Raw genomic sequence first — 57,372 nt, forward strand, 5'->3', positions numbered from 1 at the left:
GCATTGTTAGCAATACTCGCCCCAATATTTTGTAAGTGGTGCTGATACCCATCAGCAAAATAAGGGTGCTGGTAACCACAATGATAAGACTGGCTAATCCCACCACATTGCTGCTGTGTATTACTGTATTCTAAATAGCTTTTAATTAAATAATCGGCTTGGCCTCTATAGTGCTCTAAGCCCACGGTATAGTTATGATGCTTTGGCAGTAAGCTACTTTGTTTATTGCCAGCAAACTCCCCATACACTGCTATGCTTTGGCCAAAAAATTGACTCGAGTATTTAGCGTCTAGCGAGACGAGTTGGTTGTATTCATTGACGATTGAATCGTTTTTAAATTTGTTTTTACCAATTAATACATTACTAAAGTCTGAAAAGTCATGATCTTGATTGCTAGCATCAAATTGAGCTGTTTGGCTGTAGGCTAGTTCAAGCCCAGCAATAGGGGTTGTTGAAAAACGAGCACCAAAAAATTTATTACTTCTAGGTGTTTGTTTGGTGTGTTTTTGTTCGCCAAGCAACGCGGTAAATTGCCAGTTGCCAATAAATGATAATAAATTGGGGCCAAAGTAATCACTGTTTAAGCGCGTTAGGCGCAGTGCTTTCATAGGGCTGGCATTGTTTGATAGTAATAATGCATTTTCGTTGCCAGGGCCCCACCAATGGTTAATTTTTTCGGCGCTTACGACCCAGTTACCAAAAATAACGCCAAGGTAGCTATCATCATAAGCGATTTTTTTACCATTGTTTGCATCGCTGGCTACTTGCACGCTCACCTTTGCAGTAACACGCTCACCCATCATTACGCTATAGCCTTGTAATGCGGCTTGTTCTTGATAACGCTCTCCAAAAGCTTGTTGCTCATTGGGTTTGCTATTGGCTTTGAGTTTTATGCCTGAGCGAGTGCTTTTTTGTGCAAATCGTAATGCATGACGAACATGATTGAGCGCGAATTCAGCGTCTTTAGGGAGTTGACTTAAATTGACGTCGGCTAAATCATTGGCAATGCCTTGCCACATAATGGGATAACTCGTGACTGGGTGCTTAATAACCCCGTAACTAACGAGTTGCTCAATCGACTGGCGCAAATAAATGTCTTTTGAGTCAATCCAAGGCTCTGCTGTAATACTGTTGCTAAAGGTCAGTGCAAGAGCACAGGCAACAGCGGAGTAACGCGCGATCATGCTTTTATTTTTTCCTGTAATGCTTTGGCGACAATTGGGTGAACAAATTTGTCGATATTTCCTCGATGTAAAGCAACTTCTTTAACTAAAGAGGAAGAGATAAATGAGTTTTCAACCGAAGGGGTTAAAAAAATACTTTCTAAATCGGGATTTAAACTGCGGTTCATATTGGCTAATTGCAATTCAAATTCAAAATCAGAGACTGCGCGTAATCCCCTAACGAGCAAATTAGCATTTTGCTGTTTGGCTAAGTCAGCTAGCAAGCCCGAAAAACCGATAACTTCAACGTTTGGAATATGACCCAATACCTGCTTTGCCAGCGCAACGCGTTCATCTAAAGTAAAAAATGGCTTTTTATTCGGATTAAAAGCGATTGCTAAAATAACATGATCGAACATTTTGGCAGCACGTGCGACTAAATCGCTGTGGCCGTTGGTGAGCGGATCAAAAGTGCCTGGATAAATTGCTTTTACGTTCATGTAATAAATTAGATTATATGATTTTGCTTTAGTTTATCAGTGTTTGTTCTCAATAGCAGCCTTTAGGTTAAGGGTGACTTTGTTTATAATGTGCGCCAATTTGCACTATGGAAGTAAAATAGATGAGTACTAAGGATAAGATTATTCAAGCGAGTATTACGCTTTTTAATCAACAAGGTGAGCGGGCGATAAGCACTAACCACATAGCTGCACATTTGGGTATTAGTCCGGGTAATTTGTATTACCACTTTAAAAATAAAGAAGACATTTTACGCCACATTTTTGCTCTTTATCGTGAGCACCTTCAAACTCATTTTGTGCCTTTGCGTGCAGAGGAAGAGCAACTTGAGCAGTTGGTTGGTTATTTAGACTCGTTGTTTGAATTAATGTGGAAGTTTCATTTTTTCTACGATAATTTGGGTGATATTTTGTCGCGTGATGATCAGCTGAAAAAAGACTACTTAGCATTACAAGCTAATTTACTTGAGCAAGTATCAGATGTGGTCAGAGGGCTTAAAGTCGCTGGTATTATTGAAATTGACGAACAAGACATTCCACAATTCGCACATACCATTAAAATCATGGTGAGCTTTTGGACACCCTATTTAAAAATTCATAAATTCGATTCTGAATTATTAAAAACGGATATTTATAAAGGATTGGTCAAGGTTTTATTATTATTTAAACCCTATAGTTACGGTCCTGGCTTAGAAAAAATAACTCAGTTACAGCAGCATTATCAACAATTGGCCACACAAGGTTAACCATTCATAACCAGAGATAGTGGCTATCTCTGGTTAAGTCTTAATCATGCAAGAATTGATGATTACATTTCGGCTATCGAAAAGTCAGTAGTCGGTTTTACCGTTTCTTTTTTACCAAAAGCACTGTAAAACTTATCTTTGCGTGAAATTTCATGCTTGTATTTTAACCAGAGCTTTTCAAACTTAGTTTGAGCTGGTTTATTGCCAAGGCATACGTCAACAAAATCAATTTCCTCTTGAGATTCAGGCGTTAGAGATTGATTTGCTAATTTGCTTAAAATATCACCGTAGCTGCTTAGTAGCTCTGCTTCCGGAATGGAAAATGAGCCAGAACGACGAAATCCCATTGGGAAGTTAACATCGTCGAAAAATTCAAATAGACCATTACGCATAAATTTCTCCGTTACACTTGTGTCGGGGTAAATATGTATCATGATTTTATTTTCGTAAAATAGATTTTTTCGATTGGAAAGAGTAAAAAAATTCATCGTTAAAATGCTAGTAATGTCATACTAAAGCTCTTTAAATATCGCGTTTATTCATTGTTGAATGTAACAGCTAATCAACTGATTTATCGGACCTATATTTTGAAAATAGCCATTTTAACCCTTGGGCCACAGCTTTATTCTATACAGCGTTTAAAACAAGCGGCTGAGCTTCGTGGTCATCAGGTTGATGTGATAAATACCTTGCAGTGTTATATGGATATTACGAGTAGTCATCCCCAAGTACGATTAAAAGGAAAAGCACTGCCAAAATATGATGCTGTGATCCCAAGAGTGGGTGTTGAGATTACGTTTTATGGGACATCAGTGGTTCGTCAGTTTGAGATAATGAATACATTCGCGCTTAATAGCTCGATTGCTATTTCACGTTCGCGCGATAAGTTACGTTCATTACAATTATTATCAAAAAAGGGGATCGGCTTACCTCGTACTGGTTTTGCTTACCACCCAGATAAAATAAGTGATGTGATTGATTATGTCGGCGGTGCTCCAGTTGTAATTAAATTACTTGAAGGAACGCAAGGGATTGGCGTTGTGCTGGGCGAAACTCAAAAAGCCGCGGAGAGCATCATTGAAGCGTTTATGGGCCTTAATGCCAATATTTTAGTGCAGGAGTTTATCAAAGAGGCTGCCGGCGCAGATATTCGTTGTTTTGTGGTAGGAGATAAGGTGGTTGCTGCTATGAAACGACAAGCGCCAGAAGGCGAGTTTCGTTCAAACTTGCACCGCGGTGGCACAGCTCAAGCCGTTAAATTAACGAAAGCTGAGCGCGACACTGCCATTCAATCAGCTAAAGCCATGGGGCTTAATGTTGCTGGAGTAGATATTTTGCGTTCTAATCGTGGCCCGGTTGTCATGGAAGTCAATTCAGCGCCAGGCATTGAAGGGATAGAAGCTGCAACGGGAGTGGATGTTGCAGGGGCTATTATTGAATTTATTGAGCGTAATGCCACGCTACGTAAAGACGATAATACGCGTTATCGGATTGATGCCTAAAATGCGTTGAGTATTTTAGGCTTTTTGTCGTGAGATATTTATTTTGGTGAGTTGATGCACTGTGTGAGTAATTGCTGCCAAAAATCAATGCCTTTACGGCGCGCTAGTTTGATATTGTGTTCGGGAATGGATTCGGGCTCTTGGTAATTATCAAGCGCTAAAGACATACTTAATTCACGAATTAAATGCAGCGTTGGGTAGGGGGCGCGGTTGGTATAGTTTGCTGCATCGTGTTCATCAGAATCAGCAAAGATATACTCAGGGTGAAACGTTGCAATTTGATAATGCCCCGAAAATCCTTGTGCTGCTAGCATGGCGCCTGCTAAATCGACCAGCTCTAAAAACGTATCAAACTCTGCAAATCCATCAGGATAAATTAATAAACTAGTTTCAATTTCGGGTTGTTTATCGAGTAAAAAACACCCTTCTAACATCGCCATAACGGCATCTGTGACGGTATTTTCTGGGCAAATTTGGTAATGAATTTTATTATTTTCAACTTCAGCACGAGCAAATGGGCAAAAGTTGTATTTAATAATAACATCACTTACCCATTGTTTGGTTTGTAAAATAGCAAGTTCGTGTGACATAAATTAATCCAAATAACGAGAAATGAGAGTAATGCAGCTGTCAACTGCACCTTGATTCTGTTTAACAAATAAAAGTGCCGCTTGGCCCATTTGTTCGCGTAGGTCGCGATCCTGAGCAAGTTTTTGTAACGCGCTGGCTAGTGTGTGGCTATTTGTAACGAGCGTGCAAGCGTCGCTTGCAAACATTCCGGCATAAACATCGTTAAAGTTAAAAGTATGTGGGCCTGTTAAAATGGCGACGCCAAATGCTGCTGCTTCTAACGGGTTGTGCCCACCGCGCTCAATGAGGCTTCCACCAATAAAAGCGGCATCAGCACTTCCATATAAAGTTGAAAGTTCGCCTAAGGTATCACCTAGTATCACTTGGCACGAGGTCAATTGTGCGCTGTCGGGATGATGACTTTTACGCGCTAATATAAACTTACGTTGACTCACTAAGTTGGCAACGGTATCAAATCGTTCTGGATGGCGTGGTACTAAAATAAGCAGCGCATTGGGAATTAAAGAGCGCAGCTGCTGGTGTGCATCGAGTAATTGTGCATCTTCGCCTTCGTGAGTTGAACCTGCGATCCAAATAAATGAACGCACTCCTAGGGCGTGGCGAAATGCATGTGCTTGCTCGCGTACGCTTGAAGATAGCGATATATCGAATTTAATCGAACCTGGTACAGAGAGTTGCGATTGCGGATAACCTAACGTTAAAAAGCGTTCGCTATCAGCTTGGTTGTGGGCGGCAATATGCGTGATCCCACTTAAGATTGAATCGGTTAAAGGCATCACTTTTTGATAGCCTTGCATTGATTTTTCAGAGAGGCGCGCATTGAGCAGTAATATGGGGATATTTCGTTTTTTTGCGGTGGCGATTAAATTTGGCCACAATTCGGTTTCTAAAATGATCAGTACATTGGGTTTAAAGTGGGTTAAAAAACGCGCTACAGCACCGCAAAAATCAAGCGGTAAATAAACGTGTATTACTGTGTCGCCAAAGCTTTTTTTTATTTGTGCGCTGCCTGTAGGAGTGTTGCAGGTGATAACAATGTTTAGATTTTGTTGCTGTTGCAGTTTTTTAATCATCGCCGTGGCTGCAATGACTTCACCGAGCGATGCACAGTGGAAAATCATTGATTGCGCGGCTGCTTTTTGAGTGTAAAAACCTAGCCGCTCGCCAATTCGTTTGCGATATTCAGAGTTTTTTTTGCCACGTAACCATAAATGAATAAAAACCAAAGGGCTAAGTAGATACAACAGCAAACTATAAATAAATCGTGCCATAAGATTTCTTTGGGGTGAAAATTGCCGATATAGTAGCTTTTTTTACTTATTATCGACACTCAATCTGGCTAAAATCTTCTATCTAACAATTTTCAACAGCCGTTTTCTATAAAGTTAAGATTAGATTTGATACCATCAAGCGGCCTTATTTTATTAACAGCTAATTTATGAAATTAAAATATTTATCCTCTTTACTGTTAGTGCTTGCAAGCTGGCAGGTACATGCAAAACCATCGGCTTATTTACCACTGAATATCGATGCCCATCTTGAGCAGCAAGTTGATATTATGTTTGTATTAACGACGGGCACCCCAATGAGTAAACCTTACTCGTTTAATGAAATTGATATTGCACTGCGCCAGTTACGCAAGGTTGATAATGGCTTGTATGATGCGATCCGAATTGCACTTAAACCGTATCGTGGACAAGACCAAATTAGCCGCAGTGGTTTAAAAGCGACCATGAAATACGATAAAACCGTAGCCATAGCCAATCAGCGAGGTTTGCAATCGAATGAGTGGGGGCAAGGTTTTTTTGAAGGTGTGTGGCGTCCAAGTGAATCAACCTTGGTGCAAATAGGATTAGATTATCGATTTAGTTCAGGTGGCTTAGTTGCTTACAATACTTTTTTTAGTGTTGCAGGTGATTCGTTGCAATTAGATGTGGGCTATAAAGAGCATTGGTTTTCGCCTTTTAAGCATTCAGCTCAATTAATTTCTACCAATGCTAAAACCTCACCGTCAGTGTCGCTTGGGTTGTCGCAACCGCTGGAAGATTGGTGGAATTTTGATTTTGAACTCTATTATTCTCAATTACAAAAAGTAAAAGAAGGAATTGGCTACAAAGGCGAGTGGCATGATGGTCGTCCGCGAGTGGCTGGCACGCATGTAAGTATTGAACCGCTTGATGGTTGGAAAGTTGGCTTAAACCGAATTCTACATTTTGGTGGTGGCCCTCGTGACGTGAGCACTAAAGATGTGTTTAAGGCGTACTTTGACCCTGCAGGTAATGATAACCTGCACGGTGATGATGAGGAGTTAGGTGATCAACTCGCTTCGGTAACCAGTGTTTTTAACTTTAACTGGGGAACCCCAATAGAGCTTTATTTTGAGTATGGTGGTGAAGATACTAAAGAATATAATAATTATGAGTTTGGTAATATTGTCTTTTCTGGCGGAGCGTACCTGCCTAAGCTAACTGATAATTGGTCTATTCGATATGAATACACCAGCTGGCATACCTTGTGGTACGTCAACTCAATTTATAAATACGGTAATACAAATGATGGTGCTATTTACGGCCATTTTGCCGGCGATCAACGTATTTTTTCTGATGCAATGCGAGCCGATATTCATGTATTTGATTTAGGGTATTCTGAAAATATTGATTCGTCATGGCATCTTAAATTGACCTCCATTAGTAATGAGGATTCAGTAATTGATTACGAGCGTTCAATAGAGATTCAACTGAGTAATAGCCGTAAATGGCAAGAGTATCGCATTGAAACTCAGCTTACGTATGGCACCGATGTTTTTGATGACAAGTATGGCCATTTATCAATCGCTTGGTTTTGGTAACACAGGCATTTTATATAGTTTAGAAATGGCGCTTAAGCCATATTCTATGAAGGATTAATAATGAATTCGACAACAACAGCCCAAAGTTATCTTGCAAGTTTGGCACGCCATCGTGCGGCTTTTGATACTTTAGAAAATCATCAAAATCAAGCGTTAGCGCTGCTCGAACAGTGCCTTACAACCCTTAAACAAGGTGGTAAAGTGGTGTGGTTTGGAAATGGGGGGAGTGCCGCCGACGCTCAGCATTTAGCGGCTGAATTTGTAGTGCGTTATAAAAAAGAACGTGGGCCACTGGCTTCAATTGCTTTAACCACTGATACCTCAATATTAACGGCTCACTCAAACGATTATACCTTTGATACTGTGTTTGAACGTCAAGTACAGGCGCTATGTAAACCACAAGATTTAGTCATCGGTTTAACTACCTCTGGCACTAGTAAAAATATTAACTTAGCACTTGCTGCGGCAAATGAAATCGGTGCTTATACCGTGGCGTTAACCGGTCGTGATGGCGGTTTAGTAAAAGACATCGCCAAACTTGCCATTATTATTGCTAATGATGAAACGGCTCGTATTCAAGAAGCACATATGTTTTTGGGTCATTGGTTATGTGAAGCCCTTGATTTAACTTGGACGGAGTCGCTTTAATGGATTTGGCATTATTAAAAAATTTATCTCATGCCAAAGTGCTGGTGGTGGGTGATGTGATGCTCGACCGCTACTGGCATGGTGATTCAGGTCGTATTTCACCTGAGGCGCCTGTGCCAGTTGTAAAAGTAAATCAACTTGAAGATAAAGCGGGTGGTGCTGCCAACGTTGCTAAAAATATTGCACATCTTGATGGTAAAGTGAGTCTACTGGGTATTATTGGTAAAGATGAATGTGGTGATACGTTACAGCGTTTATTGGCTAAAGAGAAAATTGCATCTGAGTTAGTGGTACAAGAGTCTCATCCTACTATCGCAAAAATGCGGGTGATCAGCCGTCATCAACAAGTTGTGCGTCTTGATTTAGAAGAAAATTTCACGCAAGAGCAAAGCCAGCTATTACTTACTCGTTTAGCGCAAATAATTGATGATTACGATTTTGTGTTATTTTCTGATTATAACAAAGGCTCTTTAACACTGATTGAACCCATGATTGCTTTGGCCAAACAAGCGGGTAAAACCGTATTGGTTGACCCAAAATCAAAAGATTTATCTCGTTATGCTGGCGCAGATTTTATCACGCCTAATTTAAGTGAGTTTAAAGCCGCTGGTGGTGAGGTAGGTTCTGAAGAAATCATTTTGGCGTCTGCTCGCAGTATTATTCAGCATTGTGGTTTAGGTGCAATATTACTCACACGTTCAGAGCAGGGCATGTCGCTTATTACCTTACAAGATAAGTTTGATTTTCCGGCGCAAGTGCTTGAAGTATCAGATGTGACAGGTGCGGGTGATACCGTAATTGCAACCTTAACTGTGATGCTTGCCGCAGGAATGACACCTAAAGATGCGGTTGAGATTGCCAATTTAGCCGCAGGTTTAGTGGTTGCTAAATTAGGTGCTGCAACGGTTACACCTGAAGAGCTTGGGCGTAAGTTGAGCCAGTATTTATTGCAAACAGGTGAGCACTATCAAGCACCATTTGAAGATGTATTGCAACATATTGAATTTGCAAAACGTAATGGCGAAACCATAGTATTTACCAATGGTTGCTTCGATATTTTGCATGCTGGCCATGTGCGTTATTTGGCTCAGGCTAAAGCAATGGGCGATCGCTTGGTTGTTGGATTGAACAACGATGAGTCAATAGCGCGCTTAAAAGGTGCAGATCGACCAATAAACCCACTCGATGAACGTGCGATGGTCTTAAGTGCGTTAAAATCGGTTGATTGGGTTATTCCGTTTGGTGACGCAGCGCACAACGACACGCCTGCAGCCTTGATTGAACAAGTTAATCCTGACATTTTAGTGAAAGGTGGTGATTACACTGTTGAGCAAATTGCAGGTGCTGATTTTGTCTTAGCGCAAGGTGGAAAAGTAGCGGTATTAGAATTCTTAAACGGCTGTTCAACCTCTAATGTGATAAAAAAAATTAAAACACAAGACTAGCGACTGGTCATTTAGCTATTTATAACAAAGCCTGAGTTATCAGGCTTTTTTTATGGTTTTTTGGTAGTGACTGATAAACAACGCCCAATCTTGCTCTGTCCAATAAAAACAGCTTAGCTGTTTTGCTTGTTTGTTAAATGAGCGCGATAATCGGCTGATATTAGCTTTTTGCCAGTTCAACGCGGGTGGTTTTAATTCACCGCGATCAAAATCGATTAAGAAAACATCGCCTTTATCATCAAATAAAATGTTATTGATGTTTAAATCGGCGTGGAATACACCGGCATTATGAAAGCCTGCAATACACTGCGCAATTTTGATGATTTCATCTTGGCTTAATGCTTTTTGCTGTAAACGATCAAGTAGGCTATCGGCCCCTGCAATCGCTTGGGTGATAATATCAGCGCGATAAATTAAACCTGCGCTGCTAAAACGAGCTGCCACCGGAGTGGGTACATTCAACCCTTGTTGGTGTAGCTGACATAAAAGAGAGAACTCTCGGTAAACTCGTGAACGTTTAAGGCCTAAGTTTAAGTATTGATCTTGTAGTATTTTTCCAACCAACCCACCTCGCCAATAGTGGCGCAGCACCGCTTTTAGTTCATCATTTTTAAAAAACCAAGTGGTGGCCCGCCCTGTTTTTTGTGCATAAATTTTGTTTTGCTGTTGCCAAAATAACGGTTCAAACCAAGCAGGAGTGAGTTCGGTGGGGCTATGTTGCCAAGTTAGTAGCGTGCTGTTGCCACTTTGAGTGGATTGGATCATAAAACAAGAGTACCGCAGGTTAAGTCTGCACCTAGTTTACAATAACTTGCCTTAATGTGAACATTTGGTTTGTGGCGTGATTTAATTTAAGATCAGCCCTGCGCTTTGTTCTGTCTTAAGGATTGTTGTGAATTCACACTTAAACATGAAAGAAATTTGTATTTTGCGATTGTCGGCTATTGGTGATGTATGCCATGCGGTTGCTGCTGTGCAGGCTATTCAAAAACAGCATCCAACCGCTAAAATAACGTGGGTGATTGGTAAAGTTGAAGCCATGTTATTAGCTGATTTACCGGGTGTCGAGTTTGTTATTTTTGATAAAAAGCAGGGTAAATTAGCCTATCAGCAATTAAAACAACGTTTTAAAGGCAAACAATTTGATGTATTGCTTCATATGCAAGTGGCGTTGCGGGCAAATTTAGCGGCAGCGTGTATTCCTGCCAAAGTAAAATACGGCTTTGATTGGCACCGAGCTAAAGAAGGGCACAGCTTATTTGTTAATAAACGCATTGCAGCGCAGTCTGAGCCTCATGTATTAGAAGGTTTTTATGGCTTTGCCGCCCAACTGGGGGTTACAGATACACAACCGAGTTGGCAAATGCCTTATCAAGCAAGTGATTTGATCTGGGCGCAGCAGCAACTTGCCGGTTTTGAAAAGGTGTTTGTTATCGCACCTGCTGCAAGTAAAAAAGAGCGCAATTGGCTGGCTGAGCGTTATGCCGTTTTGGCTGATTATGCTGCAAGTAAAGGGTTTAAAGTGGTGCTCAGTGGGGGGCCCACTGAGATGGAGCGCCAATTAAGCGCCGAGATTATTGCCCATAGCCAAAGTGATATTTTAAATTTGGTCGGTAAAACCAGCTTAAAGCAGTTATTGTGCGTATTAAAATGTGCTGATTTAGTGTTGGCACCCGATACTGGCCCTGCACACATGGCGGTGACTGTCGGCACACCCGTGATTGGTTTATATGCGCATTCAAATCCTAAGCGCACCGGGCCATATTTATATCAAGACTATGTTGTCGAAGTGTACCACCAAAATATACAGACTCAGTTTGGCCGCCCTGCGTCGCAATTACCTTGGGGTAAACGCTGTAAAGGGGCTGATTTAATGGCACAAATAACGACCGATGCGGTGATTGCCATGTTTGATACCGTGGTTGCCAATGAGTTAAGTTGATTATGAATAAAGCAATATTTTTAGACCGTGATGGCGTGATTAACGTTGATCATGCTTATGTGTATAAAATTAATGAGTTTGAATTTGTACCAGGCGTATTTGAGGCGTGCCGGCATTTTGTAGCGTTAGGTTACAAATTAGTGGTGGTGACAAATCAGTCGGGGATTGGCCGTGGATATTACTCAGAGGCTGATTTTGCTACTTTAACGCAGTGGATGACATTGCGTTTTGAGCAAGAAGGTGCACCTTTGGCTGGGGTTTATTTTTGCCCGCACCATCCAAAAAATGCACAAGGTATATATCAAACCGAGTGCGACTGTCGAAAACCGGCCCCAGGCATGCTTATTCAGGCGGTGCGTGAACATCAAATTGATGTCACACAAAGCATTATGATTGGCGATAAATGGTCTGATATCGAAGCTGGGCAGCAAGCTGGGGTGGCGCGATGCATTTTAATCCAATCGCATTACTCATCCGATGACCAAGCAAGTGAGCAACCAGATATCGAAATTTGGTCATCCTTAGCGCAAGGTGTCGATAAAATAAGCTAAAATGCCCGACTGCTTTGCGGTATTTATGTAGTAATTCAGTGCATTTATAAGTTGAAACTTTTACAATGCGGTTCAGTTTTTTAGGTTACACCAAGCCTAACTATCAACTCGTTCAAAACTTTGGAGAAAACAGATGAGAGCATCTGCGTTTTATGAGCAGCTACAGCAGCAAATCAATGAAGTCAAAGCAGAGGGCTTGTACAAAAGTGAACGTATTATTACGTCACAACAACAAGCCGAAATTCAAGTTTTATCAGGCCAAAAAGTTATTAACTTTTGTGCTAACAACTACTTAGGCTTAGCTAATCATCCAGAGTTAATTGCAGCTGCTAAAAATGGTTTAGATCAACATGGTTTTGGTGTTGCATCAGTACGTTTTATTTGTGGCACTCAAGATATTCATAAACAGCTTGAGGCAAAAATCAGTGAATTCTTAAAAACTGAGGATACGATTTTATATTCGTCATGCTTTGATGCTAATGCGGGCTTATTTGAAACGATTTTAGGTGCTGACGATGCAATTATTTCAGATTCGTTAAATCATGCATCAATTATTGATGGTGTGCGTTTATGTAAAGCAAAACGCTTTCGTTATGCCAACAATGACATGGCAGACCTTGAGCAACAACTTATTGCCGCTGATGCAGCTGGTGTGAAAACTAAATTGATTGCCACCGACGGTGTATTTTCAATGGACGGTGTGATTTGTAATTTAGCCGCTGTGTGTGATTTAGCCGATAAATACAATGCACTTGTTATGGTTGATGACTCTCATGCTGTTGGTTTTGTTGGCGAAAATGGCCGTGGTACGCCAGAGTACTGCCAAGTGATGGACCGAGTTGATATTATTACCGGTACTTTGGGTAAGGCGCTAGGTGGCGCATCAGGTGGTTATACATCAGGTCGCGCTGAAATTGTTGAGTGGTTACGCCAACGCTCGCGACCATATTTGTTTTCAAACTCACTGGCTCCATCAATTGTGACCGCGTCACTCAAAGTACTAGATATGCTGGCGCAAGGTGAAGCGCTGAGAAATACCCTCTGGAGCAATGTGACTTATTTCCGTGAGAAAATGGAAGCGGCTGGTTTTACGTGTGCAGGTAAAGATCACGCGATTATTCCTGTGATGTTAGGTGACGCTAAAGTGGCATCAGCCATGGCTGATAAGTTATTGGCAGAAGGTATTTACGTAACGGGCTTCTCATTTCCTGTTGTTCCAAAAGGCCAAGCTCGTATTCGTACCCAAATATCAGCTGCTCATACAACTGAGCAGTTAGACATTGCTATCGATGCATTTACCCGCATTGGTAAAGAAATGCAGATTATTTAATCTATAGTTAAATATCAGCATTTAACGTTAGATCCCAAATTGACTAAACAGCCTCTTATTTGAGGCTGTTTTTGAAAGAGAAACACTATGAAAGCGCTATCGAAATTAAAAGCAGAACCAGGCATTTGGATGACCGAAGCGGCCAAACCAGAAGTCGGTCACAATGATTTATTAATTAAAATCCGTAAAACAGCAATTTGTGGTACTGATGTACACATTTACAAATGGGATGAGTGGGCGCAAAAGACGATCCCAGTTCCTATGGTTGTGGGCCACGAATATGTGGGTGAAGTGGTTGATATGGGTCAAGAAGTACGGGGCTTTAAAGTCGGTGATCGTGTTTCTGGTGAAGGGCATATTACCTGCGGTTATTGCCGTAATTGCCGTGCTGGTCGTGTGCATTTATGCCGTAATACCACAGGCGTGGGTGTGAATCGTGAAGGTTCATTTGCTGAGTATTTAGTGATCCCTGCTTACAATGCATTTAAGATCCCTGACAATATTTCAGATGAATTAGCGTCAATTTTTGATCCGTTTGGTAATGCGGTACATACAGCTTTATCATTTGATTTAGTGGGTGAAGATGTGCTTATTACGGGCGCAGGCCCAATTGGCATTATGGCGGCAGCGGTAGCGAAGCATGTGGGGGCGCGTTATGTTGTTGTTACGGATGTGAATGAATATCGCTTAGATCTTGCGCGTAAAATGGGTGCGACTCGTGCGGTCAATATTGCTAATGAAAAGATTGAAGATGTCATGAAAGAGCTTGGTATGACAGAAGGCTTTGATGTTGGTCTTGAAATGTCAGGTGTGCCTTCTGCATTTAAAAGCATGCTGAGCAGTATGAACCACGGTGGAAAAATTGCGATGCTGGGTATTCCGCCATCAGACATGGCAGTTGACTGGAATCAGGTGATTTTTAAAGGGTTGGTGATCAAAGGTATTTATGGTCGTGAAATGTTTGAAACCTGGTATAAAATGGCAAGCTTAATACAATCTGGCCTTGATTTATCTCCGATTATTACGCATCAATTCCCAATTGATCAATTCCAAGAAGGCTTCGATACTATGTTATCTGGCCAATCGGGCAAAGTGATTTTAGACTGGTGTTAATCCTTTTTTAAACACGTTAGTATTAAGGGGCATCCGCCCCTTTTTTTCGCATAAAATTCCATTAAGAGGTAATTATGGCTTTTAAACATTTATCCGTGGCTCAAGCAAAAGAGTTATTGGCAAACCCAGCAACCGTTATTGCTGATATTCGAGATGCAAACACTTATGCTCAAGGGCATATCCCTCAAGCAGTTAATTTATCCAATGCAAATATTGGCCAATTTATGATTGAACAAGAGTTTGATCAGCCAATTATAGTGGTTTGTTATCATGGTATTAGCTCACAAGGAGCGGCTAATTATTTAAATGAGCAAGGTTTTGAAGATGTGTATAGCTTAGATGGCGGATTTGTAGAGTGGGCTAAATTGTGTGTAGATAATATTGAACGCTCATGATCTTATTGGCTGAGTTAACCAACCCGCGTGCGGCACAGGCTTTTTTTGATTATCTTAAAACGCAGCATATTACTGCTAAGTTAATGCCAACGTCTGCACAGCAGGTCGAAATATGGGTTGATGAAGCGCATCATGCTAAAGCTGATTTGCTTTGGCATGAGTTTGAGCAAGACCCAAGCGCAGATAAGTATTGGTCAGCATCATGGGACGTAGGTACAACTGACTCGGGTTTGGCGTATCAAGGAGCCTCATTCAATCTTAAAGCACGTTTTAATGCGCTCAGTTGGTTAAATCGCTCAGTTAGCCTTGTTTCGGTTGGCTTATATTTGGCTTTTCTATTTGGTGGCTTTAATAGTTTATTTAGTGTTTTAAAATTTAACCCTGCCAATCCTTTGCAGTGGTTAACCCCTGCGATTATTCATTTTTCGGCCATCCATTTGATTTTTAATTTGATGTGGTGGATGAGCTTAGGGAGCAAGATAGAACGAGCTTTAAGTAGCCGACATCTTGTATTCCTCTTTTTATTGACCGCACTCATTAGTAATTGGGCCCAGTTTTTATTGGTAGGGGATAATTTTGGCGGCCTATCGGGAGTGGTTTATGGGTTGCTAGGCTTTTGCTGGATTTACAGCTATTACGCTAAAAACACACAATTAGCTGTCGCTCAGCCTATAGTTGGTTTTATGCTGGTTTGGCTGGTATTGGGTTTTGCTGACGTATTATTTATCAGCATGGCTAATTGGGCGCATTTATTTGGTTTGTTAGCGGGCTGTCTTGCCGGTTGGGTGTTGGCTCTGAAAGCTAAAAAATAATTAAGCCCTAAAAACGATAAAGCTCGTATCTAAAGTTAGATGCGAGCTTTAATGAAGGGTGAAGATGACAGCTAAATTAGTGGTAAAGGTATTTAGTAAACAAAATATCGCGAATTATTTCGTTACCAGTTTCTTCTTTTAATAGTTTTTTAACGGCTTCTACGCACTTTTTACGGATTTCTTCACGACCTGTGAGTGATTTAATTTTATCTTCAGGTTCTTTGCTTAGAATTTCAACAATAGCATCGCGTAATAATGGGTCGTGATGTTCTACTACGGCTAAATTAGACATATCTTGTAGCATAAGCTCAACGGTAACTCGGACATAGCCCATTTTTTTGCTTGATGTACCAATGTAATTAGTGATTACATCAGGCTCAAAGCCATAATAACCAAGATTTGATGCTGCATAGCTGTTTAAGCTAGTGAACTGAATACCGATAGCGCACAATAAAACGGCTAATGATCGCATGTTTTTGTCTCTTAAATTAGTAAATAACAACATAGTTTAGTAGTTTAGCTCGACAATGATATCTGGTTTAGCAAATTATAGTCCAGCTTTTCCGTCAATATATAGCTACCTTTATATGGGGCGATACTTATGGGCTGAAATACTCGCTTTACAATCTTAATCCATTGTACTTTTTCCCAAACTATTGAAATGCTATGATTGCTTTCTTAGTCTTGAGGTAAGTTATTTGTGTTCGAATATCCATTAAGTTTAGAAAGCCATTGGTTGCACCAAGCAAATTGGCCTTTAACCGAATCTCAGCAACAATGGTTATTTGGCACCGGTTCTTTAACTGCTAAATTAAAAGAGGCGACTGAGCAATTTAGTGTTGAAGTATTGAGTGAGAAACGACAGCTTTTGACTCAACAACAGGCGCAATCATGTGGTTTAGAAGTGCAAGAGGTGTTGATTAGGGAGGTGTTGTTAATTGGTGATGGTCAAGCACAAGTGTATGCTCAAAGTTGGATCCCTACTCAGTTATTAAAAAATGATTTATCTTTGGCTGCATTAGGTAATAAGCCTTTGGGGGAGTACCTATTTCAACATGCTGACCTTATTCGCAATACTATCGAAATAACTCAATACTCTGCAACTCATGCAATTGCGCAATTGGCTAATACATTTAATTTGCCTGCAGCAGCGTGTTTTGGTCGGCGCAGTGTTTTTTCTCTTGCAGAATATAAAATTATGGTTTGCGAAGTTTTTTTACCTAAATCGGTACTTTATTGATGCGCTTAGTTTCGTTACGTTTTAATCATTTCGGGCATTACTTAAAATTAATGCGCATGGATAAACCGATAGGGACTTTACTTTTGCTTTGGCCAACCTATTGGGCACTTTGGTTGGTATCAGATGGTTTTCCTAATTGGCATTATTTTATTGTTTTTAGCGCTGGAGTTTTTATTATGCGCTCAGCAGGATGTGTCATTAATGATTTTGCTGACCGAAAAGTTGATGGTCAGGTTAAGCGTACTAAAGGTAGGCCCCTTGCTGCTGGCCTAGTGAGTGCCAAAGAGGCGATAGAGCTATTTATTTTGTTAATAGCTTTAGCTTTTATATTGGTGCTAACTTTAAATTATGAAACCATTTTATTGTCTTTCGTTGCTTTATTTTTAGCGTTTTGTTACCCGTTTATGAAGCGTTATACGCATTTGCCGCAAGTGGTATTAGGTGCTGCGTTTAGTTGGTCTATCCCAATGGCATATATGGCTGTAGGGCAATCAGTGCCGCTTGAAGCGTGGCTGCTTTATAGTGCTAATCTATGTTGGACGGTCGCATACGATACCATGTATGGCATGGTTGACCGAGATGATGATATAAAAATAGGTGTTAAATCGACGGCTATTTTATTTGGGCGTGCTGATAAACTCATCATCGGATTGCTACAGGGTCTTACTTTGGTGCTGCTTTCGTATTTACTGTGGTTAAAGCAACTACCTGCTTTAATCATTATTTTATTAGTGATGAGTGTCAGTGGATTTTTTATATATCAACAATGGTTAATTAAAGAAAGGTTAAGAGAGCGTTGTTTTAATGCGTTTTTAAATAACAACTATGTTGGTTTTATCATCTTCATTGTTATTGCACTGAGCTTAAGCTTTAGTAACGCACTTTAGCTTGCTGGATCAATTACGCCATTGAGAGAGTTGTTTTTCCTAAACCAACCTGCAATTGAATATCGAATTGAGATTGCAGGTAAAACTTCGTGTGCAAACGTTTCACTTTCAAATACAACTAAAGTCCCTGCTTTTGGGGCGATAGTTGCTAAAATATCGTTGCTTTTTGGCTTATAAATCACAAGTTCACCACCTTCTTCAGGCGTATTAAGGTAAAGCACCGTGGTAAAAACACGATTGGATCGTCCTTTAAACGCATCAAAATGCTTCTTGTAGAAATCACCTTGATCGTATTGTGCGTAATGGCATTCGTAGTCAAATAAGCCTAAAAAGAAATTACGATTAATCGCAATGCGTAATTGTTCCATTAAAGTTAGATACTGCTGCTGCACTGGATTTGAAAGTTCAAACCACTTGGTTTTATCTGAGCGTATTGTTGGGTTTAATTGCTTATCAGATTGACGGCCAATACCAGCTAACTGAAATTGATCTTGCTGGCTTAGGCAATCTTGGAGAAGTTGTTCTATAAGCGCTTGGCTAATGGCATTGTTTATAACGCCATAACCATGTTGATGAATATGGTCTAAAACCAAATCAGTGGTTAGCGTAAAGTTAGTGTTATACATGTATATCGCCCTTTTATAAGGCACGTATTATACCGTTAAGCTAGCTTGTTTGGCGAGTGAAGTTGTGGGGATAAAACAGCGTTGTCATCCCCACTTTGTAAATGTGAACGTGTTTAAAATGATTCGTTTTCTATACTTTCAAGTTGAGCGCCTGTTTGGATTTTTACTTCATCAGCAATATAGCTCAGCAGTTGTAGTGCTTGATGCTGAAGATTAAAGTCTCTGCTTGTGGTTAATGACAATGCTAATTTTTGAGACTCTTGAGTTGGTTTTATGATTGCTAGCTCAGGATTGTTATTAATTGTACTTGTGTGCTCAATACCTGCAATTGCTACATGTTTATCGTCTTTCACAGTTTGGGTTATTTGTGCAATATTCCCAACTTTAATTGTTGATACTTTATGCAGTGCGATAGCTGCATCTTGTAACATCTTTTGTACTTGGGTGCTTGATGATAAACACGATAGCATCGGATAAGGGCTTAAAGCGGTGCGGTCAATTTCGGTAGCAAAAGCGAGAGGATGTTTTTTGCTAACAAAAAGGACAAGTTGATCTGGCAACTGCACAATTTGATTTTCAGGTAAGTGGTTCAGGCTACTGCCAATTGCAATGTCTAGTTCATTACTTTTTAACTTTTCATTCAGCTGACTTTGCGTGTATAGATGCATTTCAATAGAGATCTCAGGATGCTGCTGCATAAACTTACCGCATGCTAAAGGCACTATTGTGGTAGCGTCCATGGTATAACCAATCACAATTTTATCAATTGTAGTGTTTTTATGTTTTGCCAGCTTTGCTTTAATATCTTTAAGTTGCGCTAGCGTCTCTTGGCAGTAAATAAGAAATTGCTCTCCAGCATCTGTTAGATTAACAGAGCGTGTCGAACGAGCGACTAACTCGCAGCCGAGTTCTAGCTCTAAAGTTTGAATGCTGCGGGTGAGTGCAGATGTACTTAAGTTACATTGTTCTGCTGCTTGGCGGAAATGGCGAAGTTTACCGAGTGCCAAAAATTGCTCGAATTGTTCCAATCTCACTTTATGATCCTTCTCTTTCAAGTGAACTGAGCTAATACTGACTTTTATACCAAATTCATTTTGGTGATTCGTTCATCGATAAATCAATGGGTTGTGATGCCAAAAATCTAATCAACGGCGCTGAAAGGATAATATTAAAAAATTAGGTACTAAAGCAAGCTTTTATCTGAATAATAAGTAATCATTTAGTAGTGGTTTAATACTCAATTGTTATGAGTTATATAACAATTGAGATAAATAACTAACAGACAAGTATTAAAAAATTTACTTTTTACATTTATTTACTTGTTCAGCAGATAAGCGCTTTGATCTTATTGCAAAACAACAACTCGAATTACTAAGCAAAATAGACTTTACGAAAAGTTATGGGAGTTTAATCTGGATAGGCATCTCTAATTGCTAGAAATGCATCTAAATCATCGAGAAATAGGTCTACCAACTTAGGGTCAAATTGTTTGGCTTTTTCATCTTTTAGTAAGTTAATAATATCATCAAGAGGCCATGCCTTTTTATAGCAACGATCACTCCCTAGAGCATCAAATACATCTGCAATTGCGGTAATTCGGCCTGAAATATCAATAGCCTCCCCTTGAAGAGCTGAAGGGTAGCCTGACCCATCCCACTTTTCATGATGTTGATGTGCAATAATGGCACCTTGACGCAATATCTCATTGCTTGAATTTCTCAAAATGTCATAACCAATTTGTGCATGAGATTGCATTATTTGCCATTCGTCAGGTGTATGTTTACCTGGTTTATTTAATATAATGTCAGGGATCCCTATCTTTCCTATGTCATGTAGCGGAGATGCTAACTTAATTATCTCAGCTTGATAGGGCGTTAAACCGGACTTTAGTGCAAGCATAAAGCTATAATTAGCCACTCGTTTGACATGGCTTCCTGTTTCTTTACTTCTTTTCTCTACGGCCTCACCTAAAATGTACGAAAGTTCTTTTTGAGATTCTCTAACAACTTCACGTAGTCTTAAATTGTCATAAGCCAGTGCAATATTATTGGAGAAAAACTCAAGTAATTGATGGTCTGAAGGGTGTAATTTGGATGACTTACTGACATACAACATTGTCTCTAAGCCGCCTTTTGTAGGAAAATAACCAACAAACTGGTTTTCATTCTTACAAGATTCTTTTTTGTTGTGTACATCAATAAAAAGATTACTGATTTCTATTGGTAAAGACTTTTTTTCAGGGGCGTTACTATTAACTGATGCTGCAAGTAACATAAAATCAGTACCTTTCTTATCTTGAGAATTCACCGCGGCAGCACAATAAATTTCGTTATCATCAAGCCCCATGACATTCGAAACATGCCCTAAGATTGTTGAAGCAAATTGATCGACCGTGTCACACTCTAAAAAGTTAGCGGAGGCATTAATTATTTTTTCTAATCCTAATTTATGTTTTTCTATCGTGCGAATGTCACGATAAGCACGCAATGCAGAATAAAGAAGGGTTTTCAGTTTTATTGCCGTAAGCTCAGTTTTGTTCTTGTAATCGTTGATATCAAAATCGCGGATAATAGATTCTTCTGGGGCTTCACCTGGTTGACCTGTTCTTAAAATTAACCGAACATCATGATTTTCAGCTTCCTCACGTATATATTTTATAAGATCCAAACCAGCATGGTTTGTTTCCATTACAACATCTATAAGTCCAACAGCTATTTGATCAATGTCTTGTAAAAGCTCACGAGCTTGCGCTGCGGAATAGGCATGATGAAAACGCAGCGGTTTTCCTTCAAACTGAAATCCAGTAAGAACGAGTTTAGTAACTTGATGTATATCTTCTTCATCATCCACGACCAAGATATCCCAACCACTTTCAACATGGGTTACCTGCTCATCATTATTTAAACTGTCATCAGCAAACAAAAAGTCGGACACAAACCATTACCTATATTCAAGTCGTTGTTTGAGTATAGGTAGTAATTTTTAAAAACATCAAATTAACTGTTTTTACTTAGTGGCTTTTCAGCAATAGAGGTGAGTTCTAATTCAATCGCGTCACACGAGATATGAATTTCATAAAGGGAAAATAGTAATGAGCCAATCAAGCAAAGCAAGCTTAGGCCAAAAAAAATAGCTCCTAATAAAGGAAACTCCAGGAAAACAGCAAACATAGCTGCTGTACACAATAAAAATGACATCACACCATAAAATTGCATAGTACGAATAAGTTTAATGCGTTTACGTAAATTAGATATTTGAGCTTTAACGACAGGGCGGATGGTGTCACCTTCTCTGGAGTTTAATTGCCTTATGAGTTGAGCTAACACTAAAAAGCGGTTTGTATATGCAAGCAAAAGTAGAGATATTGCAGGGAAAAGCAAAGCAGGAGTGGTTAAGGTCATGGTGTTTATGTGTCGGCCTTTTTATTGGTTTGTTAATTATATGTTTTAATGTGTTTAAATTCACGTGCTAGCAGTGTTAAGATAGGTTGAATTTATACAATGTAAATATTTAACTTATTAATATTATAAGATTAAATCTTTCTAATTTAGCTTTTTTCTGCGATTGAATTAAACGAAATTTAAAAATTGAACAAGCTAATAATAACAAAAGCATTGCTCTAGGGGATAGATTTCGATGGGTGAATTTCAAGGTACACAACTTCATCAATTACTACAGGGTTTAGAGGCTGTTTCGCCGCAGGAGACTTTTTCATCAGTGGCGCGAAGTTTATCACAAGAACCGACTGATTTTATTAGTAATTTGGCATCGACAGTGACGCAGCGTCATCCTTATATTGATAGTGTTACTCAGCAATTTTTAACGCTTATTTCTCCTCAATTGCAAGCTATGATGCTTGTCGCTTGTCAGCAAGCACTTGAAAAAGGTCATCAAGCCGCAATCGTCCAGCATCAATCCGATGAAGATGAACTTATTGCGTCTTTAGAGCAAAAAATAACTCACTTTCAAAAAAGTGCTCAACAATTAGAACAACAATTATTGGCTGAGCAAAAACACAATCAAAGCAATCAGCTTGAAATCGAAAAGCTAAATGAGCAACTTGCTCAAGGCCAGCGTTATCAAGAGCAATTTGAATCTCTTCAGGCGCATCATCAAAAAGAGCTAGTGCAACATTCAAAACTTAAAGAAGCGCTCGCTGAGCAGCAAGCAATTACACAAGAGAAAGTGCAATTATTAAAACAAGCTGAAGCGGGCCTGCAGAAGCAAAAAGAACTAAATGCGCTGCAGTCAGACAAGGTGAAACAGCTGATTGCAGAGCGCAGCGCTGACAATGCATCCCTTGATGATAGATTAAAACAACAAGCAGCTCATTATCAAAAAGAATTATCAGACTTGAAACATGCTCATGAATTACTGTTGCAAGAAGCCGATTCAGGTAATGCCAATGTTGTTGCACAGCAACAGACAATTGAAGAGTTAAATACCGCTTTACAGCAAGCTCGTTTAGTTTTAAAAGAAAAAGAGCTTTTATTTAGTGATATCACAAGTACGAACGAGCAGTACACTGCGCAGATTAAAGTATTACTACAAGAAAAGCACAAAACAGAGCTGTTAATTACAGAGCAACAAAAATCACTAGACAATCTACAGCATGAGTTACTGTCACATCGCTCAGCCGCTGAGCAATTGCGTAACACGACCGATAAGCTCAATGAAGAAGTTTCTGAAAAAGAGAATTTATTGAAAGAGTTAGAGGCACGAGTTACTGATTTGACGTTAAAAAATGAAGCGCTTCAGGCAGAACATGACACAGTTTTAGAAGCAAACGTGTTATTTAAAGATAAAATATCAGAGCAAGAGAAGAAGCAAGATGGTCGATTTAATGATTTGAAAAAAGACCTTTTTGCTGAAACTAAGTTATTAAAAGCAGAGCTTGAGCAGGCGTTGTCAAATATTGTTAATTTAGAGCAAGATAAAGAAAAAATGTCTGAGTTGCTCAGTGAATTTAGAATCAAAGAACAGGCCTATCAAGATGCTATTGCTAAAAAAGAAAGCTTGCTCGCAAACCAAGATTCGGCATTAAACATGGCTCAAGGTCGAAATACTAGCTTGGTGTCACGCTTAGAAGCTGAATCAAAACAAGCTCGCAATGCATATGAAAGCATTCGCTCACAAAATACTGAGTTAAATGAAAAAATTGAGGAATTAGAAGGCAAAGTAACCGAATTTAAACTTAAATTCGAATATGCCCAACAACAACTCAATAGCTAAATGGATAAACTTTTTGATTGGATCAGTATATATCAAGCTGAAAATGCACTTGAAGCCTATTTAATCAAGGGGTTACTGCACATCAACTCGATTGATGTACGTTTTCACGGAGAAGCCCTTGCGGGGGCTTTAGGTGAAATACCTTTCGAGCAAACCTGCATTTCCATACTTGTCTTGCAGATTAAACAGCGCCAAGCTGAAAAAATCTTGTTAGAATATCAGACTCAACGACAATCTTCTCATGAATGGTTTTGCCGCCATTGTGGTGAAAAAAATGGTGCGGGATTTGAGCTTTGCTGGTCCTGCCTAATGGATAAAGATGAACAAGCCGAATAATTTTCAACGTATTAGAGAATTAAACTACCTGCAAAAAGCGGTATTAGCAGCTGCTTTACTTGAGCGCATGTTACCAAACTATACATTATTCAGCCAAGCGACTGAATTTGGTGATGATTCTGCATTGCGAAATGCATTAAATTTGATATGGGAAAGAATCGTTTTACCTAAAAGCAAAATAAACTTCGAACTATTAATCGATAAAGTGGAGCCTAATGTTCCAGAAGTAACCGATTTTGATATGTTTGGTGTTTACCCTGCAATCGACGCAGCCACTGCACTACTAGGCATGTTGCATGGCTTAATAGCGCAAGATGAAGCTGAATTTGTTGATATCAGTAAAATATCTCAAGCGACGGTTGCCAAATTAATTGAGTATCAATTAACTTCAGATGATGTGATAGCCGACAACCAAGCAATACGCGAGCATCCATTAATGCAATATGAAATTGAAGTTCTTGGTGAACTTATTGATTATGTTGAAAATATGGGGCGAATCACCTCTGAAAGCGTTAAGGCGCTTAGAGTGAAAGCGCTTGAAGATGGTCAAACAAACATCGGTATTGAAATCGAATAAACTTAACATTCGACTTGAGTATTTTGATATAAACGGTAGCTCACTTGACCTGCCGTTTTTTCTTTTTTAAGGCTCCAATTACTTGGTGCTTTAAAGTCTAAAAGTTCACTTTCAACTTCGAGATAAATGAGTGCATCCTGAGTCAATGCATTTTTTTCAACCAACAAGTCACAAAGAGGCTGTGCTAATCCTTGGCGAAAGGGCGGATCAATAAAAACCAGATTAAATTGTCTCGTATTTTTTGCTAAAAGTAGTAATGCATCACCTTGAATAAGGGTTGCATTTGAATTTTTTAGGGTCGAAATGTTGCTTTTAATTTGCTGTGCAGCGACGTTATCTTTTTCAATAAATGTTACTGAGCTTGCGTAACGAGATAGCGCTTCAAAACCAAGCCCACCAGAACCTGCAAAGCAGTCTAAAACGACTGTGTCCCGAATATAATTCATCAACCAATTAAATAAGGTTTCTTTGACTCGATCGGTTGTAGGTCTGAGCCCTTGAACATCTTTTACTGGCAGTTTTCGACCTCGGTATTGACCGCTGATAATACGAATATGACCCGAAGTTGGGCTGTTTGATTTTGATGTGTTTGGCTTCATTAATATCACTAAAAATTGGTGTCGAGAAACGCTCTCATATAGTATATGGACTAAATTTTATCGCAGCGGTACTTTTTCATTCTGTTAATGAAAGTGTTACCATATTGCACGCATCAGTTTATCAGATTTTATAAGTGGTCATTAGCTAGTATGGCAAAAAAAAATAGATTTTTATCGTGGTTAGGTTTTGGTGATAATGACAAAACCAATGAAGAACATGCTCGCTTGGCAGAAGAAGCTCGTTTAGCGGAAGAAGCTCGTTTAGCGGAAGAAGCTCGTTTAGCGGAAGAGACACGTTTAGCGGAAGAGACACGTTTAGCAGAAGAAACCCGTTTAGCGGAAGAAGCTCGTTTAGCGGAAGAATCACGCTTAGCTGAAGAATCACGAATAGCTGCAGAAGCCCGTTTAGCGGAAGAAGCACGTTTAGTGGAAGAAGCACGTTTAGTGGAAGAAGCACGTTTAGCGGAAGAAACACGTTTAGCAGAAGAAGCACGTTTAGCAGAAGAAACACGTTTAGCGGAAGAAGCACGTTTAGCAGAAGATGCACGTTTAGCAGAAGATGCACGTTTAGCAGAAGAAGCACGTTTAGCAGAAGATGCACGTTTAGCGGAAGACACACGTTTAGCGGAAGAAACACGTTTAGCGGAAGAAACACGTTTAGCGGAAGATGCACGTTTAGCGGAAGAAACACGTTTAGCAGAAGAAACACGTTTAGCAGAAGAAACACGTTTAGCAGAAGAAACACGTTTAGCAGAAGATGCACGTTTAGCGGAAGAAACACGTTTAGCGGAAGAAGCCCGCTTAGCTGCAGAAGCTAAAATTCAAACCGCTGCGATTGAATCTCCCCCTAAAAAAGATAGCTTTTTTTCACGCTTGAAAAAGAGCCTAATCAAAACAAAACAGTCAATCGGTTCTGGTTTTATCAATATCTTCTCTGGCAAGAAAATTGATGATGAGTTATTCGAAGAGTTAGAAACACAATTATTAACGGCTGATTTAGGCGTTGATACTACGCTAAAATTAATTGACCGATTAACTGAAGCGGCTGATCGTAAGCAATTAAAAGATGGTGATGCGTTATACGATCTTTTAAAGCACGAAATGGCGCAAATGTTAAAGTCAGCAGAGCAAGCCCTTGACACTGAAAAAGCAACAGGTCCATTTGTTATTTTAATGGTGGGTGTTAATGGTGTGGGTAAAACGACCACTATTGGTAAGCTTGCTAAGCAATTTCAAGCGCAAGGTAAGTCTGTGATGCTTGCAGCAGGAGATACTTTTAGGGCTGCCGCTGTTGAACAATTACAGGTTTGGGGCCAGCGAAACGATATTCCTGTGATTGCTCAGCATACAGGTGCTGATAGCGCATCAGTCATTTTTGATGCGTTTCAAGCCGCTAAAGCGCGTAAGGTGGATATATTAATTGCTGATACCGCGGGTCGTTTACAAAATAAAGATAATTTGATGCAAGAGCTTGAAAAAATTGCTCGGGTAATGAAAAAGCTTGATCCCGATGCGCCACACGAAGTAATGCTAACGATTGATGCAGGAACGGGGCAAAACGCGATTAGCCAAGTGGATCTATTTAATAAAGCGGTTGGTTTAACTGGCATAAGTTTAACCAAACTAGATGGTACCGCCAAAGGTGGGGTTATTTTTGCGGTTGCAGATAAGTTTAATATTCCAATTCGCTATATTGGGGTAGGTGAAGGTATTGATGATCTCAGAGCTTTTAAAAGTGATGAGTTTATCAATGCTTTGTTTAGTCAGGATGATAAGTAGAGATTTAAGTTTAGGGCGCTATGCGCCCTCTTAGCTGTAAGATACTAATAATGATAAAATTTCAGCAAGTAAGTAAAACATATCCCGGTGGACATGTGGCACTGGAAAAAATTAATTTTCACCTTAAAGCCGGTGAGTTAGCATTTCTAACAGGTCATAGTGGAGCTGGGAAAAGTACGCTTCTTAAATTAATTAGCGTAATGGAGCGTCCATCTGCTGGTGATGTATTCATCAATAGTGTGAAGTTAAATAAATTAGATAGCAAGCAAGTGCCTTATGTTCGTCGTGATATTGGAATGATCTTTCAAAATCATAGGCTGTTGAATCGATACAATATTTTTGACAATGTCGCTTTTCCTTTGGTGATAGAAGGTATGCATCGAAAGGATATTGAAAAGCGCGTGCATGCGGCCCTCGATAAAGTTGGCTTACTGAGCAAGGTTAAATGCTTTCCGGCAACTTTGTCAGGTGGAGAGCAGCAACGTGTTGGTATTGCTCGCGCCATTGTAAATTCCCCTCCAATTTTGCTTGCTGATGAGCCTACAGGAAATTTAGACCCTGAATTGTCGATGGAAATATTAAACTTGTTTGAGGATTTTAATCAGCAAGGTACCACGGTGTTGATTGCAACTCATGATCTTGGTTTGATTGCTCGAATGAAGTATCGCAGCCTTACCTTAAAGCATGGTCGTTTAATTGATGATCCTTTAACGGGAGATAGGCTGTGAGTATTTTATTTAAAGGGCGCCATAGCCAAGCTGAAACATATCAAAAGTCATGGTTATTAAATGCATATTTTGTAATACAAAATGTCTTGCGCCAAGGCGTTCATAGTTTAGGTGAAATGTGGCGGACACCTGCGGCATCATTGATGACGATTGCGGTGTTGGGGTTAAGTTTAACCTTGCCCGCAACATTATACCTGGTGGTTAAAAATGTTCAGTTGGTGAGTAGTGGTTTTGAAAACGCAGCTGAGATCTCTCTTTTCGTAAAAAAAACAACGACAGAGCAAGAAGCAAAGTCTTTAGTTAATCGATTGGGCTTGTATCCAGAAATTGCGCAAGTTGATTACATTTCAAAAGATGATGCCCTAGCTGAGTTTAAAGTCGCATCAGGTTTTGGTCAGGCGCTTAACTATTTAGATGAAAATCCATTACCAAGTGTTGTTTTAGTGACGCCAACTAAGCGCTTTACCTCTGCAAAAGCTGCTAGGGAGCTTCTACTTAAACTTGAACAAGAAAGAGAAGTAGATTTTGGGAAGCTAGATATTGAATGGTTAGAGCGCTTAAATGCGTTGCTTTCTTTGTTGCGTGAAAGTGTGATCACTATTGCTTTGTTGTTACTGACCTCTGTTATTTTAATTATTGGTAATACAATTCGTTTATCAATAATGGATAAAAAAGAAGAAATTCAAGTTATGAAGCTCGTTGGAGCAACGAATAACTTTATCCAAGCGCCTTTTTTGTGGACTGGAATATGGTACGGGTTGATCGGTGGGTTATTTTCGTTTATAGCTATCGTTGTTATGATGTGGTGGTTAGCGTCAGCGGTAAGCCATGTCGCAGGTGTCTATCAGGCTGAGTTTGTTTTACAAGGGCTATCATTTCATGAGTTCCTACTGTTAGTGTTATTAGGTATAGGGCTTGGTTTAAGTGGGTCTTTTTTATCGGTGAAGCGTTATATAGATGCAATTGAGCCAGATAAAATATAATTAAAATGCTTTAAAATCTTCAAGATGTAGAAATAGATACAGATTTTTACATCTTGACTCTTGCACTGTGCGAATAATTTGCTAAGTTAAGCAACTAGCACGCAAGGTTAGTGTGCAAACACTGAATTCAAATTAGACATATTACGTATTTATTTCCATTCAATTTTGTTTCTTTTTCTTTAATTACTTAAACCGAAATAACTTGAGCTTAAGAAAAATATTAAGGCAATAAGAAATGAAATGAAATTAGCACTCTCAATGAAAGAGTGCTAATATCGTTTCAAAGATGGATCCCAGAGGTGAAATATGAGCAAAGATTTACACGCGATGATGTTAACAGTTCCACAGCAAAGTGGCAGTATGGAAGGCTACCTTCAAGCTGTTAGCGGTATTGCAATGCTAAGTGCGCAAGAAGAACAAGCATTAGCGGTAAAGCTTCAACAAGACGGTGACTTAGATGCTGCAAGGCAGTTAATTATGTCGCATTTACGTTTTGTGGCTCACATAGCTAAAGGTTATTCAGGCTATGGTTTGCCACAAGCTGACCTAATTCAAGAAGGTAATATCGGCTTGATGAAAGCTGTAAAGCGTTTTGACCCTTCAGTAGGTGTTCGTTTGGTTTCCTTTGCGGTGCATTGGATTAAAGCTGAGATACATGAATATGTATTAAAAAATTGGCGTATTGTGAAGGTGGCAACCACTAAGGCTCAACGTAAATTATTCTTTAATTTGCGTAAAAATAAAAAGCGCTTAGGTTGGTTTAATCCTGATGAAGTGTCAACTGTAGCTAATGAGCTAGGTGTTACTGAAAAAGATGTTCGCGAAATGGAAGCGCGTATGAGTAGCCAGGATATGGTTTTTGACCTAACTACTGACGATGATGATTCAGCATCAGCAACTCAATATTCACCAGTGCAATATTTAACAGATAATAGCCTTGATTTGGCCGATAAAATCGAGGAAGACCAGTGGGAAGAGCAAACTCACAACCGCTTGTTTCATGCATTAAAAAGTTTAGATGAGCGCTCTCAGGATATTGTTCAGACGCGTTGGTTAAGCGATGATAAAGCCACGTTACAGGATTTAGCTTCAAAGTATAACGTATCGGCTGAGCGTGTTAGACAGCTAGAAAAAACCGCAATGAAAAAGTTACAGCACCTGTTAACGGCTTAGTATTAAATTTTAAAAAAAACCACTTCAAATGAAGTGGTTTTTTTGTTTTACTGCTTGTTAATCTTGAGTTTTTTGCAACTGTTCAGGCTGATTTAAAGAGGCCAGCTGAACATATTTTTTATTTACTAAATCAGATAGTGGGACCAATTTAATTCCTTGTTGCGCTAACTTAGGTAAAGCGTGCTCAAGAAAGGCCAAAGTTTCAGGATATGGGTGAGCAATCGCGATCGCATATTCATTCTTTTTTGCTAGGCGAATAAGCTGATTCATGCGAAATGTCATCTGTTTTTCACTTGGAATATTATCAAGAAAAACATGGCGACTTATATTATCAACACCAAATAAGTTAGCCATATGTTGCGCTTGGCTGTGCTGTGTGGTTTTACTATCTAGAAAGTACAGGTTTCTCTCTTTGAGTATTTCCATCGTCCAAGACATTGGGATAATTTTTTGAGTGAGAAAAGAGCCCATATGATTATTGATCCCTTTGACTTGTGGTAAGTCATCAAGAGCGCGAGTCAATGTCTGCTGGAGTTGCTGTTTATTCATGTCATAGGTAATGGCGCCAGGGCCGAGTTCTTTACCGCTTATCGCTTGCATTGGGACATGCAACAGCATTTCTTTACTAGCCAATTGCGCTTGTAGCGCAAACGTTTTAGCAAAGGGGGTAAACGGTAAAATAGAAAAAGACACCTCGCCCGGAAGTTTTATAGCATCGAGATCTCGTTCATGATATCCAATATCATCAATAACAATAGCCACTTGGCCAGCGAAGCTAAAATGGCTAACCATAACAGCTAACAACGAAAGCATCTTGAGTTTTAAGCGCACTTTTATATCTTTTTATTATTATGGTAACTCACCACTTAGAGGCATGAGTTACTTAGTTATTTTTATTATTGTTTTGTTCACCAAAGAACAAAATACCTAGGCTAATATTTTTTTAGTATTTTTTGAGCCTCTTCTAATTGTACATCGCGAAGCGCGGTAAGCAAGGGTTGATTATTCGTACCGCTGCTCATTTCTAGTAAGGTTTGGCTATCTTCACTGGGTAGTTTGAGTTGGTCTATTGCGATATCCGGTATTATTCCTATACCATCAATAGATTGACCTGATGGTGTATAGTATTTTGCTGTCGTGAGTTTTAAGGCGGTGTGACCATCACCTAAAGGGATTAAAGACTGTACTGAGCCTTTACCATATGAGCGAGTGCCAACAATAATTGCCCTGTGATTATCCTTTAGGGCGCCGGCTAAAATTTCTGCAGCAGAGGCTGAGCCTTTATTAATTAACACAACAATAGGAGCGCCATTGAGTACATCACCTTTTTTTGCAAAATATTCATGATTGGCATCATAAAAACGACCTTTTGTGGTGACAATAATACCTTGCTGTAAAAATAAATCGGAGATATCAATCGCACTGCTTAATACGCCTCCTGGATTATCTCGAAGATCAATCAGTAAACCAGCTAAGGCTTGTCCATTTTCATTGGTTAATCGAGCGAGTATTCGGGCCACATCATGAAGAGTATGATTATTAAAGTTACTAATTCTTATTAATGCATAGCCTGTATCTGCGAGCTGACCTGTAACACTTTCAATCTCAATTTGTTCTCTTTGTAATGTAAATTGCAGTGCACTACTGTAGCCGCTGCGCGCAATGGCGAGCTTAATTTTCGCAGTTTTAGAGTTGCTAATTAATGACGCAACATTTTTGATTGGTTTGTTAATAACGGTTTCATTATTTACTTTCAGTAATATGTCCCCTTTTTTTATACCAGCAAGAGAGGCAGGAGAATTTGGAAGTGCTGCAACGATAATGATATGTTCATCTCGTTGCTCAACTTCAATACCTAAACCAGTATATTGTCCATTAGCAACATTAAATAAATCTTCTAATTCTTCAGTGTCTAGGTAATCAGAATGTGGATCAAGTTGTTTAATTAATGATTCTATAGCGGTGTGATTTAATTTTTTAGGGTCTATTTCATCAACATAAAAAGCTTGAATATGTTCAAGAATATTCTTTAACTCTGTCGCTGAGTCATCAGCATAGACAGAGTTTGATGAAATAAAGGTGAAGCAAAAGCAGAGTAAAAATTGAAGTAAAAGTTTCATTGGCTCACTCCTAATTCGAGTGTAGCCAACTACTTACGTTATAGTTTTCTACACCATGTGGTGGGGTTGACCGCGCTTCCCTTGTGCCGTATTTCGAAGTATAGACTAGGATCGCTTTGTCCACCGCTTTGGCCTACTAAAGCTATCACTTCACCTTGGCTGACTTTATCACCGACCTCTTTTAAAATGGCTTGGTTGTGACCATAAAGGCTCATAAATCCTTCACCATGATCAATTACTATCACCCATCCAAACCCTTTTAGCCAATCAGAAAAAACAACTTGGCCACTATAAATAGTTGAAACGGGGCTGCCTTCTTTGGCTGAAATTACAACCCCTTTCCATTTAAAGTTTCCATGTTTATGTTGCCCAAATACATGGCTATGCTTTCCTCTGCTGGGCCAATTTAGCTTGCCTTTTAACGGCATTAATCCATCTAAATTAATTGTTTTTTTAGCTTCTTCATGAAGTGTTTGTAATGTTTGAACAAGCACTTGTTCATTTTGTTTTAAGTAATCAATCGCAGATAAAGTGGATGAAAATTGCTTTTCGAGTAGGGCTAAATTTTGTTTACGATCTTTTTGAGCTAGTTCTAGCGCTTTTTGCTTTTGTTGTTGTTGATGAACTAATTGCACTAACTCATTTTCGCTATTTTTTAATTTTTCTTGAGTATTTTCAAGTTCAGCTAAAGTACCTTTTAGAGTGTCAATTTGTTTTAATCGGGCGCTATTTAGATAGCTATAATAGCTTAACGTGCGTTCAAAACTTGCCACTTCTTGCTGATTTAATAAAAGCTTGCTGTAATCATGGCTTCCAGTCATAAAGGCACTTTTGAGTTGTGCAGCAAGTGCGGCTTGCTGTGTTGATTTGTTTTGTATCAGCTCACTAATTTTATCTTTTAGTGCAATTTGTTCGTTGCGATTAAATTCAGTTGAAAAAAGCAGTTCTTTAAGTGATTTTGCATTTTGTGCAATTTCAAACTCTGAATTTTTAAGGTTGATCTCAAGCTGGCTGATTTGTGTTTTTTGCGCGGCTAAGCGCTCAGCATTAACCTTGAGTTCTTTTTGGATGGTTTCGAGATCTTCTTTGGTGCGAGTTTCATTGCCATTGGCGTACGCTAATGGCAATGAAAGTAAGGTGCACACTAGGGGTAAGATTATTTTTTTTATTGTATTACCCATCACGTTTATTGTACTTGCATGATCGTTGTGCCAGTCATTTCCTCAGGTTGAGCCATGCCAAGTAGGTGCAGCATGGTTGGAGCAACATCACTGAGCTTTTTATCTGATAAAGCCTGAGCTTTGCGGCCATAATAAATAAATGGCACAGGTTCACTGGTGTGTGCTGTGTGTGCTTGTCCTGTCTCTTCATTTTGCATTTGTTCTGCATTGCCATGATCGGCAGTAATAAGTGCTTCACCACCTGTCTGTGACAAGGCTTCTATTACTCTGCCAATACAATGATCAACAGCCTCACAAGCTTTTACCGCTGCACTAAATACACCAGAATGGCCAACCATGTCACCATTTGGGTAGTTACAAATAATGACATCATGTTTTCCTGCATGAATCGCTTCAACCAGTTTATCGGTTAGCATTTCTGAATTCATTTCAGGTTGCAAATCATAAGTCGCCACTTGTGGTGAAGGAATGAGAATACGGTCTTCACCTTCAAATAGGGCTTCTTGACCGCCACTAAAGAAAAAGGTCACATGGGCATATTTTTCAGTCTCGGATATACGCAATTGCGTTTTATTGTGTTTGGCGAGCCATTCACCGAGCACATTTGTTAGAGCAACCGATGGAAATGCAGAAGGTGCCGGAATATCTTTTGCGTATTCAGTCATAGTCACAAATGCGGCTAGTTTAGGTGATTTGCTTTTTACAAAACCATCAAAGTTTTTATCAACAAATACACGGCTCATTTGGCGGGCGCGATCGGCTCGGAAATTTAAAAACAGTACTGCGTCGCCGTCATTGATTTGTGCTGCTTCTTGTAATGAAGGAGTGATGCTGGTCGCAGCAACAAATTCATCGTTTTCGTCGCGTTCATAAGCAGCTGCAAGTGCTGCCGTGGCATCTGTAAAATGATAATCAGCGGTTGCTTGGGTCATTAAGCTATATGCTTTTTCAACACGATCCCAGCGGTTGTCGCGATCCATCGCATAGTAACGACCAATTACTGATGCGATGCGGCCACACTGTAATTCATTGAATTTATTATCGACTAATTCAATCGATTCTTGTGCGCTGCGAGGTGCAGTGTCGCGACCGTCTAAAAATGCATGCAAGTAAACAGATTTTGCACCGCGTTGTGCCGCTAACTCTATTGTGGCCAGGATGTGTTCTACATGGCTATGAACGCCACCAGGGCTTAAAAGGCCCATTAAATGAACTGCTTTGTTGTTTTTTACTGCTTGGTCGATTGCATTTACAAAGGTCGGGTTTTCAAAAAACTCACCATCGGCAATGGATTTTGTAATGCGAGTGAAATCTTGATAGACAATTCGGCCAGCGCCTAGATTAACGTGTCCAACTTCAGAGTTACCCATTTGCCCTGGCGGTAAGCCAACATCCAAACCTGAGCCTGAAATTAATGTACTAGGGCAGGTTTGCCATAATTTGTCCATCACAGGAGTGTTTGCAGCTAAAATAGCATTACTTTCGGGATCTTCTCGATAGCCCCAACCATCTAAGATTATTAATACTAAAGGCTTTTTTTTAAATGTCATTACAGCTCCTGTGTTTTTTCGCAAATCAAATTTTGAAATGAGTGGGCTAAGCATACCGTTTTTTTTTTTCTTATTCAGCAAAGAAACAGAGATATTAAAATAATTCACCTTTATACATCGAAAATAATAATGTATAAAAATTGCCGCCACAGAATGCTTTTTACAAGAGATTATAAAATTCTTTAAAGAGCCTGATTTGCCTTGTCTCAGAGGCTGGTATCTTAGTTCTAAGCGTGTATACTTACGCGTTTTGTATAAACTTAAATAAGAAAAGTGGAAGGTCATGGAGCAATTGGTAGAATTTATTGGTAATCATCCGATCTTAAGTATGATCTGGATTGGTTTAGTTATGGCGATTGTTTTAGGTTGGTTTAAAGCGCGCTTTTCTGCAATTAAACACATTAATCCTCAGCAATTAACGTTATTGATTAATCGTGAAAATGCAACCGCGGTTGATATTCGTGCTTTAAAAGATTTTAATGCAGGCCATATTGCAAGTTCAGTTCATTTAAGTGCCGAAAAAGCGAAAGAAAAAGAGTTCTCAGCGCTTGAAAAGCTAAAAAGTGCGCCCATTATAGTTGTATGTAACACTGGAATGACTGCTTCAGGCGTCGCTGATAATTTAAATAAAGCGGGTTTTGAGCGAGTTTATATCCTTTCTGGTGGTATTGGTGCTTGGCAAAATGCTGGCTTACCCATGACTACGGAGCGTTAAATATGGCTGCAACAGTTGTTCTATATACTAAAGATTATTGTCCTTACTGTACTCGTGCTAAAGCATTATTGAGTAGCAAAGGCGTTACATTTACAGAGTTTGATATTGGTAAACAACCCGAACTTCGTGATGAAATGATCGCAAAAGCAAATGGTGGCACAACGGTCCCACAAATATTTATAGGTGAACAGCATATCGGTGGTTGTGATGATATGATGGCGCTTGAGTCGAAGGGCAAACTTGATGCTTTGCTCAAATAATTAATAAATTTCAATAGGAAGTAACATGGCAGAACATGATCAAAATGCAGCGCAAGAGCAAGTAGGCCCTCAGTTCGCAATTCAACGTATTTATACAAAAGACATTTCTTTTGAGACGCCTAACTCACCTGCAATTTTTCAAAAAGAATGGACGCCGGAAGTTAAATTAGATTTAGATACTCGTTCAACTCGTTTAGATGAAGGTGTATTTGAAGTTGTTTTAGCCTTAACAGTTACTGCAACTATCGGTGATGAAACTGCTTTTTTATGTGAAGTACAACAAGCGGGTATTTTCACAATTACAGCAGTTGAAGAAGGTCAGTTAGCGCACATGCTTGGTGCATTCTGCCCAAATACTTTATTTCCTTATGCTCGTGAAGCTGTTTCTAACTTAGTTAACCGTGGCACTTTCCCGCAGTTAAATTTAGCACCTGTTAATTTTGATGCTTTATTTGGTCAATATGTTCAGCAACGTGCAGCTCAAGTTGAGCAGGCTCAAGCAGACGCATAATTATGACAACAGCTAAATACGCTGTGTCAGTCTTAGGGGCGGGCTCTTATGGGACCGCCCTTGCTATTTGCTTGGCTAGAAATAACCATGCAATAGGCCTTTGGGGGCGTGATGCAAACCATATTGAAACATTAGCAAAAGATCGTGCAAATGAACGTTATTTGCCTGGTGCGTCTTTTCCTGAATCACTACAGTTGGAATCTGACCTACAAACGGTTGTAAGCCAATCAGAAACAATTTTGTTGGTTGTGCCAAGCCATGCATTCTCTCAAACACTTCTTAGTATTAAGCCGTTTTTAATACCTGGCAGTAAAGTTGCTTGGGCAACTAAAGGGCTTGAGCCAGATACGGGACGTTTATTACAAGATGTTGCTCGTGAGATTCTAGGCAGTGATATTTCACTTGCTGTGATTTCGGGGCCAACCTTTGCTAAAGAAATGGCGATGGGTTTACCGACAGCGATTTCAGTTTCTTCTACAGACTCATTATTTGTGAAGCAACTTTCTGATTATCTGCACTGTGGCCGTTCATTCCGAGTGTATAGTAATGATGATTTCATTGGAGTACAGCTTGGTGGTGCAGTTAAAAATGTAATTGCGATTGGGGCTGGTATTTCCGATGGCTTTGGCTTTGGTGCAAACGCACGTACAGCCTTGATTACCCGAGGACTTGCTGAAATGTGCCGTTTAGGTTGTGCTATGGGCGCAAAGCAAGATACTTTTATGGGGATGGCTGGGTTGGGCGATTTAATTTTAACCTGTACAGATAACCAATCAAGAAATCGTCGTTTCGGTCTCGCTCTTGGACAAGGCTCTGATGTTGAAAAAGCACAAACAGCGATAGGGCAAGTGGTAGAGGGTTATCGTAATACGAAAGAGGTTTATTTACTGGCTAAGCGTGTTGGTGTTGAAATGCCCATTACGGAACAGATTTACCAAATACTTTACGAAGGTAAAAATGTGAAAGAAGCGGCAATGTCGTTATTAGGTAGACAAAAAAAGGCTGAGAGTTAACCAGCCTTTTTATTTGATAGTTTTATTTTTTTGGTTATCGTTAAGTTTTCAATTTCGCTAACAGCGACTGGAGGGCTAAAATAATATCCTTGTACCACATTACAGCCCATCACATGAAGTAAATATGCTTGCTCATAGGTTTCAACTCCTTCACTTACCACGTTAATATTAAGGTATTTAGCCAGCCTAATGATGGTTGAAGTAATATTACGATCTTGCTCACTGGTTGTGATATCCATAATAAATGAGCGATCAATTTTTAAGGTGTCGATTGGAAATTTCTTTAAGTAACTTAAAGAGGAATGCCCAGTACCAAAGTCATCGAGAGCAATTGAAAATCCGAGAGTTTTTAATTTATTCATTTGTTTTAAGGCAAAATCTGGATCTTGCATCATTGCACTTTCAGTGATTTCAAGTTCAAAGTGGCGACCGCTAATATTAAATATCGATAAATACTGAGCTAGATCTTCGATAAGATTAATATGCTGAAAGTGAACCGCTGAAATATTAATTGCAATTCTCCCTTCGAGCTTACCTTGTTCATACCAATATTTTGTTTGTTTGAAAGCTTGCTGAATAAGCACTTTTGTTAAAGGAGTGATGGCACCATTTTGTTCTGCTATCGCAATGAACTCAGCCGGGCCAATGATGGTTCCATCCGCTTGAGGCCAGCGAACTAAGGCTTCAAAACCAACTATTTTATTTGTCAGAGTATTAAACTTGGGTTGGTAATAAAGTATAAATTCTTTATTTTCAATAGCATGAAATAGTGCGCTCTCTTTTGATAAACTTTGAACGCTCGATGTTTTGAGCCGTTTATCATAAAACTGAAAGGAGTTTTTACCATTACGTTTAGCGTGGTTTAAGGCACTATCTGAGCTTCGCATTAAGCTTTCTGAATCGAGTCCATTATCAGGGTAAAGAGCGATGCCGATACTGGCCGAAACACTGACTTCAATATTATTTAAGGTAAAATGATTAATTTGATTTAAAAGCTTTTCAGCAATTCGTTTGAGATAAAAAATAGTCATGCTTGAATAAAGGTAAGGTGGAATTAAGATCGCAAATTCATCACCTCCTAATCGGGCTAAAGTGCAGCTGATGTCAATGTGTTGTCCAATGCGTTCGCTAACCAGCTTTAATAGGTTGTCCCCTTCGGTATGACCTAATGATTCGTTGATCTTATGAAAATTATCTAAATCTAAAAACATTAAGGCAAAGCTAGGATGAGCATCTTTACTGTCATTAATTGCTTTACTTAGGTGTTCAATAAACAAAGTACGATTAGCTAGACCTGTAATAGGATCGCGTGTTGCGAGGCGTTGAAGTTCTTTTTCATTGCGTTTTTTGGCTGTGTTGTCGGTAAACATGCCGATATAAGTGAGCGTGTTTTTTAAGTTAAAAAACGATTTTTGCTCTATTTTGGTAATGGTTAAGTCTAAATAAAAGTCTTCGCCATTTTTTCGTTTGTTCCAAATTTGACCCGACCAAAAACCATTAGCATGCAACTCTCTAAAAATAAGCTGTTCTAGTTTTAAATCACGTCCTTTTTTATTGTAAATTCGTGCTGATTTACCCATTAGCTCAGACTGTTGAAAGCCGGTTAAAAGGCTAAAAACAGCATTTACTTCAATAATTTTGAGGTTGTGATCAGCAATCCATACCGCTTCTTTAGTTTGGCCTAATAGTGAATAGGTTAGCGTTTTATTTTTTACATCATTATTTTTATAAATAAACCAAAAAAAGAGGGTGATAATAAAAATTGTTGCAGCTCCAAAAATACTGGTTGGGTTGAGCTGCTTCGTATCTTCGGTTATCAACGTAATATCGATTGTTTGTAAGGAAGGTTGGCCATCATTTTGAATTTGCAGTGAATGCGCTCCTTCAGGTAATGATATTAGGTTTAATGTTGCCTGATTAGGGGCCAAGTTGAGCCAGTCATTATTCGGTTTAAAGCGATATTTCAAATTAAATGCTTTAGCTTCACTGGGCAGTTGGGCTGCTATTTTTAGCTGTATGTTTTGTGCATTATTTGGAAGAGAGATTGTATTAGTTGGAAAAAGGAGTGAGTTTTGCCCGTTATAAGAAAAATTAACTTCAGATAATCTCAACGTATCAGTTGGTTTTTGGCTTGTTTGTTGTGGTTTTAATAAAAATAGTGCCTGTTCATGGTTGATTAAGAGCTGCTGTTTATAAGATAAAAAGTTAAGTACATGTGGCTCAGTAATTTGGTTGTCGATGTATTCAATATTTCCTGTTACATAGTCAAACAAGGAGGCTTTTTGCTCGTAAAGTAGCCAGTCTCTGGTTAGTGTATCAGGTACTATTTTACTGGTTGGCCCTTTTAAAAGTAATTCTATTTTACTATTTGGTAGGTCTTCGTTTTTTAGGCGCCAAAGCCCATTTTGGCTAGCAAAAATAAATGCATTGTTCAGTGCATCATAGCGAAGGTCATTTATAGTCGAAACGGAATTAGGCAAAGAATAGAGTAAGCGGCTTTGGTTGTTTTTGATGTGGTAGAGATGCTTATTCGTTGTGAAAATAACTTCATTAAACTGGTAATGCGCTATAGCACTAATTCCTTCAAAGGTTAATTTTGCCCCTTTGTTAAAATCATTTAAATCAAGATAAAAGATATTATCGGCAGTACTTAACCAAAGTTGTTTATTTGCTAAGGTGAGGTGTTGAACACCTTGTTCCATGGATATTTTGACTAGTTGGCTAGTGTCTGCGTCAAAAAGGTAAACACCATCATAACGACTTAAAAACCATTGAGATTGTTGATAGAAAATAATGTCGCTAAAAGGAGTGCCATTGGTTGCATTATGGGAAACAAGCACTTGTAGCTCTTGAATTGGAGGTGTTTGTGTTACAGCTGATTTTGCTACAAGAGCGGTGTATGAAGTGACCCATTGGCCTTGTGGATTTTTAAACCAAATACGTTGTTGGTTATCAATGTAACTATTATTTAGGGTCGCTGTCGAATCAAGTTTAATCTGAGTATTGAGATGGGTGAGATTATCATGTTTAAATATATCACCAGCTAAGGTGCCATAGAAGAATCCTTGATCAGAGTGTTTTATGGAGGTTATTTTTTTATCTGTTAAAGCTAAATAAGGCTGTAACTTTTGCTCTTTTATTTGAAATAGCTGATTTTTGTTTGTAACGACCCATGCTCGAGCTTGATTATCAACGCTAATTTGCTTTATACCGTCAGGTAATGCATTGGAGGCTAAAACGACATTTTTTTCGATATCAATTAAAAATAGCTGCTGTTCTGAATTGGCAAGCCAGAGTAAATTGTTAGCAACAAGCGTAAATTCATTCACGATGCCAAGCGGTAGGTTAATTTGAACGACAGTTTGTTTTTCGCGATTAAAAAACTTTATAATTCCTTGGCTTATAAACCAAATTTGGCCTTTTTCATCTAATTGTAAATGACTAACCGGGCCATTATAGAGATGTTGACTATTCTGATCTTTAATTGATATTTGTTCTAGGCCTACCTCACTTACCAGCCAAATATACTCATTATTACTGGTAATTTCGAAGTAGGAGCTACCTGCTAATCCTGGCAAGTGAGAGGTGGTAATTTTATTAAAGTTGATCCCATCAAAGCGATAGAGGCCCGCAGTTGTCGTTAACCAAAAGTTTCCTAAAAAATCTTGTTCAATATACCGAATGTCTGCTTTGTTAATGGTTAAATTATCAATAATAAGACTTTGTTTAGCGAAAACAAAACAGGAAAGTTGCCAGCACAATAGGGTAAGAGTAAAAAGATAACGCGAGATCCGTTTCATAAGTCACAACTCAAAAATCCATTTGAATTGAGTCTAGTTTGTTTTTTAGAAACTTTCTGGCAGTGTGGCTAATTTAATTGTAAGAATTTGAAAGTAAATGTTATTTTTTGGTTTTTACATCGACCTCAAATAAGAGGTCGATGAGGTTACACTGAGCCTTCAAAACCTAGTTGGCGCCATGATTCAAAGATAAAAACAGCAACGGCATTTGATAAGTTCATGCTTCGGCTATCTGGCTTCATCGGAATACGAAGGCGTTGTTCATTAGGTAGAGATTCAATAATCTCCATTGGTAATCCGCGTGTTTCAGGTCCAAACAGTAAGCAGTCACCTTTTGCAAATTGTGCTTGATGGTAAGGTCCAGATCCTTTGGTTGTACATGCATAGACTTTGTTTGGTTTTTCTGTCGCGAAATAGCTCTCTAAATTAGGGTGACGTTTCACATGGCTAAATTCATGATAATCAAGCCCTGCACGACGCACTCGTTTATCGTCCCACTCAAAACCTAACGGTTCGATTAAGTGAAGAGAGTATCCGGTGTTAGCACATAAACGAATGATATTGCCAGTATTAGGTGGAATTTCAGGTTGATATAAAACGATATCAAGCATAGTGGCCTCAATTAAATAGCTAAAAAGTGATATTAGGTGCTGCTACACCAAATAAGTAATAGTAACAAAAAGAGGTGGTGAGTCGTATTAAAATGATATCATTCCTTATATCGTTTTAGTTTTTTGGACTGGTGTCGTGAGTAAAAGAGATTATGCATTTTGGGTGAAGCTGGCGAGCTGGATCACTATGGCTATGGTCAGTTTGATGATATTGACTAAAATCTGGGCTTGGGTGGTCACCGGTTCTGCTGCAATGCTGGGATCACTTACTGATTCGTTGATGGATATCACAGCGACATTAATGAATTTTTTTGTGCTGCGTTATGCACTTCGTCCCGCAGATGATGATCATCGTTTTGGCCATGGTAAAGCAGAGGCTTTAGCTGGGCTTGGTCAGGCAGCTTTTATTGCTGGAAGTGGTTGCCTATTGGCATTTCATGGTATCGAGCGGATCATAAACCCATCTTCAGTTAGTCACACTGGAATTGGTATTGCCGTAAGTATCTTTGCCATTATTTGTACTTTAGTGATTGTAGTTGTACAAACCCAAGTGATTAAAAAAACAGGATCTATTGCTATAAAAGCAGATTCAATTCATTACAAAGGTGACTTAATTTTAAATGCGAGTGTTATTTTGGCGATGGCGCTCGCTTATTATGGATGGCTTTATGCCGATGGTGTTTTTGCACTCGCTGTGGCGGGCTACTTAGTGCTTAATGCTTGGCATGTTGCTCTTGAGAGTGCGGATCATTTGATGGATAAAGAATTACCCGACGAGGAGAAGTCTCAGATTCTGGCTTGGGTTTGCAGCCATGAGCAAGTTCATGGCGCGCATGATTTACGCACTCGTCAAGCGGGTCAAATTAAATTTGTGCAGTTACATATTGAGTTAGATGATCATTTACCATTGATTAAGGCCCATAAAGTCACTGAAGATGTTGTCGCCATTCTAAGCTCAAAAATGGAAGGGCAACTTGATGTATTAATTCATCAAGATCCGCAGTCTGTCGTTAAGAAATCAAAAAATGTATAAATAGATGTTATAACAGCTGTGCGAATTGTATCTTGCTCGCACAGCAGTTCGTGTTTTGCGGTTGCAAAAAGTTTATATTCAGCGTTTTTATTATGTACAAGCCATGAATCTTGGGCGCTATTTTCAACAATTTCATCTTGACCGGCCTGAAGCAAAAGCACTGGTAAAGAAAGGGTGGTGTGGTTTAACTCTTTAATGGCACTCAATGCAGCATTAAGCCAAGCTACTGTCACCCCCCCTAATTGAATGGCTGGGTTTTGTTGATATGTTTGGCGAAATAGCTGATAGCGCAGCGCACTTTGTGTCAGTTGGTTTTTATTAAAAGGCTTTGCTAGATAATCGCCTTGCCCTAGCGCATAGGATTCACCAGCCCCAAATTTTAGTAATGTCTTAACAATCCCTTTAACGAACCACAATGGAGTGCTTCCTAAATTAATACCAAACATTGGCGAGCAAAAGGCGACTTTTTCGAAGTTGTGAGGGTAATTTTTTAAGTATAAAGCTGCAATGGCTGCACCCATCGAGTGAGCCAATAAATATTTTTTACCTTGCCAGTGAGTATCAACTATACGCTGATTAAAGAGCGCAAAATCATTGGTGTAGTCTTTAAAATCTACAATATAGCCTTTATGTTTATTGGCTAACTTGCGGCTAGATAGCCCTTGGCCGCGGTGGTCAACAATAAATACGGCATAATTATTTTGCACAAACTCCCAAATAAGTTCTTTATATTTTAATAAGCTTTCTATACGACCACTACTGATCACCACTGCGCGGGTCGCTTTTTCAGGAATAACATAAGCATATTGCAGTTCGTAATCATCACAACAGAGCGTACTTTGTACAACTTGCTGTTGCCAAAACGCCTCAATCGCCTTTTGATGTTCAAGTAAGTTATTTTCTTGGCTAATAAACATGAAACTTACGACTCCAAAGGCAGTGTAATGGTCACGCATAAACCAGCATTGGGCTGATTACTTAGATGAATGCTGCCTTGATGAGCTTCTATGGCGTGCTTACTGATTGCAAGCCCTAATCCTGTGCCGCCAGAGTTACGATCTCTTGCTTGAGATACTCGAAAAAAAGGCTCAAAGATAGCCGTTAGATATTCATTAGGTACGCCGGGTCCATCATCACAGATAACGACAAAGAGAGTATTGTTTTGTTGCTTTACCGTAACATTGACTTCAGAGGTGGCATATTTAATCGCATTACGTAATACGTTTTCTAGTGCACTGGCTAATGATTTTGCATCGAAGCTAAATTGGCAATCAACCTTGCCTTGGCAGATTAGCGACTTGTCATGTTGTTTAGCTTCAAATTCAGCATCTGATATTACTTGGCCTAAAACCGAATTAATGTCATTGAGCTCTTTAAATAAGGTGTGGCTTTGGGCTTCTAATCGAGAAAGAGTCAGTACATCTGCAATCATTTTATCTAGGTTTTCAGCTTCTTGTTCAATACGTTGAATATAGGGTAAGGCGTTTGGTGAGCTTTGCATTTGCGCTAAACCTGCAGCCATTTGTAACCGAGTGAGGGGCGAGCGAAGCTCGTGAGAGATGTCAGCAAGTAAGCGTTTTTGGCCGGTCACTAACAATTCTAGTTTTTCAGCCATTTTATTAAACTCTGCCGTTAATTCACCTAGTTCGTCGTGACGAGGACTGATACTTGAGACTCGGCTTTTTAATTGCCCTTGAGCTAACTCACCTGCAGCCTGTTTTAATGCATTAATTGGCTGCATCAGTGTTTTGGTAAATAAAAGGCTTAAAGTCAAAGAGGCACCGAGCGCAATTACAAGTTTTAACCACAATGGCATGAGCTTAAGCTTTAAGATGAAATGAGGTTTTGGATCTATTTGAATTTCATAAAAAAGATATTCTTTATTTTTTACGGTCAATTTAACAGGTCCAAACGCATGATAGTGTTCAGTTAAAATAAATTGCGGTCGTAAATCACGGCTAAAATTAATCAAGCTAATATCAAGATTATCAGGAGTGGCTTGATTGAAAAAACTTTCGTCGGCGTTTTCTGTCGTAATGTAAGTCAAGCGTTGTTTGACCATTCTTGGGTGGCTCACAATCTCTTGGACTGTACGCTGAGTTTTCTCGGCCATTCGCTCAATACTTGAAGCTAAGTGTTGAATATTTTTTGCCATCGGGCCTTCAAGTGGTTCACTACTGACATGACTAGCGGTGATGTTACTTAAAAAAAACGCCAAACTAATGGTGGCCAAAATGGTGACCCAAAACCATAAAAAGATTTTAAAAAAGAGGTAGCGTCTAGGGTCAAAGCTGATGTGTTTCATTGTGTACTACCACAGACAAAAATATAACCTGTGCCTCGAATTGTTTTTATTCTTTCTTCATTAATATGTTCGGCTATTTTTTTTCGAATATTACTAACGTGCATGTCAATAGAGCGGTCAAAAGCAGCTAAACGCCGGCCAAGGACTTGCTCACTAATCTGCTCTTTGCTGATGATTTCCCCTGCATTTTTTAGCAATAAATGCAAAATTTCATATTCGGTACCGGTAAGCAATAAAGCATGCCCCGCAGCATACACTTCACGGCTTTGGGTTTTGACTTCAATATCATGCCACAGTAAATTTTGTGTTTTGTTTGCGGCAGTAATGTGCTCAATTCGACGGGCAATTGCTTTTACACGAGCTAATAATTCTCGGTGATTAAAAGGCTTTGCTAAATAGTCATCTGCACCGAGTTCCAATCCGAAAATTCGGTCAAAGTCTTCACCTCGGGCGGTAAGCATAATAACAGGGGTGAGTTTTTGCTGACGCAAGAGCTTTAGGACTTCAAAGCCATCGCGTTTTGGTAGCATTACATCGAGTAATATTAAGGCAAAGTCACCGGCTAATGCTGCATTTAAGCCAGAGTCACCATCATTTTTTATAACTAAATTAAACCCTTGGGCGCCAAGATATTCACTTAGTAATTCGCATAGTGCAATGTCATCATCGATGAGTAATACGTGCATTTTAATCTCCTCTAATGGTGTTAGTTTACCTCGCCATAATTCGAATTGGCATTCTTTACACAACCTTTACGTTGCTTTGCGTTCCTTTTCATTGAATTGGTTATAGTTAGTTCGTCAACCCACTAGGAGAGTTACCATGAAATTATCGCAAATTTTTTTGATTGCAGGCTTAAGTGCTGCAACTTTATTTTCAACGGCAAGTATCGCAAAACCTGACGCGGATATGTTTCGCTTTTTACAATCTGAAAAAGTAGCTAAGCGATTGGCATTAACACCCAACCAGCAAGCTCAGATCGCAGCCATGGCCACCTTGAGTAACGCTGATTTGAGTCCGTTTAAAGAAGCAATGAAGAGTAAAAAAGCGGAATTAAAAGCCATTGTGCATGCAGCGCAATTTGATGAAGCTGCGTTTAGAAGTTTAATGCAAGGCAATCAGACTGAGATGCTTGAAATGGCGGTGATCCGTGCGCGCTATACTAATCAAGTATGGAATGTATTAACACCTGAACAGCAAGAAAAGCTTGATAAAATGCGCAAAAACAAGCATAAAAAAATGAAAAAAGATGAATAGCTAAAAAATAAAGCCTTACTTGAACTAACTTGTGAGGCTTTTTTATTATCCAATATTGAGGTTATTCAGCGAACTCAGCGAGTAAGATAAACCCTTGCTGATAATCGTTTAGCTTGATTTTATCGATACAGCATTGTCCTTCAAGTACTAACGTGTGTTTTACTTTATGACTAAAATCTTCTAGCGATACTTGCCCAAGATGATTGAATAAACCGTCATATTCAAGGCCATCTTGGCATACTAAGCGTAAATCTTGATGCATGCTAAGTGGCAGGCTGGCTAAATATTCACTGAAATTCGTTTGTTTTGCAAAATAGCTCACATCATCAAATCCGACGGTAAAACATAAAATGGGAAAGTTGGGCATAAATAATAAGACCTAAGTCGCATGGTTATGGCATCTATTATTGGCTGAAATTTGTTCTGAATCAATTTGAATCTCACCGCTTTGCGTTAATCTTGCGGCTATTTTTAGTCAATAGCCTGAATCCTCTGTATGCAAGTGAAATCTAAAGCAATGACCGCAGCTGATGTGATGTCTACCAATTTAGTGATGTGTGATGAATTCACTACATTGGTTGATGCCGCTAAAATGATGAGAACGCATCATGTTAGTTCTATTTTTGTTACTCATAACAAGCAGATTGTTGGTATTTGGACTGAATCAGATTGCGCTAAAATAAACTTTTTAGCGCCAAATTTTTCAAAAGCTTATATCAAAGACTCAATGAGTTCCCCGGTTAAAAAGGTCACCAAGCAAACCTTACTTCCAGATGTAACCGCTATCTTTCATCATAATCACTTTCGTCATTTACTGGTTGTTGATGAGGTAGGTGGCGCTGTGGGTATTATCAGTTTAAGCGATGTAGTTAAAAATCAGGGTCTTGAACATTACTTACATTTTCGTCAGGTCGACCAGAGCTTTAATGCTAATGTTCCTATTATCGATAGCGAACAAAGCATTAATGATGTTGCGCAAAGCATGCGACATGAGCGGGTGAACGCGGTACTGGTGTTTAATCAAAAACTTAAACAAACGGGCATTATTACAGAGCGAGATTTGCTTAATGTGCTCGCTGAAAGTAAAAGTGAAAGCCATTGCTGGGCGCTTGCAAGTTGGCCATTGTTAACGATCCGACGTGAGATTAGCTTGTATCGTGCTTACCATTTACTTCAGGCAAATAATATCCGTCATTTAGTGGTTGAAGATTTGGACTTGAGTATTTGTGGTATTTTATCTCTGAGCCACATCATTACCGATATTGAAGCGGCTTATATGACTGAACTTGAAACAGTACTATCGCAACGTAATCAGGCACTTAAAACCTCGCAGAAAAACTTGTATTTGGCAAAGCAAATCATTAATGCATCGCTTGATGGGGTGATGATCACCGATGATAAAGGCACTATTTTTCAGGTAAACCCGGCCTTTACTACGTTAACAGGCTATCAGCCTGAAGATGTGATTGGCCAAACGCCAAGTTTATTAAGTTCAGGTAAACATGATAAAGCATTTTATGACCGTATGTGGTTGTGTTTGCGCCGTGAGCATATGTGGCAAGGTGAAATATGGAATAAAAAGAAAAATGGTGAAGTGTATTTAGAATGGCTCACCATTATTGAAATAAAAGAACCGGATGATGAAGAGTTGTTATATGCGGCAATCTTTAGCGATATCACTGAGCGTAAAAAAGCTGAGAAGCGTATTATCTCACTGGCGTATTTTGATGAGTTAACTCACTTACCCAATCGTCGTTTATTTAGTGATCGCCTTGATATGGCGCTGGCAACGGCCCATCGTGACAATAGCAAACTAGCGGTAATGTTTTTGGACTTAGACCATTTTAAACAAATAAACGATACTATGGGTCATAATGTTGGTGATATTTTACTTCGCCAAGTCGCTGAGCGACTACAGGTGTGTGTCCGAGAGGGGGATACCTTAGCCCGCTTAGGGGGGGATGAATTTACACTCTTAATTACCGAAATTACGGATGTTGAGCAACTAACTGCTTTTGCCTATCAGCTTATAAACCAACTACAAGCACCTTTTAAACTCAATGGCTTAGATGTTTCAATCACAACATCAATCGGTGCAGCAGTCTATCCTGATGATGGTGGTGACTCACATAGTTTGCTAAAACACGCGGATGTGGCGATGTATCGTAGTAAAGACTTGGGGCGTAATTCATTTCAGCTTTATAAACCAGCCATGAATGCGCGTTCGTTAGAGCGTTTAGCAATGGAAAGCAAGTTCAAAAAAGCTCTGCGTACCAATGAATTTAAATTATGCTATCAGCCGCAAATAGACACTAAAAATCGTCGTTTAACCGGCCTTGAAGCATTGCTTCGTTGGCAAAGCCCAGAGCTTGGGAGTATTTCGCCTGCGCAGTTTATTCCCTTAGCAGAGAGTTTGGGTTTAATTGTTGAGCTTGATATTTGGGTGATTAACAAAGCATGCCAGCAAATTAAGCAGTGGCTTGATGAGGGGGTGCCCTTTGCAAAGGTCTCTGTGAATATTTCTGCATTGCATTTTAGCCAAGGCAATTTAGTGTTGGCGGTACAAAATGCATTGCAACATTGGCATGTTTCGCCGCAAAGTTTAGAAATAGAGATTACAGAATCGAGCTTTATTACTTCATTACCTGAAGCTAAAAAAGTACTCACAGCGTTGAAGAAAATCGGTGTTAAAATCGCGCTTGATGACTTTGGCACAGGGTATTCTGCATTAAGCTATTTAACGCAGCTGCCAATCGATACAGTTAAAATTGATGCAGGTTTTATTGCTAAAGTCCCCGATGAGTATGGTAATAGCCAAATAGTCACCGCAATAATTGCATTGGCTAAAAGTTTACGGCTAGGTCTTGTAGCTGAGGGGGTTGAAAAAGCCACGCAATTGCTCTTTTTAGAGCGCTTAGAGTGTTATGTGATACAAGGGTTTTATTTTAGTAAACCCTTGTATCCATGCGAATATGCACGTTTTATCGCTCAAGAAGACTTCACTGTTTTATCGCACTGTATGAATGAGTAAGATTAAAACGAGACTGAAACTTCGTATGAAGTGAATTTGCGAATATTAATCACGCCAGTATCAAAAATAAGATATTGACCCTTAATACCTAATAAAACAGCTGAGATATTAGGGTCTTTATCAAAATTAAAACTTGTTAACTTTTTAGGGTACTGATTAACAGGGTAGGTTAAATCAACCACGTCTTCATCGAGAACCTCAATCGCGGTTGCGCCAAAAAGTTGAGCTAATTCATCAAGTTTAGGTTTTATTTGGGGTATGAGCTCAGCAGCTACGGCTTTTAAATCAATGGCGTCACCAGGTCCTTTTAGCATGGTACGCCAATTGGTTTTATCGGCAATAAATTCAGCGAGAGAAACCTCGACTAAACCTGATTGTAAGCGTGTTTGTACTTTAAAAATGGGGAGTGCTTGGGTGGCGCCCTGATCTATCCAGCGGGTAGGTACTTGCGTGTGGCGGGTGATCCCTACCTTTAGACCGGATGTGTTTGCTAAATAAACATAATGCGGGATCATGCAATTATCTTCCCCCCACTGCGGCTCTTTACATGTCCCTGCAGCATGATGGCAGGTTTCAGGTTTCATGATGCACATATCACAGCTGGCTAATTTTCGCATACACACAAAACAGTGGCCCTGCGAATAGCTTTTATTGGTTTTTTTTGCGCAGTGGCTGCAATAAATATTGCCAGTATGGCTAATAGTGAGTGGTTTCCCAATTAAATCATTCAATGGAATTAATTGGTCTCCAACGGGTAAATGATATTCAACAGGTGTAGTTAAATGTGCTTTTAGTTTTTTTAATGTGCCTTGCATACTTGGTTCGCCCCCAATAATTCAAGCAGTCATAGTAACAAACATTACATTAATAAACTTGGCTAATTGATTGTTGTTGATACTTTTTTAACCAAATTAGATATTCTGAAAAAGGCAGCGGCTTGCTGTAGTAATACCCTTGCACAATATCACAGCCACAATCACGTAATTTTTGTTCAATAATACTTGATTCAACGCCTTCAGCTACAACACTTAGGTGAAGGTTTTTTGCCATATCAATCGTATTTTTAACTATGGTGTAATTGCGTGGTGACTCAGCTAAATTTAATACAAAACTCTTATCTATTTTTAACTCGTTAAAAGGCAGTTGTGAAATATAGGCGAGTGAGGAGTAACCTGTTCCATAGTCATCAACAGACACATTAATCCCCATGTTGGCAAAGGCCTTCATTAATTCACTGAGAATTTTAAAATCACTCACCATAACAGATTCGGTAAGTTCGAGATTGATAAGTTCAGGAGGAACGCCAGAACCAGCAAGCGCCTTGCTGATTTTATTTAAAAAGCCACGCATATTAATGTCTTTACCACTGATATTGATAGACACTTTATGAGCGTTAAAGCCTTGTTGAATCAGTTCATTAAGTTGATTAAAAGCATTATGGATGACCCAAAGAGTTAGCTCGTTAATCACACCAGTATCTTCGGCAATGCGGATGAATTTATCAGGTGAAATAAATCCTAATTCAGGATGCTGCCATCTCAGTAGCACTTCAGATCCGGCAATCGTATTTGTTGATAAATTTATTTGAGGCTGATGATAAAGTTCAAGCTTATTATCGCGAATCGCTTGCTGTAACTCAGTTGCAAGCGATAAGCGTTGGGCTACATTTAATTCTTCGCTTTCTTCAAAGATACAAATATCAATACCCTCACGCTTACCTTGGGCAAGAGCCTGAAAAGCCTGACTGATAATATGGCTAATTAAGGTGTTTTTATGGGGGTGATCACAAACACCAATATGTGTATCGAGATTTATAAATAAACCGCTTAAGGTTAAGTCTTTATTGATGGTGTGCTGAATTTTTTCTAGTTGTAATATCAGCGCCTGTAAGTTGATAAATTTACAAGCCAAAATTGCAAGAACCCCATCACGCGCCTTCGCGACTTTAATAGGATGGCCTTGCTGGTGCTCAAATTCGATAAAGCGGCGGTCGGTATTGATTTGTGCACTAATATCTTTAACTACATTAAGAATTAACTTGTCGACTTCTTGATTGCTGATATAAGGAGCAATCGAGTGTAAATTGGTAATTTCAATCACACATAGACTGTATTTAACGTCTTGTTGTTGTAATTCCAGTAGGCGTGTTTCTAATAAGTTTAGATTAGGTAAGTTAGTCGTGAGCTCATGAGTGGCATTAAAAAGAGCTTTTTCTTTTTGGTAGCGCATTTTATCAGCTAATGCCATCGCCATTAAAATAATTTCAAGTAATACCCCGATTAAAAAGGCATAACTGGTTAAGAAAGAATACTCAATTTTACCCGTTAACATTAAAGGTTGTATGGGGGCGCATAAAATCATTGGTAGCCAAGAGATCACATAAAATTTAGCCCAGCGAAATCCAAGCCTTACTTTATAGCCAATCAGGATAAATGAAATGAGGTATAACATGGCCATATTAATAAAAAATAGTGGCGCAGCGATATACTCAGGAATGAACAGCGAAAGTCCAGCAAAGAAAAGCATGCAATATAAAAAATAACGCGCAATGATAAACAGTCGACCGCGACTTTTAAAATACCGTAAAAACGACAAGGTAAATAATAATGAAAATATAGCGATGGCAAAGTTGATAAAAATCACATGCTGATGCAATAAATATTCAACAGCGCTTGGCCAAATGTAATGGCCAAAACCGAGCACAACGCCTGTCAGCATGAGCACCGAAATAATATAACCAATGTAAATTAGATAAACAGGGTCTTTGATACCAAAGAAAAGCACTAAATTATAAAGCGCTATCATGATACAAATCCCAATAAAGCCCCCCCAAATTAAATGAACAATCTCTTTAAATTTTTGATATTCGTGTGTGGTATATATTAGGATTGGGGTTTTGGCTATACCGGTGGTTTTTATTCTTAAAAATAAAGTGGTTGAGTGGTTAGGGGCAACGTCAAATTCAAAAGACGGAAAGCTTTTATCTGCTAGATTTAGCGCTTTTATTGTATCACCGAGTGTTTTTTGTTTGAGAATGTCCGAGGTGTGCGTTACTTGGTAAATAGTTAACTCATCAAGCATTGGATTATCAAAATATGCAACGAGTTGATTATGTTTGCCGGATTTATTATGAAGGGCCAATTTCAGCCAGTAGGTTTGTTGCTCAAAGCTCCAAGGAATATCGTTTAATGGGGCCGTCTTGAGTAATGAAGGCTGCGCTATTAAGTCATCAAGCTTAACTTTGTTCGTGGTATCGATAAAAAATGCAGTGCGAGTGTAAATAATTTGGGTGTGTTCAATGGTGCGTAGGGTAGGGTCGCCAATAACTTTTATTACTTGGTTCAAAAGTATGCATACAATCACAATAATTAAAAAAGCAGCTGGGTATGATATTGTGGATTTTATAGGCATTGAGATAGTGTGGCCGACTTTGAGTTATTTTACTAAGCAAGTGTAGACGTTAATGAGATGGATAGAAAAGTTTGGTAATGAAAAACGGATGCTTGAGTAAGAGCATCCGTTTGGTTTTTATTAAATACGTGATTGTGAGTAATATTTATTTTATTTGTTCGCGTTCAATTGCGCGATAACCAATGTCGGTACGAAACTCAACGCCTTGCCAACTTACTTCGTTCACTAGTGCATAAGCAGCTTGCTGCGCTTGAGTTACTGTATGGCCTAGCGCTGTAGCACACAATACTCGGCCACCGGCTGTTACCACATCATCACCCACTTGTTTGGTGCCGGCATGAAATATCTTTTGTCCATCAGGGTAAGTGACTTTTAAACCAGAAATCACATCGCCTTTTGGATAATCGCTCGGGTAACCTGCTGCTGCAAGCACAACACCGACTGCGGCACGTGAGTCAAATTCAATGGTTGTTTTATCGAGTTCTACACGATTTGCAGCTTCAATCAGCTCAACTAAGTCTGATTGCAAACGTAGCATCATAGGTTGTGTTTCTGGGTCACCAAAACGACAGTTATACTCGATTACTTTTGGTGTGCCATCGGCAGCAATCATTAAACCGGCATATAAAAAGCCTGTATACGGATTGCCTTCAGCCGCCATGCCTTCAACGGTTGGGAAAATCACTTCGTTCATGATGCGCTGGTGGATTTCATCAGTTACAACAGGAGCCGGTGAGTAAGCGCCCATACCACCGGTATTTGGTCCTTGGTCTTGGTTATAAGCACGTTTGTGATCTTGTGAGGTTGCAAATGGTAATACGTTTTTACCATCGACCATCACGATAAACGAAGCTTCTTCGCCTTCTAAAAATTCTTCGATAACTACTCTGCTACCTGCAGCACCAAAAGCATTGCCGGCTAACATGTCGCGGATAGCTTCTTCAGCTTCGGCGTTAGTCATAGCAACAATGACACCTTTACCTGCAGCAAGGCCATCGGCTTTGATGACAATAGGTGCACCCTTTTGCGCTAAATAAGCAAGAGCCGGTTCAATTTGTTCAAATGTTTGGTAGTCAGCCGTTGGAATGGCATGGCGTGCTAAAAAGTCTTTTGTAAACGATTTAGAACCTTCAAGTTGCGCAGCGCCAGCCGTAGGGCCAAAAATAGCCATATCAGCTGCGCGGAACTTATCAACCACACCCAATACTAACGGTACTTCTGGGCCAACAATCGTAAGTTCTACGGCATTTTGCTGTGCAAAAGTAAGCAGTCCGTCTAGGTCTTCGACAGCAATTGCGATATTTTCGAGTTTAGGCTCAAGCGCCGTACCAGCGTTGCCAGGAGCCACAAATACTTTAGTTACTTTTGATGATTGCGCCGCTTTCCATGCTAAAGCATGTTCACGACCACCACTACCAATTACGAGTACATTCACAAGGAGATCCCTATTTATTATCTGGTTTTCTAAATTTAAGCGTCATGCGATCACTTTCGCCGATTGCACGATATTTATCGGCATCTTGTTCAGCTAAAGCGAGACGGGGAGGCAGTGTCCACACCCCTTTTTCATGATCTGCCGTATCAAGTGGATTGGCGTTAATCTCACTTGTAGCAACGAGTTCAAAACCTGCTTGTTGAGCAAGGCCAATAACCCAACTTTGTTTTACATAGCCGGAGCGTTTTGCTTTTTGTTCATTGCGATCTTCAGGTAATCGATGATCAACAATACCTAATATTCCACCGGGCTTTAATGCAGCATAAAAAGCAGCAAACGCATTGTTCACTCCTTCTAAATCATGCTGGATATACCAGTTGTGCAAATTACGAAATGTCAGCACCATATCAAGGCTACTTGCAGGAGCGATACTATGGTGGGTACCTGGGTAAAATTCAGTGACGATGACGTTGTCATATGCTTTGTTGCTGGCGAGTTTATCATTAAACTCATTGACCGCATGTTGATAATATTTCACGTCAGAATCGGCAGGAAAATGAGCTGCGTAATACGTTCCATCCGCTTTGAGTGCCGGAGCAAGTAGTTCACTGTACCAACCTGAGCCTGGCCAAATTTCGGCAACCCGCATGTTTGGTGTTAAGCCAAAAAAAGTAAGTGTTTCTATGGGGTGGCGGTACTCATCGCGCGCTTGATTTTCGGCGCTACGAAGTGTTGATTGGCGAGCATCTGTCAGTACGTCAGTGATGTTGCTGCTGGTGCAAGCACTGAGCGTAAGTGTTGCGGCTGCAATCAGTAGGCTATTGAATCGTAACGTCATCTTCATTCCCTTATCGTTATCATTTGTGTGTTAACAAAATAACAGAAAAAAAAACACTGGCTATGAATTTTGGGCTGATAAACATAAAGCAGCCTAAGCTGCTTTATGTTTTATGGTTTTTTAATGGCGGAAGTGACGCATGCCAGTAAAGACCATGGCCATACCATGCTCGTCGGCTGCGGCGATCACTTCGTCATCACGCATTGAACCACCTGGTTGAATTACCGCTGTTATGCCTGCATTGGCAGCTGCATCGATACCATCGCGAAATGGGAAGAACGCATCAGACGCCATTACAGAGCCTTTCACTTCTAGGTTTTCATCAGCTGCTTTAATACCGGCAATTTTAGCCGAGTAAACACGACTCATTTGACCTGCGCCAACGCCAATTGTCATGCCATCGCGTGCGTAGATAATCGCATTTGATTTAACAAATTTTGCCACTTTCCAGCTGAACATTAAATCGTTTAATTCTTGCTCAGTAGGTTGACGTTTAGAAACAACTTTAAGCTCGCCTTGAGTGACCATGCCTAAATCACGGTCTTGAACCAAAATACCGCCATTAACACGTTTAATATCAAGGCCTGATGTTTTTGCTGACCATTGACCACATTCTAATAAACGTACATTTTGTTTCGCGGCCACAATTTGCGCAGCTTCTTCAGAAACGCTTGGCGCAATGATCACTTCAACAAATTGACGTGAAACGATGGCTTCTGCAGTATCGGCATCTAACTCTTGGTTAAATGCAATGATGCCACCAAACGCTGATGTTGGGTCTGTTTTAAAGGCACGCTCGTACGCTTGTAAAATGTTTGCACCAACAGACACGCCACATGGGTTTGCATGTTTAACGATAACACAGGCTGGCTCTGAAAATTCTTTAACGCACTCAAGAGCTGCATCGGTATCAGCGATGTTGTTATAAGAAAGGGCTTTACCTTGAAGTTGTTTTGCTGTTGCAACTGACGCTTCGACGATGTCATTTTCAACATAAAACGCTGCATTTTGGTGTGAATTTTCACCGTAACGCATATCTTGCTTTTTCTTAAACTGGAAATTAATAGTGCGTGGAAACGCTGAATCTGGGTGCTCAGCAGCATTTTCGCTGTAATCAGGTACTTTAGTGCCAAAGTAATTAGCAATCATGCCATCGTATTGTGCGGTATGTTCAAATGCAGCAATCGCTAAATCAAAGCGCGTTTGATAAGTCGTTGCGCCATTGTTAGCATCCATTTCAGCAATAACACGGTCATAATCTGCCGCATTAACAATGATAGTAACGTCTTTGTTGTTTTTAGCCGCAGCGCGTACCATTGTTGGGCCACCGATGTCGATATTTTCAATCGCATCTTCTAAACTACAATCTTCTTTAGCAACAGTCGCTGCAAATGGATAAAGGTTAACAACAACCATATCGATTTCAGAAATATTGTTTTGTGCCATAACCACTTCGTCAGTACCTCGGCGAGCTAAAATGCCACCATGGATTTTTGGATGAAGGGTTTTAACACGACCGTCCATAATTTCAGGGTGGCCAGTATAATCTGACACTTCTGTAACTTGGATGCCATTGTCGGCTAAGAGTTTGCACGTTCCACCAGTGGAAAGAATATCCACACCTTTAGCTGCAAGGGCGCGTGCGAATTCAACAATACCCGTTTTGTCTGACACGCTAAGTAGGGCGCGGCGAATAGGACGAAGTGTATCCATTGTAGTTTTGATTACCTCAAATTATAGAGTTAGCAAAAAAAGTTATTTTATAACTTATTAACAGTTGTACCAGTAGCGCTGGACTTTTTTGAAACATTTTAACTATAACAAAAAAGCACCCGAGGGTGCTTTTTATGCAGCCTAAGCTGCTTGGTGATTAGTTCATGCCGTATCTTTTTAACTTCTTACGAAGTGTGCCACGGTTAATGCCTAATAATATAGCTGCGCGTGTTTGGTTACCGCGAGTATAGGTCATTACTTCTTCAAGTAATGGCGCCTCAAGCTCAGAAAGAACAAGGTCATATACGTCTTGCACGTCTTGGCCATTAAGCTGTTTCAAATAATGATGAACAGCTTTTTTAACTGCATCGCGTAATGGTTGCGGTTTTTCGTGTGACTGAACGTGTGGGTTTGTGATAAATGGAGAAGTCACATTTTGCTCGAACATTGTATTCTTTCTCTTTCTTAATTTGCTGCTAGTGTTTCAAAGTACTTTTCTAACGCAGAAACTTGCTGATTATTTGTTTCTAACGCGTTAAATACTCGCCTAAACTGTCCTTCATTATCATGAGCTTGCAAATACCATGACACATGCTTTCGAGCAATACGAACACCCATTACTGACCCATAGAACTCAAAAAGATGATTAATGTGTTCCATCAAAATACTTCTTACTTCTGCTATATCAGGAGTAGGGAGTAATTCGCCGGTTTGTAAGTAGTGTGCGGTTTCCCTAAATATCCAAGGGCGACCTTGTGCTGCTCTTCCAATCATGATGGCATCTGCGCCCGTGTAGTCTAAAACCTGCTTTGCTTTCTCTGGAG

Annotated in this window: 56 protein-coding genes (2 of these 56 running past the window's edge); 27 read left to right on the forward strand and 29 right to left on the reverse strand. The window is 39.5% G+C overall.

Annotated features, from left to right (window positions below):
• Together AC3KZC_RS02965 and coaD are read right to left on the reverse strand one after the other, a co-directional pair.
• Positions 1 to 1,184, reverse strand: the 5' portion of a protein-coding gene (locus AC3KZC_RS02965; RefSeq protein WP_490578107.1) for a capsule assembly Wzi family protein. It extends 265 nt beyond the left edge of the window; only the first 1,184 of its 1,449 coding nucleotides appear in the window; the start codon lies at positions 1,182 to 1,184; its stop codon lies off the left edge, out of view.
• Positions 1,181 to 1,663, reverse strand: coding sequence for a pantetheine-phosphate adenylyltransferase (gene coaD / locus AC3KZC_RS02970; RefSeq protein WP_490578106.1), 483 nt, complete (start codon positions 1,661 to 1,663; stop codon positions 1,181 to 1,183). The genes AC3KZC_RS02965 and coaD overlap by 4 nt, the downstream gene beginning before the upstream one ends.
• Before the next feature lie 122 nt (positions 1,664 to 1,785).
• Here coaD and AC3KZC_RS02975 point away from each other — a divergent pair, with 122 nt between their 5' ends.
• On the forward strand, positions 1,786 to 2,427 hold the full coding sequence (locus AC3KZC_RS02975; RefSeq protein ID WP_490578105.1) for a TetR/AcrR family transcriptional regulator: 642 nt from the start codon (positions 1,786 to 1,788) through the stop codon (positions 2,425 to 2,427).
• 62 nt (positions 2,428 to 2,489) lie between these two features.
• On the opposite strand, the gene AC3KZC_RS02980 is transcribed toward AC3KZC_RS02975, so the two are convergent.
• Complete coding sequence (locus tag AC3KZC_RS02980; RefSeq protein WP_490578104.1) at positions 2,490 to 2,819, reverse strand: MaoP family protein; 330 nt, start codon at positions 2,817 to 2,819, stop codon at positions 2,490 to 2,492.
• A 195-nt stretch (positions 2,820 to 3,014) separates the two neighbouring features.
• Here AC3KZC_RS02980 and rimK point away from each other — a divergent pair, with 195 nt between their 5' ends.
• Positions 3,015 to 3,929 (forward strand): 30S ribosomal protein S6--L-glutamate ligase, encoded by a 915-nt coding sequence (gene rimK, locus AC3KZC_RS02985; protein ID WP_490578103.1) that lies wholly within the window; start codon positions 3,015 to 3,017, stop codon positions 3,927 to 3,929.
• Between the two features lie 38 nt (positions 3,930 to 3,967).
• On the opposite strand, the gene AC3KZC_RS02990 is transcribed toward rimK, so the two are convergent.
• Both AC3KZC_RS02990 and waaA read right to left on the reverse strand, forming a co-directional pair.
• Complete coding sequence (locus tag AC3KZC_RS02990; RefSeq protein ID WP_490578102.1) at positions 3,968 to 4,519, reverse strand: DUF1415 domain-containing protein; 552 nt, start codon at positions 4,517 to 4,519, stop codon at positions 3,968 to 3,970.
• Positions 4,520 to 4,522: 3 nt separating this feature from the next.
• Positions 4,523 to 5,791 (reverse strand): lipid IV(A) 3-deoxy-D-manno-octulosonic acid transferase, encoded by a 1,269-nt coding sequence (gene waaA, locus AC3KZC_RS02995; RefSeq protein ID WP_490578101.1) that lies wholly within the window; start codon positions 5,789 to 5,791, stop codon positions 4,523 to 4,525.
• Positions 5,792 to 5,958: 167 nt separating this feature from the next.
• Here waaA and AC3KZC_RS03000 point away from each other — a divergent pair, with 167 nt between their 5' ends.
• From AC3KZC_RS03000 to hldE, 3 genes are read left to right on the forward strand one after another with little or no spacing between them, the layout of a single operon-like run.
• Complete coding sequence (locus tag AC3KZC_RS03000; protein WP_490578100.1) at positions 5,959 to 7,368, forward strand: capsule assembly Wzi family protein; 1,410 nt, start codon at positions 5,959 to 5,961, stop codon at positions 7,366 to 7,368.
• A gap of 60 nt (positions 7,369 to 7,428) precedes the next feature.
• Complete coding sequence (locus AC3KZC_RS03005; protein ID WP_490578099.1) at positions 7,429 to 8,016, forward strand: SIS domain-containing protein; 588 nt, start codon at positions 7,429 to 7,431, stop codon at positions 8,014 to 8,016.
• Positions 8,016 to 9,461 carry a bifunctional D-glycero-beta-D-manno-heptose-7-phosphate kinase/D-glycero-beta-D-manno-heptose 1-phosphate adenylyltransferase HldE gene (gene hldE / locus AC3KZC_RS03010; RefSeq protein ID WP_490578098.1) on the forward strand — a complete coding sequence of 482 codons (1,446 nt, stop codon included), beginning with the start codon at positions 8,016 to 8,018 and terminating at the stop codon, positions 9,459 to 9,461. The genes AC3KZC_RS03005 and hldE overlap by 1 nt, the downstream gene beginning before the upstream one ends.
• A 39-nt stretch (positions 9,462 to 9,500) precedes the next feature.
• Here the strand turns inward: hldE and AC3KZC_RS03015 are convergent, their stop codons facing one another.
• Complete coding sequence (locus AC3KZC_RS03015; protein ID WP_490578097.1) at positions 9,501 to 10,226, reverse strand: 3-deoxy-D-manno-octulosonic acid kinase; 726 nt, start codon at positions 10,224 to 10,226, stop codon at positions 9,501 to 9,503.
• A gap of 145 nt (positions 10,227 to 10,371) precedes the next feature.
• Here AC3KZC_RS03015 and AC3KZC_RS03020 point away from each other — a divergent pair, with 145 nt between their 5' ends.
• The 6 genes from AC3KZC_RS03020 (at position 10,372) to glpG (ending at position 15,604) form a co-directional block, all read left to right on the forward strand.
• Entirely contained in the window at positions 10,372 to 11,403 is a 1,032-nt protein-coding gene (locus tag AC3KZC_RS03020) for a glycosyltransferase family 9 protein (protein WP_490578201.1), read from the forward strand.
• 2 nt (positions 11,404 to 11,405) lie between these two features.
• Positions 11,406 to 11,954 (forward strand): D-glycero-beta-D-manno-heptose 1,7-bisphosphate 7-phosphatase, encoded by a 549-nt coding sequence (gmhB, locus tag AC3KZC_RS03025; protein WP_490578096.1) that lies wholly within the window; start codon positions 11,406 to 11,408, stop codon positions 11,952 to 11,954.
• 133 nt (positions 11,955 to 12,087) lie between these two features.
• Entirely contained in the window at positions 12,088 to 13,284 is a 1,197-nt protein-coding gene (locus AC3KZC_RS03030; protein WP_490578095.1) for a glycine C-acetyltransferase, read from the forward strand.
• A gap of 87 nt (positions 13,285 to 13,371) precedes the next feature.
• Complete coding sequence (tdh, locus tag AC3KZC_RS03035; protein ID WP_490578094.1) at positions 13,372 to 14,397, forward strand: L-threonine 3-dehydrogenase; 1,026 nt, start codon at positions 13,372 to 13,374, stop codon at positions 14,395 to 14,397.
• Positions 14,398 to 14,471: 74 nt separating this feature from the next.
• Positions 14,472 to 14,792, forward strand: a complete 321-nt coding sequence (gene glpE, locus AC3KZC_RS03040) for a thiosulfate sulfurtransferase GlpE (protein WP_490578093.1) — start codon at positions 14,472 to 14,474, stop codon at positions 14,790 to 14,792.
• Positions 14,789 to 15,604, forward strand: coding sequence for a rhomboid family intramembrane serine protease GlpG (gene glpG / locus AC3KZC_RS03045; protein ID WP_490578092.1), 816 nt, complete (start codon positions 14,789 to 14,791; stop codon positions 15,602 to 15,604). Before glpE ends, glpG begins: the two co-directional genes overlap by 4 nt.
• Positions 15,605 to 15,680: 76 nt before the next feature.
• Here the strand turns inward: glpG and AC3KZC_RS03050 are convergent, their stop codons facing one another.
• A complete protein-coding gene (locus AC3KZC_RS03050) occupies positions 15,681 to 16,076 on the reverse strand; it encodes a flagellar basal body-associated protein FliL (RefSeq protein ID WP_490578091.1) in 396 nt (131 codons plus the stop codon).
• Positions 16,077 to 16,304: 228 nt separating this feature from the next.
• Between AC3KZC_RS03050 and AC3KZC_RS03055 the strand changes: the two genes are divergently transcribed.
• Both AC3KZC_RS03055 and ubiA read left to right on the forward strand, forming a co-directional pair.
• Positions 16,305 to 16,844 carry a chorismate--pyruvate lyase family protein gene (locus AC3KZC_RS03055; protein WP_490578090.1) on the forward strand — a complete coding sequence of 180 codons (540 nt, stop codon included), beginning with the start codon at positions 16,305 to 16,307 and terminating at the stop codon, positions 16,842 to 16,844.
• Positions 16,844 to 17,731 (forward strand): 4-hydroxybenzoate octaprenyltransferase, encoded by an 888-nt coding sequence (ubiA, locus tag AC3KZC_RS03060; RefSeq protein WP_490578089.1) that lies wholly within the window; start codon positions 16,844 to 16,846, stop codon positions 17,729 to 17,731. The genes AC3KZC_RS03055 and ubiA overlap by 1 nt, the downstream gene beginning before the upstream one ends.
• Here the strand turns inward: ubiA and AC3KZC_RS03065 are convergent.
• From AC3KZC_RS03065 to AC3KZC_RS03080, 4 genes are all read right to left on the reverse strand, one after another.
• Entirely contained in the window at positions 17,728 to 18,357 is a 630-nt protein-coding gene (locus AC3KZC_RS03065; protein ID WP_490578088.1) for a 2OG-Fe(II) oxygenase, read from the reverse strand. The two genes, ubiA and AC3KZC_RS03065, sit on opposite strands and share 4 nt — an antisense overlap.
• 113 nt (positions 18,358 to 18,470) lie before the next feature.
• On the reverse strand, positions 18,471 to 19,391 hold the full coding sequence (locus tag AC3KZC_RS03070) for a LysR family transcriptional regulator (RefSeq protein WP_490578087.1): 921 nt from the start codon (positions 19,389 to 19,391) through the stop codon (positions 18,471 to 18,473).
• Between the two features lie 373 nt (positions 19,392 to 19,764).
• On the reverse strand, positions 19,765 to 21,291 hold the full coding sequence (locus tag AC3KZC_RS03075; RefSeq protein WP_490578086.1) for a DUF3369 domain-containing protein: 1,527 nt from the start codon (positions 21,289 to 21,291) through the stop codon (positions 19,765 to 19,767).
• 62 nt (positions 21,292 to 21,353) lie between these two features.
• A complete protein-coding gene (locus AC3KZC_RS03080; RefSeq protein ID WP_490578085.1) occupies positions 21,354 to 21,758 on the reverse strand; it encodes a DUF2721 domain-containing protein in 405 nt (134 codons plus the stop codon).
• Between the two features lie 235 nt (positions 21,759 to 21,993).
• Here AC3KZC_RS03080 and AC3KZC_RS03085 point away from each other — a divergent pair, with 235 nt between their 5' ends.
• From AC3KZC_RS03085 to AC3KZC_RS03095, 3 genes are read left to right on the forward strand one after another with little or no spacing between them, the layout of a single operon-like run.
• On the forward strand, positions 21,994 to 23,589 hold the full coding sequence (locus AC3KZC_RS03085) for a hypothetical protein (protein WP_490578084.1): 1,596 nt from the start codon (positions 21,994 to 21,996) through the stop codon (positions 23,587 to 23,589).
• A complete protein-coding gene (locus AC3KZC_RS03090; protein WP_490578083.1) occupies positions 23,590 to 23,925 on the forward strand; it encodes a DUF7577 domain-containing protein in 336 nt (111 codons plus the stop codon).
• Positions 23,909 to 24,502 (forward strand): YjaG family protein, encoded by a 594-nt coding sequence (locus tag AC3KZC_RS03095; RefSeq protein WP_490578082.1) that lies wholly within the window; start codon positions 23,909 to 23,911, stop codon positions 24,500 to 24,502. The genes AC3KZC_RS03090 and AC3KZC_RS03095 overlap by 17 nt, the downstream gene beginning before the upstream one ends.
• Positions 24,503 to 24,504: 2 nt before the next feature.
• Here the strand turns inward: AC3KZC_RS03095 and rsmD are convergent, their stop codons facing one another.
• Positions 24,505 to 25,101 carry a 16S rRNA (guanine(966)-N(2))-methyltransferase RsmD gene (rsmD, locus tag AC3KZC_RS03100; protein ID WP_490578081.1) on the reverse strand — a complete coding sequence of 199 codons (597 nt, stop codon included), beginning with the start codon at positions 25,099 to 25,101 and terminating at the stop codon, positions 24,505 to 24,507.
• 150 nt (positions 25,102 to 25,251) lie between these two features.
• Between rsmD and ftsY the strand changes: the two genes are divergently transcribed.
• From ftsY to rpoH, 4 genes are all read left to right on the forward strand, one after another.
• Positions 25,252 to 26,880: a signal recognition particle-docking protein FtsY gene (gene ftsY / locus AC3KZC_RS03105; protein ID WP_490578080.1), complete on the forward strand. Its 1,629-nt coding sequence runs from the start codon at positions 25,252 to 25,254 to the stop codon at positions 26,878 to 26,880.
• Positions 26,881 to 26,930: 50 nt separating this feature from the next.
• Positions 26,931 to 27,608 (forward strand): cell division ATP-binding protein FtsE, encoded by a 678-nt coding sequence (ftsE, locus tag AC3KZC_RS03110; protein ID WP_490578079.1) that lies wholly within the window; start codon positions 26,931 to 26,933, stop codon positions 27,606 to 27,608.
• Entirely contained in the window at positions 27,605 to 28,591 is a 987-nt protein-coding gene (ftsX, locus tag AC3KZC_RS03115; protein WP_490578078.1) for a permease-like cell division protein FtsX, read from the forward strand. Before ftsE ends, ftsX begins: the two co-directional genes overlap by 4 nt.
• A gap of 306 nt (positions 28,592 to 28,897) precedes the next feature.
• Entirely contained in the window at positions 28,898 to 29,764 is an 867-nt protein-coding gene (gene rpoH / locus AC3KZC_RS03120) for an RNA polymerase sigma factor RpoH (protein WP_490578077.1), read from the forward strand.
• A 57-nt stretch (positions 29,765 to 29,821) separates the two neighbouring features.
• Here rpoH and AC3KZC_RS03125 read toward each other — a convergent pair whose 3' ends face one another.
• From AC3KZC_RS03125 to gpmI, 4 genes are all read right to left on the reverse strand, one after another.
• A complete protein-coding gene (locus AC3KZC_RS03125; protein ID WP_490578200.1) occupies positions 29,822 to 30,577 on the reverse strand; it encodes a divergent polysaccharide deacetylase family protein in 756 nt (251 codons plus the stop codon).
• Positions 30,578 to 30,696: 119 nt separating this feature from the next.
• On the reverse strand, positions 30,697 to 31,884 hold the full coding sequence (locus AC3KZC_RS03130; RefSeq protein ID WP_490578076.1) for a S41 family peptidase: 1,188 nt from the start codon (positions 31,882 to 31,884) through the stop codon (positions 30,697 to 30,699).
• Between the two features lie 38 nt (positions 31,885 to 31,922).
• On the reverse strand, positions 31,923 to 33,065 hold the full coding sequence (locus AC3KZC_RS03135) for a murein hydrolase activator EnvC family protein (protein ID WP_490578199.1): 1,143 nt from the start codon (positions 33,063 to 33,065) through the stop codon (positions 31,923 to 31,925).
• Between the two features lie 5 nt (positions 33,066 to 33,070).
• Positions 33,071 to 34,615 carry a 2,3-bisphosphoglycerate-independent phosphoglycerate mutase gene (gene gpmI, locus AC3KZC_RS03140; RefSeq protein WP_490578075.1) on the reverse strand — a complete coding sequence of 515 codons (1,545 nt, stop codon included), beginning with the start codon at positions 34,613 to 34,615 and terminating at the stop codon, positions 33,071 to 33,073.
• 283 nt (positions 34,616 to 34,898) lie between these two features.
• Between gpmI and AC3KZC_RS03145 the strand changes: the two genes are divergently transcribed.
• The 4 genes from AC3KZC_RS03145 to gpsA are packed head-to-tail and all read left to right on the forward strand — an operon-like array spanning position 34,899 to position 37,114.
• Positions 34,899 to 35,330 carry a rhodanese-like domain-containing protein gene (locus AC3KZC_RS03145; protein WP_490578074.1) on the forward strand — a complete coding sequence of 144 codons (432 nt, stop codon included), beginning with the start codon at positions 34,899 to 34,901 and terminating at the stop codon, positions 35,328 to 35,330.
• Between the two features lie 2 nt (positions 35,331 to 35,332).
• Positions 35,333 to 35,590, forward strand: a complete 258-nt coding sequence (grxC, locus tag AC3KZC_RS03150) for a glutaredoxin 3 (protein ID WP_490578073.1) — start codon at positions 35,333 to 35,335, stop codon at positions 35,588 to 35,590.
• A gap of 25 nt (positions 35,591 to 35,615) precedes the next feature.
• Positions 35,616 to 36,101, forward strand: coding sequence for a protein-export chaperone SecB (secB, locus tag AC3KZC_RS03155; protein WP_490578072.1), 486 nt, complete (start codon positions 35,616 to 35,618; stop codon positions 36,099 to 36,101).
• 2 nt (positions 36,102 to 36,103) lie between these two features.
• A complete protein-coding gene (gpsA, locus tag AC3KZC_RS03160; protein ID WP_490578071.1) occupies positions 36,104 to 37,114 on the forward strand; it encodes an NAD(P)H-dependent glycerol-3-phosphate dehydrogenase in 1,011 nt (336 codons plus the stop codon).
• Here the strand turns inward: gpsA and AC3KZC_RS03165 are convergent.
• A complete protein-coding gene (locus tag AC3KZC_RS03165) occupies positions 37,111 to 40,914 on the reverse strand; it encodes an EAL domain-containing protein (protein ID WP_490578070.1) in 3,804 nt (1,267 codons plus the stop codon). The genes gpsA and AC3KZC_RS03165 overlap by 4 nt on opposite strands.
• A 146-nt stretch (positions 40,915 to 41,060) precedes the next feature.
• Entirely contained in the window at positions 41,061 to 41,525 is a 465-nt protein-coding gene (gene trmL, locus AC3KZC_RS03170; RefSeq protein ID WP_490578069.1) for a tRNA (uridine(34)/cytosine(34)/5-carboxymethylaminomethyluridine(34)-2'-O)-methyltransferase TrmL, read from the reverse strand.
• Positions 41,526 to 41,661: 136 nt separating this feature from the next.
• On the opposite strand from trmL, the gene AC3KZC_RS03175 reads away from it, so the two are divergent.
• Positions 41,662 to 42,558, forward strand: coding sequence for a cation diffusion facilitator family transporter (locus tag AC3KZC_RS03175; protein WP_490578068.1), 897 nt, complete (start codon positions 41,662 to 41,664; stop codon positions 42,556 to 42,558).
• Here AC3KZC_RS03175 and AC3KZC_RS03180 read toward each other — a convergent pair.
• From AC3KZC_RS03180 to AC3KZC_RS03190, 3 genes are read right to left on the reverse strand one after another with little or no spacing between them, the layout of a single operon-like run.
• Complete coding sequence (locus AC3KZC_RS03180) at positions 42,516 to 43,475, reverse strand: alpha/beta fold hydrolase (protein ID WP_490578067.1); 960 nt, start codon at positions 43,473 to 43,475, stop codon at positions 42,516 to 42,518. The two genes, AC3KZC_RS03175 and AC3KZC_RS03180, sit on opposite strands and share 43 nt — an antisense overlap.
• A 5-nt stretch (positions 43,476 to 43,480) precedes the next feature.
• A complete protein-coding gene (locus AC3KZC_RS03185; RefSeq protein ID WP_490578066.1) occupies positions 43,481 to 44,863 on the reverse strand; it encodes an ATP-binding protein in 1,383 nt (460 codons plus the stop codon).
• Complete coding sequence (locus tag AC3KZC_RS03190) at positions 44,860 to 45,549, reverse strand: response regulator (RefSeq protein ID WP_490578065.1); 690 nt, start codon at positions 45,547 to 45,549, stop codon at positions 44,860 to 44,862. Before AC3KZC_RS03190 ends, AC3KZC_RS03185 begins: the two co-directional genes overlap by 4 nt.
• A 136-nt stretch (positions 45,550 to 45,685) precedes the next feature.
• Between AC3KZC_RS03190 and AC3KZC_RS03195 the strand changes: the two genes are divergently transcribed.
• Positions 45,686 to 46,120, forward strand: coding sequence for a Spy/CpxP family protein refolding chaperone (locus AC3KZC_RS03195; protein WP_490578064.1), 435 nt, complete (start codon positions 45,686 to 45,688; stop codon positions 46,118 to 46,120).
• 61 nt (positions 46,121 to 46,181) lie between these two features.
• Here the strand turns inward: AC3KZC_RS03195 and AC3KZC_RS03200 are convergent, their stop codons facing one another.
• Complete coding sequence (locus AC3KZC_RS03200) at positions 46,182 to 46,487, reverse strand: DUF4144 family protein (protein ID WP_490578063.1); 306 nt, start codon at positions 46,485 to 46,487, stop codon at positions 46,182 to 46,184.
• Positions 46,488 to 46,616: 129 nt separating this feature from the next.
• Here AC3KZC_RS03200 and AC3KZC_RS03205 point away from each other — a divergent pair, with 129 nt between their 5' ends.
• Complete coding sequence (locus AC3KZC_RS03205; protein ID WP_490578062.1) at positions 46,617 to 49,151, forward strand: EAL domain-containing protein; 2,535 nt, start codon at positions 46,617 to 46,619, stop codon at positions 49,149 to 49,151.
• A 2-nt stretch (positions 49,152 to 49,153) separates the two neighbouring features.
• On the opposite strand, the gene AC3KZC_RS03210 is transcribed toward AC3KZC_RS03205, so the two are convergent.
• The 7 genes from AC3KZC_RS03210 to dusB form a co-directional block, all read right to left on the reverse strand.
• Positions 49,154 to 49,966, reverse strand: a complete 813-nt coding sequence (locus AC3KZC_RS03210; protein ID WP_490578061.1) for a DUF2797 domain-containing protein — start codon at positions 49,964 to 49,966, stop codon at positions 49,154 to 49,156.
• A 49-nt stretch (positions 49,967 to 50,015) separates the two neighbouring features.
• Entirely contained in the window at positions 50,016 to 52,496 is a 2,481-nt protein-coding gene (locus AC3KZC_RS03215) for an EAL domain-containing protein (protein ID WP_490578060.1), read from the reverse strand.
• A gap of 211 nt (positions 52,497 to 52,707) precedes the next feature.
• A complete protein-coding gene (gene purD / locus AC3KZC_RS03220; protein ID WP_490578059.1) occupies positions 52,708 to 53,997 on the reverse strand; it encodes a phosphoribosylamine--glycine ligase in 1,290 nt (429 codons plus the stop codon).
• Positions 53,998 to 54,007: 10 nt separating this feature from the next.
• Positions 54,008 to 54,835, reverse strand: coding sequence for a class I SAM-dependent methyltransferase (locus AC3KZC_RS03225; RefSeq protein WP_490578058.1), 828 nt, complete (start codon positions 54,833 to 54,835; stop codon positions 54,008 to 54,010).
• Positions 54,836 to 54,955: 120 nt separating this feature from the next.
• Positions 54,956 to 56,548 (reverse strand): bifunctional phosphoribosylaminoimidazolecarboxamide formyltransferase/IMP cyclohydrolase, encoded by a 1,593-nt coding sequence (purH, locus tag AC3KZC_RS03230; protein ID WP_490578057.1) that lies wholly within the window; start codon positions 56,546 to 56,548, stop codon positions 54,956 to 54,958.
• Between the two features lie 157 nt (positions 56,549 to 56,705).
• Positions 56,706 to 56,996, reverse strand: coding sequence for a DNA-binding transcriptional regulator Fis (gene fis, locus AC3KZC_RS03235; RefSeq protein ID WP_490578056.1), 291 nt, complete (start codon positions 56,994 to 56,996; stop codon positions 56,706 to 56,708).
• 17 nt (positions 56,997 to 57,013) lie between these two features.
• On the reverse strand, positions 57,014 to 57,372 hold the 3' end of the coding sequence (gene dusB, locus AC3KZC_RS03240) for a tRNA dihydrouridine synthase DusB (RefSeq protein WP_490578055.1). 613 nt of this gene lie beyond the right edge of the window; the window shows 359 of its 972 coding nt (coding positions 614-972); its start codon lies beyond the right edge, outside the window; it ends in the stop codon at positions 57,014 to 57,016.

The sequence above is a fragment of the Pseudoalteromonas sp. J2K-J031 genome (genome assembly GCF_058197095.2).

Bases quoted from the DNA above. Each gene is read 5' to 3' on its own strand.
- coaD (WP_490578106.1), bottom strand. From the start codon at position 1,663: ATGAACGTAAAAGCAATTTATCCAGGCACTTTTGATCCGCTCACCAAC.
- AC3KZC_RS02975 (WP_490578105.1), top strand. From the start codon at position 1,786: ATGAGTACTAAGGATAAGATTATTCAAGCGAGTATTACGCTTTTTAAT.
- AC3KZC_RS02980 (WP_490578104.1), bottom strand. From the start codon at position 2,819: ATGCGTAATGGTCTATTTGAATTTTTCGACGATGTTAACTTCCCAATG.
- AC3KZC_RS02990 (WP_490578102.1), bottom strand. From the start codon at position 4,519: ATGTCACACGAACTTGCTATTTTACAAACCAAACAATGGGTAAGTGAT.
- waaA (WP_490578101.1), bottom strand. From the start codon at position 5,791: ATGGCACGATTTATTTATAGTTTGCTGTTGTATCTACTTAGCCCTTTG.
- AC3KZC_RS03000 (WP_490578100.1), top strand. From the start codon at position 5,959: ATGAAATTAAAATATTTATCCTCTTTACTGTTAGTGCTTGCAAGCTGG.
- AC3KZC_RS03005 (WP_490578099.1), top strand. From the start codon at position 7,429: ATGAATTCGACAACAACAGCCCAAAGTTATCTTGCAAGTTTGGCACGC.
- hldE (WP_490578098.1), top strand. From the start codon at position 8,016: ATGGATTTGGCATTATTAAAAAATTTATCTCATGCCAAAGTGCTGGTG.
- AC3KZC_RS03015 (WP_490578097.1), bottom strand. From the start codon at position 10,226: ATGATCCAATCCACTCAAAGTGGCAACAGCACGCTACTAACTTGGCAA.
- AC3KZC_RS03020 (WP_490578201.1), top strand. From the start codon at position 10,372: ATGAAAGAAATTTGTATTTTGCGATTGTCGGCTATTGGTGATGTATGC.
- gmhB (WP_490578096.1), top strand. From the start codon at position 11,406: ATGAATAAAGCAATATTTTTAGACCGTGATGGCGTGATTAACGTTGAT.
- AC3KZC_RS03030 (WP_490578095.1), top strand. From the start codon at position 12,088: ATGAGAGCATCTGCGTTTTATGAGCAGCTACAGCAGCAAATCAATGAA.
- tdh (WP_490578094.1), top strand. From the start codon at position 13,372: ATGAAAGCGCTATCGAAATTAAAAGCAGAACCAGGCATTTGGATGACC.
- glpE (WP_490578093.1), top strand. From the start codon at position 14,472: ATGGCTTTTAAACATTTATCCGTGGCTCAAGCAAAAGAGTTATTGGCA.
- glpG (WP_490578092.1), top strand. From the start codon at position 14,789: ATGATCTTATTGGCTGAGTTAACCAACCCGCGTGCGGCACAGGCTTTT.
- AC3KZC_RS03050 (WP_490578091.1), bottom strand. From the start codon at position 16,076: ATGCGATCATTAGCCGTTTTATTGTGCGCTATCGGTATTCAGTTCACT.
- ubiA (WP_490578089.1), top strand. From the start codon at position 16,844: ATGCGCTTAGTTTCGTTACGTTTTAATCATTTCGGGCATTACTTAAAA.
- AC3KZC_RS03065 (WP_490578088.1), bottom strand. From the start codon at position 18,357: ATGTATAACACTAACTTTACGCTAACCACTGATTTGGTTTTAGACCAT.
- AC3KZC_RS03080 (WP_490578085.1), bottom strand. From the start codon at position 21,758: ATGACCTTAACCACTCCTGCTTTGCTTTTCCCTGCAATATCTCTACTT.
- AC3KZC_RS03085 (WP_490578084.1), top strand. From the start codon at position 21,994: ATGGGTGAATTTCAAGGTACACAACTTCATCAATTACTACAGGGTTTA.
- AC3KZC_RS03090 (WP_490578083.1), top strand. From the start codon at position 23,590: ATGGATAAACTTTTTGATTGGATCAGTATATATCAAGCTGAAAATGCA.
- AC3KZC_RS03095 (WP_490578082.1), top strand. From the start codon at position 23,909: ATGAACAAGCCGAATAATTTTCAACGTATTAGAGAATTAAACTACCTG.
- rsmD (WP_490578081.1), bottom strand. From the start codon at position 25,101: ATGAAGCCAAACACATCAAAATCAAACAGCCCAACTTCGGGTCATATT.
- ftsY (WP_490578080.1), top strand. From the start codon at position 25,252: ATGGCAAAAAAAAATAGATTTTTATCGTGGTTAGGTTTTGGTGATAAT.
- ftsE (WP_490578079.1), top strand. From the start codon at position 26,931: ATGATAAAATTTCAGCAAGTAAGTAAAACATATCCCGGTGGACATGTG.
- rpoH (WP_490578077.1), top strand. From the start codon at position 28,898: ATGAGCAAAGATTTACACGCGATGATGTTAACAGTTCCACAGCAAAGT.
- AC3KZC_RS03125 (WP_490578200.1), bottom strand. From the start codon at position 30,577: ATGCTTTCGTTGTTAGCTGTTATGGTTAGCCATTTTAGCTTCGCTGGC.
- AC3KZC_RS03130 (WP_490578076.1), bottom strand. From the start codon at position 31,884: ATGAAACTTTTACTTCAATTTTTACTCTGCTTTTGCTTCACCTTTATT.
- AC3KZC_RS03135 (WP_490578199.1), bottom strand. From the start codon at position 33,065: ATGGGTAATACAATAAAAAAAATAATCTTACCCCTAGTGTGCACCTTA.
- gpmI (WP_490578075.1), bottom strand. From the start codon at position 34,615: ATGACATTTAAAAAAAAGCCTTTAGTATTAATAATCTTAGATGGTTGG.
- AC3KZC_RS03145 (WP_490578074.1), top strand. From the start codon at position 34,899: ATGGAGCAATTGGTAGAATTTATTGGTAATCATCCGATCTTAAGTATG.
- grxC (WP_490578073.1), top strand. From the start codon at position 35,333: ATGGCTGCAACAGTTGTTCTATATACTAAAGATTATTGTCCTTACTGT.
- secB (WP_490578072.1), top strand. From the start codon at position 35,616: ATGGCAGAACATGATCAAAATGCAGCGCAAGAGCAAGTAGGCCCTCAG.
- gpsA (WP_490578071.1), top strand. From the start codon at position 36,104: ATGACAACAGCTAAATACGCTGTGTCAGTCTTAGGGGCGGGCTCTTAT.
- AC3KZC_RS03165 (WP_490578070.1), bottom strand. From the start codon at position 40,914: ATGAAACGGATCTCGCGTTATCTTTTTACTCTTACCCTATTGTGCTGG.
- trmL (WP_490578069.1), bottom strand. From the start codon at position 41,525: ATGCTTGATATCGTTTTATATCAACCTGAAATTCCACCTAATACTGGC.
- AC3KZC_RS03180 (WP_490578067.1), bottom strand. From the start codon at position 43,475: ATGTTTATTAGCCAAGAAAATAACTTACTTGAACATCAAAAGGCGATT.
- AC3KZC_RS03185 (WP_490578066.1), bottom strand. From the start codon at position 44,863: ATGAAACACATCAGCTTTGACCCTAGACGCTACCTCTTTTTTAAAATC.
- AC3KZC_RS03190 (WP_490578065.1), bottom strand. From the start codon at position 45,549: ATGCACGTATTACTCATCGATGATGACATTGCACTATGCGAATTACTA.
- AC3KZC_RS03195 (WP_490578064.1), top strand. From the start codon at position 45,686: ATGAAATTATCGCAAATTTTTTTGATTGCAGGCTTAAGTGCTGCAACT.
- AC3KZC_RS03200 (WP_490578063.1), bottom strand. From the start codon at position 46,487: ATGCCCAACTTTCCCATTTTATGTTTTACCGTCGGATTTGATGATGTG.
- AC3KZC_RS03205 (WP_490578062.1), top strand. From the start codon at position 46,617: ATGCAAGTGAAATCTAAAGCAATGACCGCAGCTGATGTGATGTCTACC.
- AC3KZC_RS03210 (WP_490578061.1), bottom strand. From the start codon at position 49,966: ATGCAAGGCACATTAAAAAAACTAAAAGCACATTTAACTACACCTGTT.
- AC3KZC_RS03225 (WP_490578058.1), bottom strand. From the start codon at position 54,835: ATGACGTTACGATTCAATAGCCTACTGATTGCAGCCGCAACACTTACG.
- purH (WP_490578057.1), bottom strand. From the start codon at position 56,548: ATGGATACACTTCGTCCTATTCGCCGCGCCCTACTTAGCGTGTCAGAC.
- fis (WP_490578056.1), bottom strand. From the start codon at position 56,996: ATGTTCGAGCAAAATGTGACTTCTCCATTTATCACAAACCCACACGTT.